Source organism: Ruegeria sp. BG9, from assembly GCF_056538305.1.
Genome location: NZ_JBQFSY010000003.1, coordinates 1 through 56766, shown reverse-complemented (window position 1 = coordinate 56766; position 56766 = coordinate 1). Strand labels below are relative to the sequence as shown.

Here is a 56766-nt window from a genome sequence, read left to right as displayed (position 1 = left end):
GGACAAACTTCTGTCCGCCTATCAGGCCGGTTGCGACTATTTCCAGCCGCTGGACATCTCGTTGCCCGGCGATCGGATCATGGCGGACACACCATTCCATATTGGGCCCGCGGTGTTCGACTTGCTGACGGCCCGGCCCATGCTTGACATTGTCGAGCAGTTAATCGGGCCAGAGTTGGTGAGCAATCCGATCCAACACGTTCGGTTGAAGCCCCCTGCCCTCAAGCTGTCCAAGGACGAGGTGCGCGCACACATCACCGCAACGGACTGGCATCAGGACCGGGCGGTTGCGTTGGAGGATGCGGACCAGACCGACATGGTCACGGTTTGGATTGCCGTCAACGATGCAACGGTCGAAAATGGCTGCCTGCAAGTGCTGCCAAAGGCACAGGACCAATCCATCCTGCCGCATTGCGCGCGAACGCAGACAGGGATTGCCGACGGGTTCATAGACGAAGGCCGAGCTGTGCCCCTTCCTGTCAAGGCGGGCGGGATCATCCTGTTTCACCCTCTGACGCCACACGCTTCGCTGATCAATGAAACGGACCGGTTCCGCTGGTCGTTCGACATCCGCTTCAGTGCGGCGGGCCAACCCACCGGTCGAGACCATTTCCCCAGCTTCATCGCAAGGTCCAGATCGCGCCCAGAAACCGAGCTGCGAGATTGGCGCGTCTGCAAGTCCAATTGGGAAGCGGCGCGAGCAAGGCTGTCTGGACAACCGCATATAGATATTCACCGGTGGACATCGGACTCGCCGTTCTGCGCCTAGCTGCCGCCAGGAAAGTTAATTATGACTTTTGTACGTTTAGATCGAACGGATAGCGTGGTGGTTGCAACTCGGCCCCTGGACGTCGGCAGTATGGTCGAGGATGTCATGACTAATACGCGCATCCCCTCGGGACACAAGGTGGCCACGCGGAATCTTGCACCCGGCGATCCTGTCAGAAAGTACTCGCAGGTCATCGGTTACGCCACCCAACCGATCGAACCCGGCGACCATGTGCACACCCACAATATCGAGTTCCGCAACACCAGCGTGGACTACGAGTTTGCGACGGATCACAGGCCTACGAAACCCGCCACTTCGGTCGATACTTTCATGGGCTACCACCGGGACAGCGGTCGGGTCGGTACGCGCAATTACATCGCGGTTCTAACCACCGTGAATTGTTCCGCGACTGCGGCCCGCATGATCGCCAATCACTTCACGCCGGACAAGCTGGCCGAGTTTCCGAACGTCGACGGCGTGGTGGCCTTTGTCCACGGAACGGGCTGCGGAATGGCGGATTCCGGCGACGGTTTCGAAGCTCTTCAACGGGTCATGTGGGGGTTTGCGAAACATCCCAACCACGCTGCTGTTCTGATGGTCGGTCTGGGCTGCGAGATGAACCAGATCGACTGGCTGTTGGACGCGTATGGGCTGAAGCAGAGCCCCACCTTCCAGACGATGAACATCCAGAACGTCGCCGGATTGCGCCGGACCGTGGAAATGGGCATCGGCAAGATCAACCAGATGCTACCCATTGCCAATGAGGCGCGGCGCAGCGAAGCCCCTGCGTCCGAACTGATGGTTGCGCTGCAATGCGGTGGATCGGACGCTTGGTCCGGTGTGACCGCGAACCCTGCACTCGGATATGCCTGCGACCTGTTGGTCGCCCAAGGTGGCACAGGCGTTCTTGCGGAAACGCCCGAAATCTACGGTGCCGAACACCTTTTGACCCGCCGCGCCCTTGGTCGCGCAACTGGGGAAAAACTGATCGGACTGATCGATTGGTGGCAGGACTATACCGCCCGCAATCACGGTTCGATGGACAACAACCCAAGCCCCGGCAACAAGCAAGGCGGTCTGACGACCATCCTTGAGAAGTCGCTGGGGGCAACGGCGAAGGGCGGAACCACCCCTTTGACCGGTGTATTCAAATACGCCGAACCAATCACCGCCAAAGGTTTCACCTTCATGGACAGCCCCGGATATGACCCGGCCTCGGTGACCGGGCAGATCGCGGCCGGGTGCAACCTTGTGTGCTTCACCACGGGGCGCGGTTCTGCCTTTGGGTCGAAACCGGCGCCTACGCTGAAAATCGCCACCAACTCTGAATTGGCGGCGCGCATGCCCGAAGACATGGACGTGGATGCGGGGGACATTCTGACCAAAGGTGCCAGCGTCGAAGAAAAAGGACAGGAAATATACCGACGGCTTCTGAAAGTCGCCTCGGGCGCGCGAACCAAGTCCGAGGCGCAGGGCCTGGGTGACTACGAATTCGTCCCCTGGCAAATCGGAGCGGTGATGTGAAACGGATTCTTGTAGCCGGCGGCGGATTGATCGGTATCCGTCACGTCCGCGCCGTGATCGAGCATCCCGGTTGCATATTGGTCGGGTTGGCCGATCCAGATGGCTCGATCCAGATCGACGCGCCGCGTTTTTCCAGTATGGACGAGGTGAAGGGCCCGGTGGATGGCGTCATCATCGCGACGCCGACCCGCCTGCATGCCGAACATGGCATTCTGGCTGCATCCCGCGGTTGGCATATGCTGATCGAAAAGCCGGTTGCCGCATCGGTCGACGATGCCCAGCGCTTGAGGGCGGCCGTTCGCAAGGCCGATGTCCGCAGCCTTGTAGGCCATCATCGGCGGTATCACACAACCTTGCAGCACCTGAAAGAGGTGATCGCGCAAGGTACGATCGGAAAAGTCATCAACGTCTCGTTGCTGTGGGCCATGCGTAAACCCCAGAGCTATTTTGAACAGAACTGGCGGACATCTGATGGCAGTCCAGTCATGATCAATCTGGTGCATGATATCGATGTCTTGCGCTTTGTGATCGGAGAAATCTCGGATGTCGTCGCCCTGCCCGGAGCATCAATCCGCGGATCGGATAGGATAGAAAGCGGGGCTGTTGCGATCGCGTTCGAAAACGGCGCGACGGGGACTATCAGCTTTGCCGACACCGCACCCAGCCCTTGGGGGTTTGAGGCCGGAACCGGCGAAAACCCGAATATCGGCACGACCCACCAGGACATGATGTGGATCACGGGAACCAGCGGCGCTGTCAGTTTTCCCTCCATGACCCTGTGGCGTGGAAAGGATTGGGGCACTGCGGCCCAAAAAAACCAACTTACACGACCAGAACAACAACGCGCACCACTTGAGGCGCAACTGGATCACTTCCTTGACGTGATCGAAGGCGCCCCTCCACTGATCGATGTCGAGGATGCAGCCCGGACGCTTGAGATCACATCATGGATCGAACAGGGGCTAAAGGCGCGAACAGCTCGAGCGCGAGCGCCGGCCTGAAGGAAATGCGGTCCGGTAAAACACCAGATCACTAAAAAACCAATGATTATCTGCAGGGCAAATTGAGCCTTCAAACTGGAAAGCCGCCCGCACCAGACACAAAAATGAAAACCAGACACATTCACGGAAAGGGAAACCAATGAGCAAACCATCAATCGGGTTTATCGGCTTGGGACTAATGGGCGGAGCCATGGTGAGCCGACTGTTGGAACAGGGATACTCGGTCGCTGTACTGGGAAACCGCGACCGCACATACCTGGACGCCGCGATTGACCGGGGCGCCCGCGAGGCGCAAAACGCCCAAGAGCTGGCTCAGGCTAGCGACATCGTGATGCTGTGCATGGGCACCTCCGAACAGGTCGAGAGCCGTATGCGCGGTGCTGATGGAGTGATCGCGGGACTGAAGCCCGAGGCAATCGTCATCGACTTTGGCACCTCGCTTCCAGGCAGCACACGCGCCTTGGCCGAGGAGGTCGCCGCGGCTGGCGGAAACTATCTGGATGCGCCGCTTGGCCGGACGCCGGCGCACGCGCTAGAAGGCAAGCTCAACATCATGACGTCCGGCAACAAGGCTGCCTTTGACAAGGCCGAGCCGACACTGAAGGATTTGGGCGAAAACGTCTTTTACCTTGGCCCCGTTGGGTCCGGACACACGATCAAGCTGATCAACAACTTCTTCGGAATGACCGTCGCAAACGCGATGGCCGAAGCCTTCGCCATGGCAGATATCACCGGAGTTGACCGCAAGCAGGTGTATGACGTTATGGCCGCTGGGCCGCTGCATTCCGGAATGATGGATTTCGTCAAAGCCTACGGCGTCGAGAATGACCCAAACCAGCTGGCCTTTGCCATCAAGAACGCGGCAAAAGACCTCGGGTATTATGACCGTATGGCACGCGATGCAGGCGTCACCAGCGTGATGTCGCAGTGCGCGCTTTCGGCGCTGAATGACGCGCGCGACCACGGTCAGGCGGATGACATGGTCAGCCAGATGGTTGACTATTACGTCAAGCGTTTCAACACCTGATCGATGGCCGTCACCGCCAACCCCAATGCGGACCTGCCGCGCCTTGGCATCGTGCTGATGCTGACGGCGTGGCTGTTCTTTTCGCTGGTTGACCTTGGGGCCAAATGGTTGGCGTTGGCCGGCGTGCCGGCATTTCAGTTGGCGTTCATGCGCTATGCGGGGCACTTCGTGATCTCAGTGGGGGTGATCGCCAAGGGCGGGATTGAGGCCAACCGGTTCAAGACCGACCATCCATGGCAGGTCATTAGCCGGGCCTTGCTGCTGATCTCGGCGACCGTTTTCAATTTTTATGCCCTGCGGTTTTTGCCTCTGACCGTTGTGTCAGCAATCATGTTCTCAAGCCCGGTCATCGTGTGCTTCTTATCCGTTTTCGTGTTGAAGGAGAGAGTGGGCCCATGGCGTTGGGCGGCTATCATACTGGGCTTTCTGGGGGTGTTGGTTGTCGTGCGGCCGTTTGGTTCGGCCTTTCATCCGACCATGCTTCTGATCGTTTACAACGCAACCGCGCTGGCCTTGTATTCAATCATGACGCGCAGGCTATCCGGGGTTGTTGCGGTGGACACCATGCAATTCTACCTCGGGCTTACCGGGACGGTGGTCCTGCTGCCCTTCGCCATCTGGTTTTGGATCCAGCCGGAAAACACGTGGAGCCTGATAGTCCTGATCAGCCTTGGCGTCTTTGGCTGGTGCGGGCATCAACTGCTGACGAACGCGCATCGGTTCGGAACTGCGAACCAGTTGATGCCATTCACCTATTCATTCCTGATCTACGTAGCGATCTGGGGCTATCTGTTCTTTGACACGGTACCGGACGCATTCACGTTGGCAGGGGCTGCGCTGATCATGGCCGCCGGGCTCATCATCTGGAAAAGAGAAAAGAAATGACGCGAATTGCCTGCATCGGTGAAGCAATGATCGAGTTGTCCATGCTAGAGACCGGCGCAAAGGTGGGCGTCGCGGGCGACACGCTGAACACGGCCATCTACATGCACCGCACCGCTCCGGATCTGCACGTGGAGTATGTGACATGTTTGGGCGACGATCCATTCTCGGAGCGCATCGCCGGCTTTATCGCCAGTCATGGCATCGGGACATCTGGCATCCGCATCATTCCGAACGCTTCTCCAGGACTATACGCGATCACGACATCTGCGGACGGTGAACGAAGCTTTACCTATTGGCGCAGCGAGGCGGCCGCCCGCCAGCTTTTTGCTGATCACGACTTCAGCCTTCTGAACGGTTTCGACGTGTTGTACTTGTCAGGAATTTCCGTGGCAATTCTTCCGCATTCGGTAAGGCTTGCGCTTCTGGACTGGCTCGAAGGCTCTTCAGTCCAGTTGGTCTATGACAGCAACTTTCGTCCGCGTCTTTGGGACAGCGTTGAACACGCCCAGCAGATCAACCAACGGCTTTGGCAGCGTGCAGATATTGCCCTACCATCCATCGACGACGAGATGGCACTGTTCGGGGAAAGCGCGGATCAAGTGGCAGCGCGCTTTGCCGATCATCACGGTGTCGGTGCCTTGAAACGCGGAGAGAATGGCCCTCTGTCCATAGGCCAGATCATTGACCAAAACTATGAACCTGCCAAACACGTGCTGGATACGACAGCGGCGGGCGACAGTTTCAACGGTGGGTACCTCGCGGCCTTGCTGACAGGAAAATCGCAGGCCGAGGCCCTGATGGCCGGACACAATCTGGCGTCCACCGTTGTCCAGTTCCGCGGCGCGATCATTCCCGGATAAGTGGCGCGAGATCTTCGGCACCGACAAGACGCAACAGCGGCGCTACCGGATCTGGCAGCTTGACAGCCGAGGCGATTTCCAACGCGCAAGGATCGCTCAGCGCCCTGCCCTTGGCGGTCTCAGACATGCAATAGGAGATCCAGGCCCGCATCCCCGCAATCAGCGCCTGAGAGCCGGTCTCACGGAGTGTGGGAACAAACCGATACGGCAGCTTCTGGCTGCCATCCATCGCGATTTGGTCCAGACGGTGCGCCAGCTCGGGATTTTCAAAGCGGTGCAACAGAGCCTCGGCATAATCCGGAACTTGTGCTTGCAGTTCTGCCGGCAGCGTTGCGCCCGCATCCCTCATCAACTGGGAAACCAACGGGCGCAAAACCGGGGCTCGAACCGCTTCGTGGACGTAGCTCAGGCCTCGCTCCAACCCGGCATAGGCCAACAGGGAATGGGCACCGTTCAGCATGCGCAGCTTTCGCATCTCGTGCGGGGCTACGTCATCGACCAATTGCACGCCCGGCCAATCCGGGTGAGGACCGGCGAAATTGTCTTCGATAACCCACTCCGAGAACGCCTCGGTCGGAACAGCCATAGGATCGCCGCTGATTGCGCGAACGGCGTCCGTGGTGGCCGGGGTGATCCGGTCGACCATCGCGTTGGGGAAGCGAACGGCGCCCCAATCTACGTCCAGACCAGCTGCTTCCGCAAAATCGGCAACTGCCGTTTCGAGCGTTTTGCCGTTTTCCATGCGATTGTCACAGCTTAGCACCGTTAGTGGCTTGCGCCGTTCCGCAAGGCCGAAAGCTAGAAATCCGATCAGCGTCGAAGGCCCCTGCCCCGCCAGATCGGCGGCAATCGCCGGGTCCTGAAGGTTCAGATTGCCCGCGGCGTCCAAATGGTAGCCTTTCTCGGTGACGGTCGCCGAAATGATCTCGGCATTCGCCATCACATCGAAAAGCGCTGCGCGATCCTTGGGCGCGACCAGAACGTCCCGCAGAGCTTTGATGCGCCGGACGCCCTGCCCCTGCACGCACAAATCGTACTCGAAACCTTGTCGCGCCAATCCATCCCGAACCGAGGATGAACGCAGGCTGACGCCGACAACGTCCCATCCGCCCGCTTGATCGGTGTAGTCCAGCAAATGCGCCCGGGCGAAGTTTCCAAGGCCAAAGTGAAGAATTGTACCCATCTAGATATGCAATCCGTAAACCTGTTTCGCCAGATCGACCGCAAGCAACCGTGCAAGATGCTCGGCACTATCCCGACCGAAGTAACCACGCCCAACCTGCTCGGCCAAATGAATCGCAACACCTCGTCGCCACAGATCGTGCCGCGCAGGAACGGACAGAAAAGCCCGCGTGTCGTCATTGAACCCGGCCAGATTGTAGTATCCGGCCGTTTCAACTACCTGGTCGAAATACCTCGCAATCCCGGCTGGGCTGTCGTGGAACCACCAAGGCGGCCCGATCCGAAGGCACGGCCAATGTCCTGCCATAGGGGCCAGTTCACGGGCGTAGGTGCCTTCGTCCAATGTAAAGAGTATGATGCGCAGTTCGGGCGAGTTTCCGACCCGGTTCAGCAGCGCCTCAAGGCCCGTGACCCAATCCATCGCGATTGGAATGTCGGCCCCCTTGTCCCGCCCGAAGTCCCGCATTACCTCGTCGTTCGTGTTGCGCTTGCTGCCAGCATGTATCTGCATGGTCAGGCCATCATCGACAGACATCTGCGCCATTTCGATCAGCATATGACCGTAGAACCGGCGAGCATCCTGTTCAGTCCCGTCCTGCCGTCTCAGCCGTTGGTACAGCGCATCCGGGTCGTCCAGCCACTCAGTCTGCACGCGTTCGATACCGTGGTCGGTGGCCGTACATCCTAGTTGGACGAAATAAGCCCGCCGCATCCGCAGCGCATTGAGGTAGCCATCATAGCTGCCCAGATCGCAGCCTGTCAGCTCGGCCAACTTGTTCAGGTTTTGCACGAACTCCGGGTCCGCCCCATCCAAAACCCCGTCTGGGCGGAACGTCGGAATAACTCGCCCGCCCCAACCGCTTGCACGGATATCCCGATGCTCCGCGAGGCCGTCGAGAGCGGAATCCGTGGTGGCCAGAACCTCGATCCCAAACCTGTCGAACAAAGCCCTCGGACGAAATTCGGGTCGCGCCAGCTTTTCTGAGATCTTATCGTAAATCAGGTCTGCCGTGCGCGGAGACAACTCCTCAGACACGCCCAGCGTTTGATGCAGCACGTAGTTCATCCAGATCCGGGAAGGCGTTCCCAGAAACAGATGCCAGTGCTCGGCAAAGATGCGGAAAACGGCGCGAGGATCCTTCTTTCGCCCCTCTTCCCCAACGCCGAGTTCCGACAAGGGAACGCCCTGCGAATAGAGCATACGGAACACGTAATGGTCGGGAACCACAAGCAGCTCTGCCGGGTTGGGAAACGGCGCATCGGTTGCGAACCACCCCGGATCGCAGTGACCATGCGGAGACACGATTGGCAGGTCTTTGATGCCCAAGTACAGGTCTTCTGCCATCCCATTCAAATTACCAGTCAATTCTGCCTCCGATACTTCTGCCCGCAATTGTTAGCACAGTTTTTAATGGTTGCATCTTTCCCGTTCGAACCCGCAGACTGACCGGGTGATCCGGGGGAATGAATGAATATTGCGCTGATTGGTTTGGGAATGGTTTCGGGCACGCATTTTGCTGCCATTCAGGCATCGGAGCAAGGCCTCAATCTTGCCGGCGTCCTCGGGCGCAATCCTGAAAAAGCAGCTGAGTTCGCGCAGCGAAACGACACCCGCGCGTACAGCTCGGTCGAGGAAATCGCCAACGACCCAAACGTCGACTTTGCGATCATCGCAACCCCGCCCGATCAGCGCACAGAATTGGTTCGGGTTCTTTCGACCGCTTCGAAACCGATCCTGATGGAAAAGCCTATCGAAAGAACGCTGGACGCCGCGACAGCCATTGTCGAGCAGTGCGAGGTGTCTGGTGTGCCGCTGGGCATCGTTTTTCAGCACCGCGCCCGCGCCGCCTCGCAGGCGCTGAAATCAGCCATTGAACAGGGGGAACTGGGCGCGATCGCCACAGTGGAGATCCGCGTCCCCTGGTGGCGTGATCAGAGCTACTATGACGAGCCAGGTCGCGGCACTTATGCGCGCGACGGAGGCGGTGTCATGATCTCGCAGGCAATCCACACGCTTGACCTCACGATGTGGCTGCTGGGGCCGATCTCGGACATTCAGGCTGTAATGAGAAAAACTCCACTACACGATCTCGAGGCCGAGGATTGGGCAGGTGCAGTCTTTGAAATGGATAGCGGCGCGGTGGGAACTTTGATGGCGACTACTGCCGAATATCCTGGGGCCGCTGAGTCCATAACCATTCATGGAACGCGCGCCAAAGCGCATCTGGAGTCAGGTGTCCTGACCTTGACCACTTTCGATGGTCAGATATCCACGGTTGGCGAAATGTCCGCCACAGGCGGAGGGTCCGATCCCATGGCGTTCACCCATGATTGGCATCAGGCGGTTATCGAGGATTTCGCTGAGGCCGTTGCCGGTGGAACGCGGCCCATGGCCACCGGACGCAGTGCCCTTTTGACCCACGCCGTCATCGACGCGATGCAGATCGCCAATCGAACCGGCCAGAAAACACGAGTCGCCTCATGAATCTGACCTGCGTCGCCCTTGGCCTGGACCACCGCCATATCTATGGCATGACGGAAAACATGCGTAAAATCGGCGTGGATTGCGTTGGCTACTGGACACAAGGCGATCCGGAAACGCTTCCGGGCTACGTCAAAAGGTTTCCCGATATACCGCGGCTGGCCCGACTGGAAGACGCCCTAACCTGCGGGGCGGATCTAGCGCTGATTTCGGCAGTACCTGCAGATAGGGCCGCGTTGACGATCCGCGCCATGCAAAACGGCATGGATGTCATGACCGACAAGCCAGGCTGCACGACGTTCGAACAACTCGACCAGATCAAGCGAACAGTCACGGACACCGGCCGCATCTGGTCGGTGAATTTTTCCGAACGGTTTGAAACGCCCGTCAGCACCCGAGCGGCCGAGTTGGTCGAGGCCGGTGCCATCGGGCGCGTGATCCAGACGGTCGGACTTGGCCCCCACCGATTGAACCGGGCAACCCGGCCCGAATGGTTTTTTCAGCGTGAACGCTATGGCGGCATTCTGACCGACATCGCCTCGCATCAGATCGATCAGTTCTTGCACTACACAGGTTCGGAATCCGCAGAAATCACAAACGCTTATGTGGCAAACTACGCAAACTCCAACGATCCCGGATTGCAGGATTTTGGCGAGGTCAATCTACGAAGCGAGAATGGCACCGGGTACATCCGGGTTGACTGGTATACACCGGATGCATTGCCAAACTGGGGGGATGGTCGTCTGACGATCCTTGGCACCGAAGGCTATATCGAATTGCGGAAATACGTTGATGTGGGTGGGGCATCAGGGACGGACCATCTGATCCTCGTCAATGGTGAGACCTGCGAAAAGATCGACGCAACCGACGCCGGCCTTCCTTACTTTTCGCGCCTCGCCGATGACATCCGCAACCGGACCGAAACCGCGATGACGCAGACCCACTGCTTTACGGTCATGGAATTGGCACTGCACGCGCAGGAAATGGCGGAACGCGGATGATCAACGTTGCGATCCTTGGCGCAGGTATCGGTGCGCAACATCTGAGCGCACTGGAACGGCTTGACCGCACTTTCCGCGTAACCGCCGTGGTCGACCAGAATACGGACCGGATCGAACAGATTCGACAGAACGCGAATTTTCGAGCACTTACCAACATTCAGGACACTCTGGATGATCCGGCGATTGATGTCATCGACATCTGCCTGCCGCCCCATCTGCATGTACCGACCACCCTTGCCGCGCTGGCCGCAGGAAAACACGTTGTCTGCGAAAAGCCTCTTGCGACCTCGATGCAGGATGTGGATCGGATCACGGCAGCCGCAAGCAGCGCGGGCAAGCATGTGTTTCCAGTTTTTCAATACCGGTGGGGGCCGTCTCTGGCCCAATTGCGCCACCTGCAACGCGCCGGCCTGACCGGAGCGGTTCAAACTGGCGCGCTTGAAACCCATTGGTCCCGAGGGGCAGACTATTACGCAGTTCCGTGGCGGGGAACATGGGCCGGTGAACGCGGCGGCGCAGTGCTTGGCCATGCCATCCACAACCATGATCTGCTGACTCATATTGCGGGTGATATCGCTTGGGTGTCCGCAATGGCTACAACGCGGGTCAACCCGATCGAGACCGAAGATTGCGCAGCGATCTGCTTTGGCATGACTTCCGGAGCATTGTGCACAAGCAATATCACACTAGGCGCCGCCACGGACGAAACCCGCCTGCGGTTCGTCTTTGAAAAGGTGACCGCCACCTCAGGCACGGAACCCTATGCCCCAGGTCAATCGCCCTGGACATTCGTCGCGCGGGACCCGGTGGATCAAGCCGCTATCGACGAGGTTCTTGCGGCCGCCGCCGCCGAGCCAATTGGTTTCGAAGGCTTCTTTGCCGAAGTCGGCAAGGCACTGCGGTCCGAGGCAAATTCGGCCGTTACGCTGCAGGACGGCGCTGCCTCCATCGGCCTTGTGACGGCGATCTATCACGCGGCGCGTACCGGGCAGCGAGTTGCCCTTCCCATCAAGCCCGATCACCCTCTGTATGAAGGATGGCTGCCATGAAACAATGCTGGCGTTGGTTCGGACCCGATGATCCGATCGCCCTAGCCGATCTCCATCAGGTCGGCGTTCAGGGCATCGTTACTGCGTTGCATCACATCCCACCGGGACAGCCCTGGGACGAACCGAGCATCGCCGATCGGCAGGCCGTTCTGGCTGCTGCCGGGTACATTTGGGACGTCGTCGAAAGCCTGCCCGTCTCCGAGGCGATCAAGACGCAGTCCGCAGACATGGCCGAGCATCTTCAGGCTTACAAGTCCAGCCTCAGGGCCCTGTCCGACCGTGGCGTCAAAGTCGTTTGCTACAACTTCATGCCGATCCTGGATTGGACGCGCACCGCCCTTCGCGCCCCGCAGCCGCATGGTGGAACGGCCATGCTGTTCGACCTGACCGATTTTGCCGCTTTCGACATTCATATTCTTGAACGTCCGGGCGCGTCCGAAGACTATTCCAGCGACGTTCAGCAAACGGCCAAGGATCGCTTCTTGCGCATGTCGAATGAATCCAAGGCCCAGTTGCAACACAATGTCACTGCGGGGCTGCCCGGCGCCAACGATCAGTGGAGCGTTCAGGACGTGCGCGCTTTGTTGCAAACATATGCGCATATAGACCGTGACCGGCTTCGCGCAAACCTGATTGACTTCCTGTCTGAGGTCGCCCCAGTCGCCCAAGAACTGGATTTGCGCTTGTGCTGTCATCCGGATGATCCGCCGTTCTCGTTGCTCGGTCTGCCGCGGATCATGTCCAGCACCGATGACTACGGCGCCGTTCTGGACGCGGTTAATTTGCAGGCGAACGGCGCAACGCTGTGTACCGGTTCGCTTGGAGTGTCCCCTGAATTTGATGGGCCGAACTTCGTGCGCAGGCATGGCGACCGGATTCACTTTGTCCATCTGCGGAATACCCAACGCATCGCCGGATCAGACAGTCAGAAGCCGGACTTTTTTGAGGCTCCGCATCTGGAGGGCGACACCGACATGGTCGGCACCATTCGCGAGTTGATGAACGAACAGCGCCGCCGCAAATCCCAAGGGCGGGACGATTGGCAAATTCCGATGCGGCCCGACCACGGACAAGAACTGCTGAGCGATCTGGGCGGACACAGCACACCCGGCTATCCGTTGATCGGGCGTATGCGCGGGCTTGCGGAACTGCGCGGCATCATGGCGGCGTTCTCGTAACGCGTCGGATCAGGCGGTTTCTCGTCACCCGCAACACTTCTTTGCTTGCCTGAGCGCCGCATTCTTCGTTTACTTACGGTACGTAAACGGGCAGCGGGGTGTCTTCCGGACTCGCCCGACGTCTGTTCAAGACGCGTGAAACTCCCGCGAAAACCGATGCGATTGGGCATCATTTTTCGAAACGTCTGCCATACGGAAATGGCGGAAAAACGGGAGGACTCCAAATGAAAACAGCAGGCATAATCGGTCTTGGCGACATGGGCAGCGGCCTTGCCAAAAACCTGATTAAGAATGGCTTTGAAACATCCGGTTTCGACTTGAGTGAGACGCGCATGACGGCATTTACCGACATGGGCGGCCTGGCCAAGGACAGCGTGGGACAGGTCGGCCGTCACGCAGCCGCTGTGTTTGTCATGGTGATGAACGGCGATCAGGCCCGCGATGTCATTTTGGGTGAAAACGGGCTGGTTGCGAACATGGCCAAAGACGGAACGGTCATCCTGTCGGCGACCATTACCCCGGCCGAAGCAAGCGCTATCGGGCAAGACATGGAAGGTTCGGGCATCCACCTGATCGACACCCCGGTTTCGGGTGGTTTTCCCGGCGCGCAGAACGGCACATTGACGATGATGGCTGCCGGAGCTTGGGATGTGCTGGACCGAAATGCCGAAGTTATGCAGGCAGTATCGGCAACCATTCACCGGGTAGGAGAAAACGCCGGCGACGGGCAAACCGTGAAAGCCTGCCTGCAATCCCTGATCGGATCAATCTTTTCCGCTACATTCGAGGCTGCGGCCCTGGCAGCCAAAGCCGGTGTCAGCGGTCAGGCATTACTTAATGTGTTCTCGTCCTCCAGCGCGGGGTGTGGCGTCGTGAATACCGCCCTTGAAAACATCATTGATCGCAAGTTCGAAGCCACCGGTAGCCATATCGCAACCATGCATAAGGACCTGACGATCTCGCTGGCACTGGCCGGTGCGTTGGGCGTTCCCATGCACACAGCGTCATCCGCAATGCAGATCTTTCATGCGGGAAAAACCAAATACCCGAATGGCGACAACTGGGTATGTACCCGCGTCATCGAAGAAATCGTTGGCGCAGAATTGCATCGCTGAGGGGGCCGGACATGAAATTAGGAGTGATTTGCGACGGCATTTCCCGCGATCTGCGGCATGCGGTGGACGTTATGGACGAATTCGGTCTGGACTATGCAGAGCTTCAGTTCGTTGGCGATACGGAGGTCGGGGACCATTCCCCACAGGAAATTGCCGAGATCGACGCGCTCTTGCGCGACCGGGGCAAGCCTGTGTCGTGTCTGTCGCGCCATATCTTTGCAGGGATGACAGCTGCCAACAGACCCGGCGACGACCTGCACACTCGGCATATGGACGCTTTGAAACGCGTGATCGACATGGCACATGTTGTTGGGTCTCCGCTCGTCCGGATCATGACCCAAAGAAAAGAGCAGATACTCTGGGGAAAAAACGGCGCCGAAAAGTGGAACGTAGCGCATGGGGTATGGGACACGATGCCGCCTCTGATCGCGCCGGCGGTTGAACTGGCAAGAGCTGAGGGCGTGACTTTCGTCGTGGAAACCGGAAACGGCACGCTGGTCAATTCCAACTACACAGCCCGCAAACTGATCGACGAGTTGGACGCAAAAGACAGTTTGAAAGTGCTGTGGGACCCCGGAAACAACTGTTGGTGCCATGAACTGGCATACCCAGACGGTTATGAAGAACTGCGCGGCGGCTACTTGGGTCACATTCACATCAAGGACGTAAAGGTCGACACACCGCGGGCAACGCTGGAAGTGCGTCGAATGGGGGAAGGTCAGCTTGCGCCTCTGTTCCAACCCATCGCGGACGCGCTCAGATCCGACGGCTATGATGGCGTCATTTCCTTCGAGAGTGTTTATCACCCCGGTAACGGAAACTTCGAAGATGGATTTCGTCTGTGTGTGGACAAGTTCAAAAGTCTGTTTTCATAAGGGTACAGTCAATATACTTTCAAAATCAAACACTTGAACCCCGCTACTGAACGCCAAGCGGAGTGTAGAAAGCTGGGCACGTTCGCGTGAAATCAAGGAAAGGGCCAGCTGGATGAAGCAAGAGTTTTTTGACCTGTCAATTGAAACGCCCGGCAAATCCCTCACTGACATCAGTCGGAAGGTTCAGTGTGCGGTGTCCGAACATAGATGTGTCTCGGGCCTGCTGACCCTTTGGTGCGTCCACACGGGTGCTGCGCTGCTAGTGCAGGCCAATGCCGATCCCGAAGTGCTCAGGGATATCGAAACGTTCTTCGAGAAACTCGTACCCAAGTCACCAGGGAAGTATCACCACCGTCCGACCGAGGACGACAACGCTCCATCACATCTGCGGGCGCTGTTGACGCAAACTCAGGTATCGATCCCGGTCGAACAGGGTCAGCTTCCGCTGGGCCGCGTACAAAGCCTATACCTGTTCGAACATCGAGAGGCGCCAAAAACCCGCCGATTGAAGGCGCACTACATCGGGACTTGAGGTTTCTGGTCACATGGAGCGTTGACGGTGCTACCGCCCCATCCAGCCCCCGTCGACGACAAGGATTTCACCGTTGACGAAGTCCGACGCGGCAGAGGCCAGAAAGACCACCGGTCCGGCAAAGTCACCAGGCGTACCCCAACGGCCCTGAGGTGTTCGCTCTAGGATCGACTTCGATCGGACCGGATCATCCCGCAGGGCTTGGGTGTTGTCGGTCGCGATGTAGCCAGGCGCGATCGCATTCACATTCACGCCCTGCCCGGCCCATTCGTTGGCCAAAGCCTTGGTCAGCTGTCCAATCCCACCTTTCGAAGCCGCATATCCCGGCACGGTAATACCGCCTTGAAATGTTAGCAGCGAAGCTGTGAAAATGATCTTACCCGATCCGCGCGCCAGCATGTCCTTGCCGATCTCGCGAGACAGAACGAACTGCGAGGACAGGTTCACCTCAATCACTTCGTCCCACCAGTCGTCCGGGTGTTCGGCAGCGGGTTTGCGTTTGATCGTGCCCGCATTGTTGACAAGGATATCAGGGGTTTGTCCGTCGACCCTCAACTGATCAACGAACCCATGCAGCGCGGCGCGATCCGAGAAGTCGCATTGGTAAGCCCGGAACTTGCGCCCGATCGCAGTCACGGCTTTTTCGACATCCGACCCGGACAGCTCGAGCGAGGCGGACACTCCGATGATATCGGCTCCGGCCGATGCCAATGCCTCGGCCATGCCGCGCCCAATACCGCGTTTGCACCCAGTCACAAGAGCCGTCTTTCCCGCCAGGTCGAAACTTTGCAAAACACTCATGAACACGGTCCTACTTCGATCAGGCTTTTCATTGCGGTTGGACTGCTATCCAGCGCTTCAAACGCGGCCTGAATGTCTGTCAGAGGGCTGACGTCAGTAATCACGACATCCGCGTCCACTCCGCCCGAGGCGACAACTGCAATGGCTTTCTCGTAATCCTCTGGCTCGTAGACCCGCGCACCGATCAGTTGCAGCTCTCGCCAGAAGAACTGGAACAGGTCGATCTGGGGCTTTTGAGCATGGATCGCGACCATCACGATCCGAGCCCGCGTCGCGGCAACGGCGGTCATCGCATCAACACCGGGCTGCGTTCCCGACACCTCGAAAACCACATCTGCCCCTTTGTCGCCCGTGCGTGCGTTGATTGTGGACACCAGATCGGATTCGGTTGGGTTGATCGTGTCAAAGCCAAGTTTTTCAGCAATCGCAAGACGGTTCGGGTTCACTTCGGAAATCACGACATTTCCACCCGCATCCCGGGCAACCATGGCAACCAGAATGCCGATCGGGCCGCCGCCAATGACGACAACGTCCTCTCCAGGTTGCAGGCCAGACAGCCGCACATCGTGGCAGGCAACAGCGACCGGCTCGATCAGCGCCGCGTGATCCATGCGCAAGTCATCCGGTAGAACGTGCAACGTGTGGGCCGGAACGGTCCAGATCTCTTGCATGGCACCATCGGTATCGAGGCCCAGGAACTTGAGGTTCTGGCAGACATGCTGATGCCCCCGTTTACAGGCCGGGCATTCTCCGCAGTGATCCAGCGGTCGGACCACGACCTTCTGGCCGGGTTTTACCGTATCGACGCCCTCGCCCACCGCTTCGACGACACCGGACATCTCGTGCCCGATTACCCGGTTCAGACCGACACGGGCATCCATGTTGCCGTGGTAGACATGCATATCCGTCCCGCAAATCCCGCAATACGCAACGCGAATGGCGGCCTCGCCGGGGCTCGGAGCCGTCGCCTGGGCCTGTTCCACGGCAAAGCTCTTGTTGCCCCGGTAGTACGCCGCAGAGATCGTCTGGGTCGTCATGTATGCATCTCCCTGTGTTCCGCATTCAGTTTGTCCCAGTCGAATTCCACTCCGGTCCCCGACGTATCCGGGGCCACGGCCAGGCAGTCTTCCACGACAAGCGGACGGGTCGTGTACTGGTCTATCGGGAATGAGTGTACTTCCAGCCAACCCGCATTGGGTTGCGCAGAAACAAGGCTGACGTGCAGCTCCTGCATCCCGTGACTGCAAACCGGAATGCCGTGTTGTGCGCTTAGCGCGGCCACACGAAGCCAGCCGGTGATTCCACCGCAGTTTGAGGCATCGGGCTGGATGAAACTCAGCTTCGCGTCATCAAAGGCGTATTCGAATTCGTGTATGGTGTGCAGGTTTTCACCCATGGCGAGGGGAACGCCCGTCGCTTCGACAATTCGGCCATAACCCTTGTAGTCGTCTGGAATAGTCGGTTCCTCGAACCACAGAATATCACATTCGGCAAACCCTTTGGCGGCCACGATGGCCTGCTCGACGCTCATGGAGTAATTCGCATCGACCATGAAGAACCGGTCCGGCCCAAGCATCTCGCGCACCGCCCGGGCACGTGCAAGATCGTCGGCCAAATCTGGTTGACCGACCTTGATCTTGACTGCGTTGAACCCTCGCGCAAGGTAACCCTCGGTCTGGCGCAGCAGTTTCTCTAACGAGAAATTCAGGTCGATCCCGCCGGCGTAGGCCTTGCACCGTTTGGACGCTCCGCCAGCCATCTGCCACAATGGCGCATTCTGTGTTCTGCCCCGAATGTCCCATAGGGCAATATCCACGGCCGAGATAGCAAACGAGGCGATCCCGCCCCGCGCGACGTAGTGCACATGCCACTGCATGGCGTCGTACAGGCTTTCGATCTGTTCAGCGTCTTGTCCTACAAGGAACGGTGCCAGATCATACTGGATCATCGCAAGGATGGCCTGCCCTCCCTTGCCCCCCGTATAAGAATATCCGACCCCCTCGACCCCATCCGAGGTTTGAATAGTAACTGTGATCAGTTGAAAAAACGTGTGATCCCCATGTTTGGCATCGACCAGGACCTCTTCGAGCGGAACGTTGAACAGCCGCGCTGAAACACTTTCTATGCGATTCATGAACCTAAGACCTTCTGCTGCCTGGCAATAACCCGAGACTGTAAAGGGATGATCACAAATAGAAAGCCTCCAGGTATGGTCATCTGCCAATAGGCACTGAAACTGATGGTGCCCTGATCGTTTTCAATGTTCAGAACGTTGAAGACCAGCCCCAGCAAAAGCGCACCGGCCTCCGTCGCAGGGATCAAACCCATCCCGCCCGTCAACAAAGTGCCGCCCACCACGACAGACGCGATGGCCGAAAATTCCCATCCAATGCTTTCAAGGGGTTGCCCAGATCCAAAACCCGAGGCCCAAAAGGCTCACGCCAGCCCCCGGCAACGCAACCTGAATTCCGCTTGGGCTGAAATAGGCCGCTACAGATCCGACCCACAAATCACTCTCGCAAGTCATGACACGCGCCCAGCGCGATCGCAATGAACATCGCATTGTAATTCAGGAAAGACGAGAAATTGTAGGCGCTGCAAAAGTTTACATCGCGCATCAGCCCAAACAAGATCAAAGCCATCAGTGCGATCCAAACCATCACCGAGGACGAATTGCGACGAAGGTACTTTCGGGTGCAGTTTGAGTGCCATCGCCCTCACTCCCAAAGTGCCTACCTGATATCGAAACACCGCAGCTTTGTACGGTGAATTTGCCGACAGCGGGATTTCACAATGGTAGAAGCAAGTGTCGGCAACGAGCCGGAAGGTCCATTCACAAAAAGCTATTACCCATAGGCATAACTATTCAAATTCCCTGTGCTTCTTCAATGGTTTTGTGATCTGGCATTTCTGATGCATAATTAGTCAATTGCGTATCCGATCAATACTGTCGGGAGCGATTGCATGACTGCCGAAACTTCAGATTTCGTGAAAGCCGCAGATAACGCAAATGCAACCTCTACCAATTCGCACAGCGGGTTTCACATAAAGATTAGAACCAAGTTGCTGGTCGCGCTACTTGGAATTGTTGGGCTAATGCTAATACTGGCGTTCACCGGGCTATCCGAGTTGCGCAAAGCGAACCTTCGAACTGCTGAGTTGCTTCAAGATCAGGTACGGCTATCAAATCTAAAGGTGTTTGAAAGCAGTCTGCAAGAAATCTGGTTGAATGGAACAGCAATTTTTGCAGAAACTGGAGGCAACACCATGCTTGGCGACAGTGCAGGGTTCTTTGAAGCTAAGCTGCATGTTATTCAGTCGCTTGGTCATCTCATTGAGACAAGAGATCAACCGGATCTTAGCCTTTTTTCCAACGATGAAATCGCGGATGTGTCGCGAAAGACTCGAGAAATAAAACGAATAGGACTTGATATCGTTGAGCGATATGAAGCTGGGCAGATTGTAGTTGCCAAATCAATATTCGAGTTGCAGCTGGTCCCAATAATTAAGTCTTTGGACAATCTGATTGAGAAACGATACCTGCTTTTGCGCGATGGTATGCGCTCGAAAGCTTTGATTAACCAAAACGCGTTTGATCAATCGTGGCGAATGGTGCTTGCTTCAGCTGGGATTGCAGTCGTTATTGCGATTTTGCTTGGCTTCCTGCTCAGCAAATCTTTGATCCGCACGATTGAGCAAATCCGGGTCACGCTAAGAAAAGTTGCTCAAGGCGACTTTACCGCCCGAGCTAATATCAAGAGCACCGACGAGCTTGGAGATCTCGCCCGCAGCGCCAATCGTATGACAGAGCGTTTGGGTACGTTGTACGATGAGCTTGAGACTGCAAACCTACACAAGTCGCAATTTCTTGCCAATATGAGCCATGAATTGCGAACTCCGATGAATTCGATCCTCGGATACACCGAAATGATCCGGGATGGAATTTATGGTCCGGTGCCCAAAAAAATCGACGATCCGCTGCATCGGGTTCAAGTGAACGGCAAAATGCTACTGTCATTGATCAACGATGTTTTGGATATTTCGAAGATTGAAGCCGGAGCACTCGAACTGACACTGGACACATATTCGATGTCTGAGATCCTCAACGACGTTGTTTCCACGGTTGAGCCTATAGCAGCGAGCAAGGGACTGGAAATCCGCACCAAAGTAGAAGGCGGACTCCCCACTGGGCGTGGCGACGCGGGTCGTATTAGACAGGTCTTACTTAACATCGTCGGAAATGCGGTAAAGTTCACTGACAAGGGTTACGTCGAAATAAACTTGGCGCGTCGTGATCAACGGTTTGTAGTAACCGTAACTGATACGGGAGTTGGAATTTCCTCAGAGCAAATTGACGAGGTTTTCCTGGAATTCAAACAGGCTGACGCCTCGTCTACGCGTGCCGCCGGGGGTACTGGTCTCGGTCTATCTATCTCTCAAAAGATCGCAGAAATGCACGGTGGGCGAATTGAAGTCGCCAGCAGCCTTGGCAACGGTTCGACATTCACTGTTGTACTCCCCGTTCAGGCTATGAGGAGCTGAGCATGTCGAAAAGAATACTTGTCATAGAAGACCAGGCTGACAACAGACGCATACTCCGAGACCTTCTAGGCAGTCACGGCTTCGAAGTGCTGGAGGCCGAAAACGGAGCGCAAGGCGTAGATCGAGCGATTGCTGAAAAGCCCGATCTAATCTTGATGGATATCCAGATGCCAGAATTAGACGGTTACGATGCTACCCGCCAGATAAAACAGCACCCAAAGGGCGCGAACATTCCAATCATCGCGGTAACATCCTTTGCTTTGTCTGGCGACGAAACAAAAGCACGAGAAGCCGGATGCGATGATTACGTTACCAAGCCCTACAGTCCGCGTGCTCTGTTGGCCAAAGTCATTACCTTTGTTGGACAGGTCTGAATGAAAAAATGAAAGACCCACCACTCATTTTGATTGTCGATGACCAGCAGGACAATCGCAACCTGCTGACCATGCGACTTAGCGCGCATGGTTATAGTACTGCCGAGGCCATAGATGGCGAAGACGCTATAGAAAAAGCTACTGATTTGTCGCCCGACTTGATCTTGCTAGACGTAATGATGCCTAAACTGGACGGTTTCGAAGTCTGTCGAAGATTGAGAATGGATCCAATACTCCCCTTTATTCCGGTGGTTCTGATAACAGCTCGTTCGAACACTGAAGATATGGTGCAAGGGCTTGAGGCTGGTGCAAATGACTATCTCACCAAACCAGTTGACACAATTGCGCTCATTGCTCGTGTACGTTCCATGCTCCGAACAAAAGCTTTGCATGACGAAGTGCAGAGCTGGAACAAGGAACTCGAAAAACGAGTAAATCAACAGATTGGTCAGATTGAGCGGTTCAATCGTTTGCGCCGTTTTTTACCTAGGCAAGTGGCAGAAGAAATTATTTCGGTTGGTGATGACAGCGCTATTCTTAAGAACCGAAGAGCGGACATCGTCGTTTTGTTTGCAGATCTGAGGGGTTTCTCGGCATTTACGGAAGCCTCTGATCCTCAGGTAGTATTGGAAGCCCTCAACGTATTTCACAATTGCGCTGGACCACTGATTGAACGACACCAAGGCACACTTGAACATTTCTTGGGCGACGGCATCGTTGTTCTGTTCAATGCCCCGCTGCGGGCACGCGATCCTACAGGCCAGGCTGTCACCTTTGCGAGCGAGCTGCATGATGCGGTCGCAAACGCGCTTGGACCCTTTCAAAAGGAGGGATCGAGCTTGGGTCTCGGGATCGGTATCGCCAAGGGTGAAACCACTATTGGCTGTATCGGATTTGAAGGCCGGATTGACTATGCGGCCATTGGAGAAGTGCCAAATCTTGCAGCTCGCCTATGTGAACACGCGCGAGCTGCCGAAACACTAGTCGATGCGTCGGTTGTCGAAGCGTTAGGAACATCCAAGAAAACACGATTTTTACGGGATCAAGAATTTAAAGGACTGACCGGAAAGGTTCCTGTGTTTCAGCTTCTGAGTTAAGGTGCTGTCGATCAATTCGAACCAGTCTTAGCGAGGCTGGCAATGCTGCCCTCTATTCCAAACGTCGAGAAACACCCGACGGTGCTTGAGGACAGCTATTCTGTGTCCAAGTGGAGAATTGGGCTACGGCAAAAAGTTTCCAACGAAGAAGCGGGTTCGACATCCGTGGCTTGCGGATCAACAACGAGATTGAGCCGCATGAACGCTAACTGAACTTGCCAGCCTTTATACATGATGCCTCTCTACGCCGCAGGATTATTTTTGCATGTATTGACGCGCGCTATCTTGGCCAAATGGTTGACAGCTGCCAGACGGTCGATGGGTTGGGTTATCAGGTTTTCAACGTATCAAACGACAACCACTCTGTGAGTTTAACAACATCAGAGTTGGTCGCGCAGATTTATTAAATAATTGAATTTAATAAGAAAATTAAGCTGGATCAAACCTTCCATTCAAAACGCCAAGGCAAAGAAACTTCTCGGTTTTAATCCTCAGCATGATTGCGGGGACTACCTGAAATCCAAGTTCCTGCATCTTAAAGATTTCACTCTTAATTGCGCGTACAACGCGACCAGAATTACGCCTTGGATACGCCGTTTCTCGCAGCTACGAAATCGACAAGGTGAGGAACATAGTCGTTCGGCCCATCACCTCCAGCGGCGAGCGCCATAGCAAAACTGTTCTTTGCGGCGTTTCCGATTGGATTGGACAGCCCCACTTCATCTGCCATGGCTTCGAGGTAACGCAAATCTTTTAGAGCATTGGACAGAGTGAATTTGTGGGACTCTCGATTGCCTTCAACCGCGTAGCCCATAAAGGTTTGATAAAACCCGCAATCCATCCTGCTGCCACGAATGACCGAGTCGAATTCCTTGGTGGAAATTCCGACTTTTTCGGACAATGCCAACGCTTCTGAATAGAGCGCCGCGTATCCCAGTGAAAGAAAGTTATTCAGAAGCTTCATTTTGTGCCCTGCAGCACATGGGCCTATGTGAACGATGGTCTTTGCCCAAGCTGCAATAACAGGCTCCAACCGCTCAAAAACAACTGGGTCAGCGCCGACCATGGTCGCCAGCTCTCCGTTCTGTGCCTGCACAGGTGTCCCGCCCAACGGCGCGTCCGCCATATGGTGACCGGCCTGCGCTAACTTATTTGCGAGTGCCGTAGTGGAATTCGGGTCTGACGTGGAACAATCCACAATGACGCTACCGGCCTGCATGGTTGGCATCATGGCCGCGACAATTGCCTCGACCTGAGGTGAACCGGGTGCACAAATATGGATAACTGAGGAAACTGCCGCAAGCTCCGCGAGGCTTTCCGCCTCCGTCGCACCCTGAGCGACCAAGTCATCGACAGGGCCACGATTTCGATGAGCAACCACACTAACTGTGAAGCCTGCTTTTAGCAGATTTGCGGCCATACCCTGACCCATCAAGCCAACACCAACAAATCCTATCGTTTCTTCGCTCATCGAGGCCTCCATTCAACTCTTACTGAGCATCACTTTGGACCAGTACGGAATGCAAACGCAATGACGGCTTCTTTGACGTTGTCGAAGTGACATTGTCTCGCATAGCTTCTTTAGTAGCTACAGGATCAAGACGGGAAAACTCGCACTTTTGCGATTGGGGAAGCATCCCGGCAAGGCGGTGTCGACTTTGAAACGATCCACTACAATGAACGCGAAGGGATCGTGCTCAAACCAGAACGGGCACCGAATATTCGGCGAATTTATTGCCCATACGATGTTGGAAGGCTTCGCTTTCTCAAGAATTGCCGCAATTTGGGCTTTCCACAAGCCGAAGCAAAAAACGCTTCTTAAACTTTCCGAAGGCGACGGCGAGAATTACCGATCCGTCGAAGAGCTGGCTGAACTCCATGTCCTTAGTGTGTGCTCTAGAATAGGCAAACTTGGGCGCTTGGAAGCTGCATTTGTCGAGCTTTCAGCCAACTACGGCACCAGGATTGTTTCTTGCCCAATGCTTTCTAAATTGCGCACTAGAAAACGGAACTTTGGGCTAGATGGGTCGTTCGTTACCGGAAACAGATGTCCACCGTGCCGACTTTGCGACCTTCCCACTTTGTGCTTTAACGACCGATTTCGAGTTTCTAGACCAACTATTCCTGTCGGCCGTGCCAAATAAATGGAGGCCTGACCCGAGCTCTGAAAGCTTGTTATCTTCATTCGTTAGCGGGCATTCAGCAACGCCGAGACATCCGCTTTCGATGTAACCAATGCTTCCCGAGATCGCACGATCTTTCAGGAGAGCGTCAAACACGCTCGTAGTTTATGCCAGCGATAGCCCTGCCCTTTGTGCGATCCGAATGACCGTGACGCGGCGGATGATAATGCTCGGGTAGCTGATTTCCTGAGTCGGCTAGAAAAGAATATATTTTGTCTGATTTGACCAAATCTTTGACCGTAGCCGCGAGTAGAAATCAGTTAGCTAGCATTTCCGAAAGCTCGCCTGCTCCTTTTTGCAGGATGTTCAGAAAGGACAGCAGGCTGTTGACGTCGTGGCGTTGGGTTGGGGCATGTACCGAAAGTGTGCCTACTAATCTGCCTTGACCATCACGAATAGGCACAGCGATGGCCGTCATTCCAGCCATGAATTCCTCATCATCTGTCGAGTAACCGTTCTCAGCGATTCCGCGGATTTCTTCGCGTAGTGCTTTGGGGTTCGTTAGGGATTGTTCGGTCCGCGGTTGTAAATTGCCTGCAGAGAGAAACCCATCCAACGTCTTCTGACGCAGGGTAGACAGGTACATTTTGCCGCTAGCAGTGCAATGGAAGGGCACCTGAGTACCGATTGGCAATTGAATGCGTAGCGGCCATTTCGTTTCAACCCGGTCGAGGTAGATCATCCCTTCCCGGTCTGGGATGGCTATGTTACAAGTCTCACCCACGTTTTCGGCGACGCTGCGCAAGATTGCCAAACGCGCCGTGCGCAGGTGTTCGGAAGACATTGTATTGACCGAAAGCGACCTCAGCCGGTGCCCAGGACCAAATGAGCGGCCATCCAGATCTCGTTGTAGGAAACCTTCGGCCTCAGCGGTTTGCAGCAGACGGTGGATTGTGGGCTTGGCCAGTCCCAATGTCTCGATTAGGTCCGATGGTTTGACGGCGACCCCGCGCCGCGCCACCTCCTCAAGGATGAGAAGAAGGCGCAGGTTGGTCGGGATCTGAGTTTCTTTGTCTTGTGTTTCCGTCTCGGCCATCCCGCAACATTCTAGTTATTTGGCAGCAGGATCAAGGCCAGATCGGGCACAAGCGACACCAATATCCATACGGACAGCAAAGCCACCAGATAAGGCACCGTGTATCGCAAGAGACGGAAGTAGGGTACACCCGTCACGCCTGATGCCACATAGAGGTTCAAACCGTAGGGCGGAGTGATAAAGCCGATAGACGCGCCCACCAGGAAGATCACCGAGAAATGGATCGGATCTATCCCAACCGAGGCCGCGATCGGCGCGAGGATTGGCGCAAGGATGATCGTCACCGGCAAGCTTTCCAGCACCATACCGGAAAAGAAGACGATCACCATCGAGGTAAATAGAACCGCGTGGTAGCCGCCCATTGAGGTTACAAAGTTCCCAATGGTTTCTTGCGCCCCCAGCAGCGACAGGATTTGCTGCATCACCACTGAAATTGCGATAAGCGGGGCAAGGATACCTGTGATCTGGGCTGACCGGATCACAATTGAGGGGATCTCGGGGATCGTAAAGCCTTCGACCACGAACATCTCGGCGTAGCTTTTTTCGGTCGGCGGAATATCGTTCCGTGCGCCCATGATCCGGTTGATCGGATAGCTGACCAACCCGGCGATCACACAGAAACCAACGGTCACACCCGCCGCTTCGGTGGGTGAGAACTTACCTGTGTAGATGCCCCACAGAACCAGCCCGATGGCGAAGAAACCCAGCCATGCGCCGAACGCGGTTTTCAGCACCCGGTTCAGTTGCAGCGGGATCAAGTGGCCCCAGCCGTTCATTCGGCAGATGATCCAGCAGGCAAACTGCATACCAAAGACCATCAACGCACCGGGCAGGATGCCCGCGACGAACAGCTCCGAGATCGGCAGGTTCATCAGGAACCCATAGACGATGAAAATAATCGACGGCGGAATGATGATCCCCACCGTGCCCCCCGCCGCCGCAGTGGCTGCGCTGAACCGCTCATCATAGCCGCCCTTGACCATCTCTGGGTGCAACATGGACCCGATGGTGGCGGTCGTGGCCGAGTTCGAGCCCGAGATCGCGGCGAACAACCCGCATGCCCCCAGAGAGGCCATCGCCAGCCCGCCGCGTATCCAACCCAGACAGGCATAGGCGAAATCGCTGAGCCGCCGCGCGATGCCGGATTTGTTGATCAAGTCTCCTGTCAGAATGAACAGCGGCATCGCCAGCAAGGCGAAACCTTTGTTGAAGACGTTCAGCAACTCGGCGCCCATATTGTCGAGCGTCAAGCCAAGGACAAACGAACAACCAATAACCCAGTAGCCGATGACCAGCAGAACCGGTACGCCCAGCATGAATAGAAAAGTGACCCCAAGCGAGATCAGTGTGACCATGGTTCCATCTGTCATTAGTCTGCTCCGATCACGGCCTGCTTGATTAGCGGCTCGCCTGTTTTCCAATTGTGCAGATCGTCCGCAAGGTTTTGAAACACGCGCCCGACCATCAAGAAGAAAGACAGAGGAGCAGCCAGAAGGAACCACCACTGCATGACGTTATCGGTCCCCAATACGATCTGAAAATTTGACGCAGACAGAGCGACCAGTCGGGTTGTGGTGACAATGACAATCACCGCAAAGATAAACCACAGAACCGCATCAAGGATCAGGCAAGTAAGTTGCCCTGCCCTCGGCATCGCGGTGCGGAATTCACTGAAACTCAGATGCGTGCGAAGGCGTACGTTGTAAGACGCCCCGAACCACGCCATAACCATAAAAAGCAGGGGTGGAATGGTCGTTGACCAAGGCTCTTGATCGTTAAAAACGAAGCGGTCGATCACGCCCCAGAAGATGATCAGTGCAATGGCAAGATAGGAATAAACCATCACCGATCGTTCAAGATGGCGTTCTATAAAGGGCACCTTTCGATAGATTAGCATGACCAGAAATCCGCCAAGTGCGGAGGCAACTGCACCCAGAACCCAAGCAGCGTCAGATTCCAGAGCGGATTGAATCTCGAACGAATCCTGGCTGAGAAAGGCGCTGAAGATCGCGCCTATGTCTGCCCATAACGACATTTACCCCGTCCTCCCAGTCGGTGTGTTTTTTGGAACCGGCCCGTTTTGGGGCCGGTTCACATCAGCTTATCAGGCTTGGCCCATCCACCAACGGCGCGGCTCGACGTTTTCCGGCAGGGTATCGGCCGGAATTTCACGCGCGATGTCGTAGATTTCCTGATACGTATCGATGCCGCCAGCCCATTTATTCAGGCGTTCACGCCACTGCGCCCAAGGCTCAGGGTTATAGTTCGGAGCGCACATCTCTTCGGCCAGTTTGATCTGATCGTCCGGCAGGAAGGCCGGGCGGACACCGTTTTCGGCAAAGATCGTGTTGGGAAGCTGCGGCTCCGAGAAGCCAACAGTGTTCAACAATGCAGCCTCATTCGCACCTTGGATCAACGCCTGAGTGAAGTAGGAAGATTCCATCACTGCGTCCTGCAGCTCGCCGCCGAGGCTGTCGAAGACCTTGGCCGACATCGAGGTGTGCTCGGTGCCGCAGAAGAACTTCAGGTTTACCGACTGCGAAACCACCGGCGCCATATTTGCGTAAGCCACGGCGGAGGCCCAAGTTTCAGCCCCGTCAATCAGACCTGTTTTCAGAGCGTCCAGTGTCTCTTCCCAGGCCACCGGAACCGGGTTCAGGTTCAACAACTGCATTGCAATGCGGCCCAACTGCGTGCCGGTCACGCGGTTCTTGGTGCCGAACAGCTCTTCCAGTTTGGTTACTGTGGGCTTGTCCGCAAAGGTCGAGCCCATTTGCAGGCCGCGCAGTTCGCAATGGGTAAACAGGAACTTCAGCCCATGCCGTTTCTCCAGGGGGTCGCGGAGAATGCGCTGGCTCGCGGGGCTGTAGAAGAAATGGTACTGCGCCGCACGGCTTGGGAACATATAGGCGTAGTCCAGCACGTTCAGATAAGGCGCGCCACCAGCCGAGTTCTGGGTTGAAGCAGCGTAGATATCGACGATTCCCTGCTGCGTTTTTTCAACACAGCTAAGTTGTCCGCAGATCTGATTGTCGCCGATGAACTCGATCCGAATCTCACCATCTGTGCGTTCTTCCAGATCACGCGCGAACTCGATAGCCCCGGCGCGTTCGATCAGAAGGTTGCGAGTGTTGAAGCCTGAAGCGCCAAACTTCAGCGTGTGCTTGGGCTCTTTTGAGAACCGCTTTTCATACGTGGATTCAGCCGCTTGCGCCAGGTTGGCCAAGCTCATCGCTCCACCAAACCCGCCGGCTGCCAGCAGAGTCGAACTCATACCGTAACGGCCAGCCACACGGAAGAAATCCCGCCGCGAAATACCACTTAGTTTCTTACCGATCTCCATTGCTTACCTCCCTGATCGCAATTATTGAGACGTTTTGTATCAAAAAAGGCTAGTATATTTCTTACATCTTGCATAGAGTTTTTTCGACGGCGTGAGGAGGAGGCAGTCATGGAAGTGGATTATGCGGTTGTGGGCGCCGGGTCTTCGGGCTGCGTCATTGCCAACCGGCTGAGCGCTAATCCTAACACGACCGTTGCGCTACTTGAGGCAGGTGGCCGCGATACAAACCCATGGATTCACATCCCCGTTGGCTACTTCAAAACCATGCACAACCCATCGGTCGATTGGTGTTATCGCACCGAACCTGATCCTGGTCTGAATGGTCGATCCATCGACTGGCCACGCGGCAAGGTACTGGGCGGGTCATCCTCATTGAACGGTTTGCTCTACGTGCGTGGGCAGAAAGAGGACTATGATCGCTGGCGGCAAATGGGCAATGAGGGCTGGGGCTGGGACGATGTCCTACCCCTTTTCAAGCGCTGCGAAGACCAGGAGCGAGGTGAAGACGAGTTCCATGGCGTTGGTGGGCCCTTGTCCGTATCCAACATGCGTATTCAACGCCCGATCTGTGACGCGTGGGTGGCCGCAGCGCAGGCGGCGGGCTATCCGTTCAACCCCGATTACAACGGCGCGGAACAAGAGGGGGTGGGGTATTTCCAACTAACCACCCGCAATGGCCGCCGGTGCAGCGCTGCCGTTGCCTACCTGAAACCCATCCGGGATCGACAAAACCTAAACATCATTACAAATGCACTCGTTACGCGCGTGGTTCTGGAGGGAAAAAAAGCAACCGGACTGGTGTACCGGGATCGCTCTGGCGCAGAAAAATCCCTGACCGTCCGGCGTGAAATCATTCTGTCCGGCGGAGCGATAAACTCGCCGCAGATCCTGATGCTTTCAGGGGTCGGAGACCCAGACCACCTTAAGGAAAACGGTATCGAACCCCTGCACGCCCTGCCCGGTGTTGGCAAAGGATTGCAGGACCACTTGCAGGCCCGGCTCGTGTTCAAATGCAATGAGCCGACACTGAATGATGAAGTCAGGAGCTTGTTCAATCAGGCGCGCATCGCCCTGAAATACGCACTATTTCGTGCAGGCCCTATGACAATGGCCGCCAGCCTTGCCACCGGGTTCATGAAAACCCGCGAGGATGTAGAAACCCCCGATATCCAGTTTCACGTTCAGCCCTGGTCCGCCGACAGCCCTGGCGAGGGTGTTCATCCGTTCTCAGCCTTTACCATGTCGGTCTGCCAACTGCGCCCTGAAAGCCGGGGCGAGCTACGCTTGAACGGCCCGGATCCATCTAAATATGTCAAAATAATACCGAACTATCTGTCCACCGAAACGGATTGTCGAACCATTGTTGACGGAGTGAACATCGCGCGCAGTATAGCCAAGCATAATCCTTTGGCCTCAAAGATTTCAGAGGAATTTCGGCCAACGGCTCAGCTGAGTTGCGACGACTACGAAGGCACGTTGGACTGGGTAAGATCAAACACCGCATCCATTTATCATCCAACCGGAACTTGCGCGATGGGAAGCACAGAAGCATCGGTCGTAGATGCAAAACTAAAAGTGCACGGTATAGCCGACCTGCGTGTGGCCGACTGCTCGATCATGCCGGAAATCGTCAGTGGCAACACCAATGCGCCAGCCATCATGATCGGAGAAAAGGCTAGTGACTTGATACAGGCGGATGAGTGAACCAAAAATGGAGGGAAAGGTGTTTGATCCCTGGGTTTGGCTGTTTGCTCTTGTCTCTGAAAAATAGAAAACCGACGTTGGGTCTCCAGTCAATTACCCTTGCCGCATAGGCTTTTAGTGGGATTGAACTGGTCAACATGATCCAAAAAGGTAAGTTCACGCCCGAAGACTTGCTGTTTCAACAGTTTGCCAATTTGGCTGGATAGTTAATCCACTCGGCAACTTCGTTCGGTGGCACGAACCTGCCCTGCGCCGGGCTTGTATTGAAAATCAATAGCGCGGACGAAGCTGCCATTTTCAGGCCGTTCAGTTGTGTAGATACGGTCGACGCTATTGACGATGGTTCTGCCCAACTGAAGCTTAGACGAGTAAATTCTCGCTACCCATTGAGCTTGCTTCGCTACGCTTGTGGTTTCTTACCAGACTCTTCTTCTTTGGACATGAAGCTTACGGTAAGAATTGAATCCTCGACCCACAACTTGCAGAGGTAACTTGTGTGATCAAGGGCATTTCGAAGCGGACCATCATCGCCGGCTTGCTAGGTGTGACGGTGGCAATCAGCGCCGGAGTTGTTTGGTTCACTATGTATGGACCGGGGTCGTGGACTGACAACATATCCAATCGCGACCTCATTGATACGACGCCAGATGCTGGCCTGCCTAGAGAAGCGAACGGACAATCCGCCAAACTCCTCTCGGCCTTCCACGGGCTTGACGCACTTCCACGCGTCTCAAATGTGATTTGCAGGGGGTCTGAGGGCAACACCGGAATGCCAGTGATCTTTTCTACTGAGATAGACATCGCGACTATGCAGGCCGGGGATTTTAAAGTCACAACTCGGTCAGGCGCGTCAGGGAAGATGCACTGCGCGTCCGTTCTCCCAGCTACAGACCCAGGTGAGTTGCGCACGGTTCTTTTGATAGGGCAATTGGGACCCGCCGAAAGCGACCCACCGGTTAGGGTTGACGTTGTCGGGCATTTGCAGTCGATCGACGGCACGCTTGATTTTCAGGGAGTGAGTGCGTCGGTGATAACACTAGAAGATGGACCATCGATTGTTTTGGCCGAAGTTGTTGAGGACTGGACACTTGTCGGCACTTTGGGCCCGCGTCGCGTAAGGGGTAGCCTCTGCCCGACGGAAGGCGTCGTTCAGGCGATCCGTGTAACGTGGGAAGGGGGTGTGACGCTGAAGGATGGCAGCGAACCAGGTGAGGCAGAACGCGATCTTTATACTATCACCGTCGAGGCACCCGATGGGACCCGTCGTGAAGTGAAGCCGCTCGCGCTCGCCAACCTAGGTGACGGGGACAACAATCATATGCTTTGCATGGACACGACAGATAGGCCTATCTCAGTGTCCTTTCCAGAAGGCGTCTTGACGGACCCGAACGATGATTTGAACCCAGCGACAAAGATTGACGTAACTCCGTATCGGTAAGCATCCTGGCATGACCACTCCGCAGTCTTAGGGTATATGGATACATCGTCTCGCGCTGGTGCGTTATAAGGTACAACAGGTTTGATCGTTGGAAGCGGAATAGAAGTTCAGCTTTGGCTCAAAGTGGACCTTCGCTGTATCTGCGATGAATGTCTGCTTTGCGGATTCAGCTACCATCCATCAAATGCCTTACCTAAAGCGTCAAGACGGCCCAAGCAGCGACAATTGGCTTTCCCAAACTTAAGTATTTTTCACGCACATACGAAGGTGAACATCGAGACAGGCTATTGTGATAGTCTGACAACACCACCGGGTAAACTTAGGAGGAGAAAATGTCGGATGTTGAAAGTGTAAAGGCGCTCGACGCTTCCATCTTTGAAGGAATAAATGCTAAAGACGCGGGTATGGCGACAGCGGCTTACGCCGAGGATGGAGCCCTAATGCCACCTGGTGCTCCCACAATGTCTGGCCATGCTGCCATTCGAGAGTATTGGCAGGCGGCAATTGACGGGGGCTTGGAGAACGTTTTGGCCAATCCGACAGCAGCTCATGTCAGTGGCGATTTTGCAGTTACGATGGGGACGCTCACAGGTTCAATGGGCGGGCAAGAACTTGCTGGGAAGTACGTTCTTTACTTTCGAAAAGGCAACGACGGCTGGAAGGTTCAGCGCGACATCTGGAACTTCGACGCATGACGCTCAGAGATTGCAGTTTGCCCCGTCTCTGACTGACAACGCAATCGCCAACTCGCTGGAATCGAATCACAATTCCAGACCAGTGAAGACAACTGATGTGAAGCGGGCGTGAGTGGCGATGCTGTTAGACAAATTCGAACCAATCTCAGCCAGGCCGGAAGAACTGCCCTCTTTGCAGCGCCAATTTCGCGCCTCTCTGCGACAGCGGCGGTACGCGTCAGCCTGAAGGTATCTCTGCTGGCGGGCGATCTTTCCCGGCTGAAGTGGTTGTAAACGGAGGAGTGAATGGAGGCGAATTTCTGCGGACTTCACACGCGCCTGATACGCTGAATGGCGCGTTCGCGCTGGCGAAACCGCAGGTGCAAATTCTCAACGCGGTTATTAAACCACCTACCCGTCTGCTGTTTTTCTGAAGCACCAAGATCTAGGAGAGCGGCACGGTACGATGCGAAGCGATCCGTGACAACGTTTTCCGCTTTTTCGTGTGGCTTTATCAATTTCTTGAGGAATTTCAGTGCTGCAGCTTTGTTCCGGCGTTTGGTGACAACGGCTTCCAGCACTTCACCTTCGTGATCGACGGCACGCCAGAGATAGAGGCGTTTGCAATTCACCTTCACGAAAACCTCGTCCACGTGCCACCTCCATTTTGAAAAAGCTCGGAGTTGCTGAACCCGTTTTCTTCGGATCTCTCACGCAAACATCGGACCGAACCTGTTCCGCCTTTCTCGGACAGTTTAGTGGCTCACATCAATGCCTCGCTCATGAAGTAGATCTTCGACATTGCGAAGCGAGAGTGGAAACCTGATGTACAGCATCACCGCCAAGCGGATGATCTCGGGGCTGGTTTAGAAGTACTTGAAGGAGGCAGGTTTAGTCATTCCTAAATGCTATGCAACCGCCCTGCTCCGCTCAAGCAAAGTTCTTGTGACAAGACCTTCTGGTTTACCGAAACCTATAGGGAGCCAATGTAAGTCAGGGGCTTGCGCCCCTCGTCGTGCAACAGCCAACACTTCGATCCTTCGAAAACCGCAACCGTCAGAGGTTTGCCATATCCCGCCCCGGTATCGATGTTCACACGGTTTCCATGGTGTTCAGGGTTGGCGACGTGGGTGTGGCCGTGAACAACCAGCCACGGGTGAGGGTCCGGACAGTCCAGAAACTCGTCTCGGATCCAGATCAGGTCGTCGGGGTCCTGACGATGCAAGGGGATGCCGGGCTGTATGCCTGCATGGACGAACAGCACGTTGTTGCGCAGGTAGTAGGGCAACAGACCTGCCAGAAAATCGATATGGGCCTGCGGCACGGCGGCTTTGGCCTGAGCATGGACCTGATATATTCGATCCCCTTCGCTGACCTTAACGCCATAGGAGTTTAGCGTCTCAACGCCGCCTATCCGAGGATGCAGCCAATGATACCCGACCAGTAGACGCGCGTCGTTTCGCGGGTAGTCCTCAAGGAACATTGCGCACATCTGATCGTGGTTGCCGCGCAGGAATGTCCAGTTTCTGCCTTCGGACTGTCCTTTCACCAAAAGGTCCAGAACCTCCCGGCTGTGGGCGCCGCGATCCGTATAGTCACCGATAAAGACGACTTGCGCATCATGCCCGCCGTCCTTTTCGATGCGGGCCAGCGCGTCTTCTAGCATGTGCAACTGACCGTGGATGTCACCAATGGCATAGATAGGTTCTGGCATTTTTTTGGCGCTCTTACTCAGACCATTGGATACGGAGCTCTTCCCGAAAGGCAAAACGCACCAGGTGGGCTTCGATCACGCCTTTCCACTGCTCCAAGTCCCCGCGCGGCCCGGTCGCAGCGTTAATCGTCAGCCTGTCGTCATTCGCTTCAAGGGTCACGCTGTCGCCATCCGCAAAGGCCACGCTTCCCTTCTTTTCGTCAAAAAACACCTCGGCCTTGTGCGACCAGTGTTTACACAGTTGCTGCAGATATTTGCTGGCCGCAGCGGTTTCCGCAACGCCTGAGGCGGTCTGATCCGGCAGCAGGCCCAGCCCGATTTCGGCGGCGTTACGCATTGCAGTTGCAAATAGAGTCACGTCAATATTGGTGGCCATGAATGTGGCCCCTAGATCCAGGCATTTGCGTTGCATTGCCGGATCAAGGGTCAGGATACCCGCCGCCTTACCCGCCGCCACGATGCGGGCCAGCGCGTCCAAAACGGCCGCAACCACATCGGGGTGACCGGCATTTCCGATATGCCCCATATCGGCGGCCAGATCGGATGGGCCGATGAACACCCCATCCACATCGGTTGTCAGAATATCGTCCAGCGCCACCAGACCCTTTTTGTTTTCCACCTGCACCAGCAGGCAAATCTGTTCGTCCGCCGTTTTCAGGTAGTCCGGGATGGCTGAAAACCGCGAGGCCCGCGCCAGTGCCGATCCCACGCCCCGCACGCCATACGGTGGGTATTGCACTGCCCGAACCAGCTCACGCGCGTGATCCCCGCTTTCGACCATCGGCACCAGAAGGTTCTGCACGCCTGCGTCCAGATACTGCTTGATCATCCAGGTTTCGCCTATCGGCAGGCGCGCGACCGGAGTGCTACCTGATCCTTCGATCACCTGCACCTGTTCGAGGATCGAGCGCAGATCATTCGGCGCGTGTTCACTGTCAACCAGCAGCCAGTCGAATTGCGCGGTCGCCGCGATCTCGGCCGTGTAGGCGTTGGCCATCCCGATCCAGCAGCCGATCTGCGGCTGCCCCGCCTTGAGAGCGGCTTTGAACGTATTCTTTGGCGCAGGCATATGCGGCTTTCCTTTCAGGCGAAATTGATATCGACCGAGCCAAATGGCCCGAAATCGGCATGGATTTCAGTCCCAGTCGGGCACTCGACCGGGCGGATAAAGCTGCCGGACAGGATGATTTGACCGGGTTCGATGTATTGTCCGTATTGCGCCATGCGGCGGGCCAGCCAGACAACGCTTTCGACCGGATCGTTCAGAACGCCCGCGCCTAGGCCGGTTTCTTCGATTTCACCATTGCGGAAGGTCAGCGCACCGACCCAGCGGAGATCAAAAGCATCCACGGCGTGCCGTTCCGCGCCCAGCACGATACCTGCATTGGCGGCATTGTCGCTGATCGTGTCGAATACTGTGCGAGCTTTGCCGGACTCGGGATCCACGCGTTGAATACGCGTGTCGAGAATTTCAATGGAAGGCGCTACATAATCCGTGGCAGCGATGATGTCCTCGCGGGTGACGTTCTCGCCTCCAACGGCAGACTTCATCACAAAGGCGATCTCGGCTTCGATGCGCGGCTGGATGAAACGACCCTCCTGAACCGTTCCACCGTGTTCAAAGGCCATGTCGTCAAACAGGATGCCACTGTCAGGGATGTCGATGTTCAGCGCATATTGCATCGCCTTCGAGGTCAAACCGATCTTCCAGCCAATCACCTTGCGCCCCTCGGCCAGTTTCTGGCGATAGATGGCGTTCTGCACCTCATAGGCGTCGTCCATGCCCATCTCGGGGTGGCGCAGGGTTAGCAGGCCAATCTGCTCTCCAGTCCGTTCAGCCCTCAGCAGATCAGCAGCTGCGTGGGCATGATCTTCGGGCGTCATTGCTGTTCGTCCTCAACTGTGTTGCGCAGCATGCCGATGCCCTCGACAGACACCTCAACAACATCACCCGGAGCCAGGTATTTCGGAGGATCAAACCGCGCCCCTGCACCGGTTGGCGTGCCGGTGACGATGATGTCGCCCGGCTGCAGGGTCATGAAGGTCGAGATGTATTCGATCTCGCGCCGGATCGGGAACATCATGCGGTTCAGGGTATCATCTTGGCGCAGCTCGCCGTTCACATGGGTCTGAATACGGGCATCATCCAGTTGCGCGGCGTTGGTGAACGGCACCAGCCACGGGCCGATGGCACCCGTGTTATCCCAGTTCTTGCCTTGAGTGACATTGAACTTGGCGTGGCGCACCCAATCGCGGATCGTACCTTCGTTGCACAGCGTCAGGGCTGCGATGTGGTCGTAGGCGTCCTCCTGCGAAATCCGACGCCCAGTCTTGCCGATGATAATCGCCACTTCGCCTTCGTAGTCCAGCGTGTGGTTTTCCGGCGGACGGATCAGAGGGCGGTTGTGGCCGGTGAAGCCGCTTGCGAAACGTGGGAACAGCGACATGTATTTTGGCTGTGCGCTGCCGTCTTTGTATTCGGCGTTGCGGTCCGGGAAGTTAACGCCGACGCACAGGATGCGGCGGACATCGGGCATCACCATCTCGTAGGTGAAATCCGTGTGGGTCACGTCCCTACTATTGGCGGCTGCTGCCAGTTGATCAAACGCTCCAGCAGCGATTACCTCATAAAGGCTCGCATGATCTGGGAAAGCATCATTCAACGCAATTGCGCCGACATCCGCGATCGCACCAAAGTAAGTCTGCCCATCGGCAGAGAAGGTTGCGAATTTCATTTAAGTGTCTCCCAAACCTCACGAATAACGTCTGCTGCCATCAGTACATCGTCGCGTGTTGTATCGAATTGTCCGACCTGAAAACGAATGATCTTGCGACCATCAAACATGCCTTGGGTCAGATAAATTCGGCCGTCATCATTCAGCGCATCAACCAGACGCTGCTGCATCGCATCGTCACCCGGGCAGCGGAAGGAAAACAGGCTGAGTATCGGCCCGGTCGTGATCTCGAACCCCTCCATCGCGCCAATCTTCTCGGCCACTTGATTGGCCCAAACCACGTGATTTCGGATTCGTGTACGCAGACCGTCCAACCCGTAAGAGCGCAACAAGAACCAAATCTTCAGCGCACGGAACCGACGTCCCAACGGGATAGTCCATTCCGAATAATTCGTCACCTCTGCACCGGTTGTCTTGAGGTATTCGGGTTCGATCTTAAGCGTGTTGAGCTGCGGTGTGGCGTCACGCAGAAACTGGATGGCGCAATCGAACTGAGCGCCCAGCCATTTATGTGGGTTGAAAACAATGCTGTCATAGCGATCAGCCCCGTCCCAAAGGGCCTCGCGGAACTCCGGGCAAATCATGGCCGATCCGGCCCAAGCCGCGTCGAGATGGGTATAAAGGTCGTATTTCTGCCCGATGTCAGCCACAACTTCCAGATCATCACAGGCCCCAACGCCCGTGCCGCCGGTGATCGCAATGATCCCGGCTGGCACATAACCGGCTTCGATGTCATCGCGGATAGCGGCCTCAAGCGCGACGGCGTCAATCGCGTAGGTCGGTCCCTGTGTCGGCAGCTTGACCAAGTTATCCTGGCCGATTCCAGCAACCCAACAAGCACGGTCAATCGAGGAATGCACCTGGTCTGAGCAGTAGATCCGCAGCGCCCCTTTGGTGTTCAGCCCCTGGCGATTGCCTGTGTACCCAGTGGCGCGTTCGCGCATCGTCAGAACCGCAGACAAAGTCGCCGAAGACGCGCTGTCCTGAATGACGCCGGTCATACCATCCGGCAGACCTAGCGCTTGTCGCAGCCAGTCCACCATAACGCCTTCGACCTCAGTCGCCGCGGGTGCGGTTTGCCATAGCATGCATTGCGCGGCGATGGTGGTCACCAGCATCTCCGCCAACATTGAAGGCGGGGCAGCATTCGCCGGGAAATACGCAAAGAACCGAGGGTGCTGCCAATGGGTGATCCCGGGCATCACGATACGTTCGAAATCGGCCATGATGGCCTCCATCGGCTCACCAGATTCCGGAGGTGAGACCTCAAGCTGTGCGGCAATTTCCCCCGACGCGGTCTGCGCCCGAACAGGCCGGTCCGCCAACGTCTTGTGGTAGTCAGAAGCCCAATTGGAGATCTGCTGCCCCCAATGAGAAAATTCGTCCCAATTCATACATTAAGCCTCCTCAGAAGGGGAAATTCCGCCCATGCAGATGTACTTCAACTCCATGAAATCATCGAGGCCATATCGAGATCCCTCGCGTCCAAGACCCGACATTTTGACGCCGCCGAACGGAGCTTCTGCCGTTGAGATCAGACCGGTGTTCACACCGACCATCCCGTATTCCAACGCCTCGGATACGCGCCAGACACGCGCCATGTCACGGGAATAGAAATATGAAGCCAAGCCGAATTCGGTATCATTGGAAGCGGCGACAACCTCGCTTTCGGTTTCGAATTTGAACAAGGGAGCGACAGGGCCAAAGGTTTCTTCGGTCGCCACCGCCATATCCGAGGTCACATCGGTCAGGATGGTGGGTTCAAAGAAGGTGCCACCGAGTGTGTGGGGTTTACCCCCTAGAGCGATCTTAGCCCCCTTCGAAGTCGCGTCACCGATATGTTCGACGACCTTGTCCACGGCAGCCTGATCGATCAGCGGGCCAAAGATGATACCTTCATCAAAGCCATTGCCGGTTGGCAGGGTCGCTAATTTTTCAGCTAGCATTTCAGCAAAGTCGTCGTAGACCCTGGCTTGCACATAGATGCGGTTTGCACATACGCAGGTCTGTCCATTGTTGCGGAATTTCGCGATCACAGCGCCTTCGACGGCGGCATCCAGATCGGCATCGTCGAACACAATGAACGGCGCATTGCCACCCAACTCCAACCCTAGCTTCTTGATCGTTGGCGCGCATTGCGCATAAAGCATCGCTCCGATCTCAGTCGAACCGGTGAAGGTCAGCTTTTGCACGATCGGGCTTGAGGTCATCTCGCCACCTATCTCCCGCGCCGAACCGGTAATGACCGAGAACAAACCAGCGGGCAGTCCCGCTCGTTCGGCGAGAACGGCAAGTGCGATGGCCGAGAACGGCGTCTGGCTAGCAGGTTTCAACACCATCGAACAACCCGCCGCAAAGGCCGGTCCAGCCTTCCGGGTGATCATGGCGTTGGGAAAGTTCCACGGCGTTATCGCGGCCACAACGCCGATGGGTTGCTTGACAGTAATGATCCGCTTGTCCGGCGCATGGCCGGGTGTGACATCGCCGTAGGCCCGGCGGGCCTCTTCCGCGAACCACTCGATGAAGCTGGCGCCATAGGCGATCTCGCCCTTGGCCTCGGCCAAAGGCTTACCCTGTTCAGCGGTCAGAATGGCACCCAGATCATCCTGGTTTTCCATCATCAGATCATACCAGCGACGTAAGATTTGGCTGCGCTCTTTCGCGGTACGTTTGGCCCAGTCTTTCTGCGCGCGCTGCGCATCGGCAATCGCCTCGACCGTCTCGGCAGCACCCAGATTGGGCACACGCCCGATCACCTCACCCGTCGCCGGATTTATCACGTCAATCGCGCGCTCACCGTCTGAAGCATCAACCCATCTGGACCCCACCCGCGCCCTTTCGGCAAGCAGGCTTGGATCGTTAAGACGCAGTTCAGTCATTCGAATTTCCCTGTGTTTCCGGTTTTAGACCGAGAAGCTGACATTTGCCTGCCCGGTCCCGGAGCTACCGAAATACGGGGTGTAGATGTCGATCTTGCCCTTGTAGCTGCCCCAACCGAGGGCGCCGAACAGCAAGGCGGTATCGTTCATGGCGCACTCGCCCGCGCATTTCTTCGCGTAGTCGGGCAGAAGTTCGAGGAACTCTTCGAAGCGGCCTTGTTCCCAAAGATCCAGCACGCGCATATCCATCTGGCGATTGAATTCGCCGTTTACCGAATTCAGTCCATCGACCGATCGTTCATTGGGGGTGAAATCGTGGCTCAACGACCCAGAAGCCAGGATCGAGACGTTCCGGTCCGAGCGTCGGATGCCTTCGGCGATGGCTTCACCCCAGACCCGATTTTCAGCGATGGACGAGAATTGGTTGACTGCCACGGGCAAAACCCGCGCATTCACGCCTTCGTTGATGAAGTGCATCGGAAGCAGGGTGCCGTACTCCATACCCATATCGGGGTGCGAATGCCCAAGGGCCCGTTCGCCACGTTCGCGCAGAACATCAAGGATGGTTTCCCCAAGCTCGTGATCGCCGCGATAGTCGAACTCCATATCCGCCAGCATGTGCGGCAGTTCATGACTAATGAACCGGCCCTTGTGGTGCTCTTTCGTGTTCAGGTGGAACCCCTGATTGGTGATCCAGTGGGTGTCAAAAATGACAAACGTATCGACCTTGCGGTCGATCGCATCCTGACGAAGGCGCGCATAGCCATCGATGGCAGGTTGGCGGATGCCTTTGTATTTCGGCATCGTGTGGGACATCCAGATGCTTGGCACATGCGTTATCTTCGCGGCCTGTACAATCTTTCCCATGGCAGTTCCTCCTCGCATTTGTAATGCCTGGCAACCAAAGTTGAAGCTACCTGACATCCTTCGGTCCTGCAGTATGCGTAAAGTGCCGGACCAGTTTGTGCGCGTTTACTTCTATCCTAGCTTTGTCCCCGCCCAATGGGGACAGTGCCGCTAATTTACTTCCCCAATTGCATGATCTTGTGTTGACCGGTTGCAAAGCCAATGTGCTTTTGCTCCATATAAAACTCGAACGACCAGTCGCCACCGTCGCGCCCGATACCGGACGCTTTGACGCCACCAAAGGGCGTCGGCAGGTGGCGCACATTTTCCGAGTTCACCCAGATCATTCCAGCCTCAAGCTTGTCGGTAAAGCGCAGCGCCCGCGTCAGGTCGTTGGTCCAGACATACCCGGTCAGACCATAAGGCGTGTCATTGGCCATCTGCAGCGCTTCTTCCTCAGTTGAGAACGTGATTGAGGTCAGGACAGGGCCAAAAATTTCTTCACGCGCAATGCGCATCTGGTTGGTGGCATTAGTGAATAGGGTCGGACGAATGAAGTACCCCTCGTCACCCAGCTTCACACCTCCGGCTGCGACGGTCGCGCCGTCCTCTTTGGCGATGTCGAAATAACTGGTCACCTTGTTGTAGTGCTCTTCCGTCACCAGCGGACCGATTTCGGTTGCCGGATCCAGAGGGTGGCCAACCTTGATGTTGTTCACACGTTCGATCAGCTTGGCCTCGAACTCTTCCTTGATGCTGTCCTGCACCAGCAAGCGCGAGGACGAGGTACAGCGCTCGCCGTTGATTGAATAGATCATGAAGATCACGGCATCCAAAGCGCGGTCCAGATCGGCATCGTCGAACACGATGACCGGGTTCTTGCCGCCGAGCTCCAGATGCATCCGCTTCAGCGTGTCCGCGCCCTGTTTGGTGATGATGCTACCTGTGCGGCTTTCGCCAACAAAGGCGATGGCCTTGATCATAGGGTGCTCGGTCAACGCCTTACCCGCATCGGGGCCAAAGCCGTTCACAGTGTTCAGTACACCTTTGGGCAATCCGGCCTCTTCGGCGATTTCGACTAGCAAGCGGGCTGACAGGGGCGAATCCTCGGCGGGTTTGTGAACCACGGTACAGCCTGCAGCCAGAGCGGGCGCGATCTTCCAGGTCGACAGCATGAACGGCGTGTTCCACGGGGTGATCACGCCAACCGGACCAATCGGCACGCGGGTGGTGACATTCATCAGGGTCGGCGATTTCAGATGCTGACCGTCGCGCGCCTGCACAACCTGATCTGCAAAATAGCGAAAATTCTCGGCTCCGCGCAGAGCCGCCTTGGACATAAAACGCAGGGTCTGACCCGTGTCCCAGCATTCGCACAGCGCGATTTCCTCGGCACGTGTTTCGATGGCATCCGCCACGTTCAGCAGAATACGGCGGCGTTCGCTGGCAGGCATGTCGCGCCACTCTGCAAAGGCGGCATGGGCTGCTTTGGCCGCGGCGTCGATGTCATCTGCTGTACCGTGTGCTACATCGCAGATCACAGACTTGTCGACTGGCGAGGTAGACTGAAATACGCCAGCGGAACCAGCAACATCCTCGCCCGCGATACGGTTCTTGATGCCTGCCTCTTTGAACCGCGCCAGAAATCCCGCCAGTTTTTCGATGTTGGTGTCCAGTGCGCTCATGGGTCAGGTCTCCTGCGTAGTGGCGCCAAGGTGATCGCGGATCGTACCAGTCTTGGGCGAAAGCTTCGGGTCGATGTCGCGCATCTCAAGCGAGAGCGCGATCGAATGATGTTTGAAGGCTGGTGCCAAATACGCTTTGACCGCCTCAAAAATACGCTGCGTGGCATCCTGCTTTACGTCATCGGACCGACCGGCGCGCAGGCGGATCGAGATATCGATAAAGCCATGCGCCGGATCACCGTCTGCAATTGCAAAGTGATTGACCCGCACAGCGCGGACACGAATTCCCGACATCGGAAAGGTGTCAATCTCAGCAGCCGTTGCTCGGATGCACTCACACAAGCCATCCATGTCGACCTTGTCCTCTAGGTTCCCGGAATACTCGACGTGAAAATGTGGCATGTGCCCTCCCCTATTGGTTAACATGTTTACTTTTTTGCAATCTCGCTGTCAAGAACTTGCCTTGTTAATCTTTGCAATTTCGAAATTGGCGATTTAGAAGGCCGCATGACCACACAAAGCCATACAAAAAGCACCGCCCGATCCCTTCCGATTGCGCTGTTGCGCGCACGGGAAACCGTCATGGCACCGATCCGGGATATGCTTCATGACATTCAGCTCACCGAACAGAAGTGGCGCATCCTGAGGGTTTTGGACGAGCTGGGCGAGGTTGAGCAAAGCGCAATTGCCCACGAGGCCTGCCTGCTGCTGCCCAGCCTCACCCGCATTCTGCGCACAATGGAGACCGATGGCCAGATCACCCGTCGCCAAGACAAACAAGACAAGCGCCGCACCATGGTTCGGATCACCGATGCCGGCCGCGCGGTATTGGAAGACAACCTTGCCACATCGCTGGCGATCTCAAACAATATCGAAGCGCAGATGGGCCGCGAGAAGCTGAACCAACTGCTGGACCTGCTTGAAGAGTTGCAGGCGGTTAAAGTCTGACCCCGCCCGGGACGGGCGAGGTCAGGTGAGCGGTGATTAAAGAGTCGCCAGACCGGTATCCAGCGCCGATAGGATCTTGGCCACGTCCTCTGATGTTATGATCAGCGGCGGAGACAGGATGATATTGTTGCCGGACACACGCACCATCACACCGTCTTCATAGGCCGCTTTCTGAACCTGCAGCGGCAGGTGTTTCGCGATGGGTGCCTTGGTCGAGCGATCCGAGACCAGTTCCAGCGCACACATCAGCCCCTCGCCGCCGCGCACATCTCCGATCACGTCGTATTTCTCGGCCAGTTTTTGCAAACCGGCAAACAGCTCATCCCCGCGCGCGGCAGCGTTTTCCCAGACGCGCAAGCGCTTGATCTCGGACAGCGCGGCGAGCGCTGCTGCTGCCCCAACCGGGTGACCGGAATAGGTATAGCCCTGATCCACCGACGCCTTGCCGGTCGTGTCACCTTCAAAAACCTCGGCAACAGCACCCGAAATCATCGCCGCCCCGAACGGGAAGTAACCATTGGTAATGGCTTTGGCCGTCGTCATGATGTCGGGCTGCACCCCCCAGTGCCGTGCGCCGCTTTCGCTGCCGGTACGCCCAAAAGCGGTGATGATCTCGTCCGAGATCAGCAGAATATCGTGTTTTGAGCAAACCTCACGCACCATCGGCATGAAACTCTTATGCGGCGGGATTACGCCCCCTGCCCCAAGGACCGGTTCCATGATGAAAGCCGCAACCGTGTTCGCGCCCTGGAATGCAATCTCGGCCTCAAGCGCTTTGACGCAAAGCTGCGCCAAACGCTCAGGGTCGGTCTCGTCGAACGGGTTGCGATAGGTCCATGGCGCGGGCACATGGAAACAGCCCGGCATCATCGGCTCATAAGCCGCGCGGAACTTCTGATTGCCATTGACCGAAGCGGCGGCGAAATGGGTGCCGTGATAGCCCTGTTTCAAGCTGATGAATTTTGTGCGCCCGGCTTCGCCTCGCACCTTGTGGTACTGCCGCGCCATTTTCAGCGCGATCTCAACCGAATCTGAGCCGCCCGAGGTAAAGAAAGCGCGGGTCAGGCCGTCGGGTTCAAAAAACTGCGCCAATTCATAAGACAGCTCGATTGCCTTGTCGTTGCTTGTGCCACGGAAGGTCGAATAGTAGGGCAGCGCATTCAGCTGATCGGCGATGGCCTGCTTTACCGGCTCGCAGGAATAGCCCAGATTGACGTTCCAAAGCCCGCCGACAGCATCGAGCGCCTTGTGACCATCGACATCGACAATACTGACGCCCTCACCACCGTTCAGAATCGTGGGCGGATTCTTCTGACTATCGGCGGGATGCGCCATCGGGTGCCAGAAGTAACGCGCGTTGTTTTCTTTGAGAAAGTTCGAGTCTTTCATTTCTCAGGTCTCCGGGTTTTGCGTCCACCCGCTTACGGATGGAATTCGGTTGGAAAAGTGTCGGGAAGCTGACCGCCGAAACTTGCGGTCAGGTCAGTTGAGAGGGCGTGCAGGGCGGTCAGGATTTCCGGCAGCCGGTCGTCTCCGGCGCGGCCTTCGGGAACGGCAATCGCAATGGTTCCCAGCGCCACTTGATCAATGCCGAAGATGGGCGCCGCATAGCCATAGACGCCATCTTCATAGCTTCCACTGCTATTCGCCCAACCGGCCTGGCTGATTGCCGCGACCCGTTCTTTGATCTTGGCCGGGTCGGTCAGCGTGGCGACCGTGTATCGTACTTGTTCTTTCTGACCGATACGGTCCAGCAAGAAGGATGGCCCAAAGCTGAGCATACAAAGACCGGATGCTGTCGCATTGATCGGAAGAATCTCGCTGGGGTCGAGGCTGACGCGCACGCTGTGACGGTTCGTTTCGACCACCAGCGCTGTTTGAAGCCACTCTTTTTCAAGCAGCGAAAGATGCAGGCTTTCACCAACGTCCTGCATCGCGATGTGCATTCTCTGACGGGCACTCTCGATGCCGGGACGGGCGATCTGGCGCAACGCGGCCAGGCGCAAAGCAGCAGGTCCGACCGCATAGGATTTGGTCATGGGGTTCTGCTCGATCAACCCGTATTCCTCAAGCGCCCGCAGGTGGCGCAGCGCCGTAGCTTTGTTCAATCCAGACAGGCGCGCAAACTGACTCAACCCAATTTCTGGCCGAGCGTTTGAAAAGTAGTTGAGCATTTTCAGGGCGTTCAGGGCAGTACCCATGCGATTCACATCCTCCTGTTAAGGTAATACTTGACAGAACAAGCTTAACAAAGCAACATTATTATTGTTAACGCGGATCAAATAATGAACCACTGACGGGAGGTGTCAATGAAGAAAGTTCTAACAGCCGCCGCTTTTGTAGCTTCTGCGACGGCCGCACTAGCCGAGTATCCAGAGAAACCGGTTTCCTTTGTCGTTCCGTGGCCTCCGGGTGACTTGGAAGACGTTCTCACACGGATGATCGCCGACGAGTTTCAGGCCATGTATGGTGTTCCTGCCGCTGTCGTGAACAAGCCCGGTGGTGGCGGTGGTCCGTTCCCCGGAGCGGTGGAAGTTGCGACCGCTCCGGCAGATGGCTACACCATTGGCTCGTTCGTCATAGGCGTGCCGGTCATTGGCCCGGACATTGGCATTCCCGAGCTCAACCCCAACCCGTTCGAACCGATTGGCATTTTTCTGACCTATCCCTTCGTCATTGCCTCCAGCAAGGATGCCCCCTTCTCGACATGGGAAGAACTGGTGGAACATGGCAAAGAAAACGATGTCGCGCTCGGTCACTTCGGCTCGGTTCTGCCGCCCACACAAGTCACCTTCGCCGCCGCAGTCAGCAGTGGCTTTGACTTCGCCAGTGAAGCCGCCTTCGACGCGCTGGACTGCAACACACTGGCTTCGGGCGACGTAGACGTTATCAACACGACGCTTCAACTTGTTCTTCCCTGTCTGGACCAAGTGAATGTTCTGGCCAGCATCGGTGGCGAACGGATCTCATTGGTCCCGGAAACGCCCACGGTTACCGAGTTGCACCCAGAACTGCCATTGGCGCTGTGGAATGGTCTGTTCGTCCACAAGGACACTCCGGCTGAAGCACGCGAAAAGATCACTGCGGCTGCACAGAAAGCGCTGGAATCTGACAAGGCCAAGCAACTTGCCGAAGAAACCGGAGCCCTGATCTACTGGCAGGATCCGGATGCCTCGAATGCACAGATCGAACAGGACAAAGCCTCGTTCTCTAAAATCGAAGAGATTCTAGGCGAATAACGCGAAACTGGCCCGGCGTATTGCAATACTGTCGGGCCTTTTTCTATCCAGCAGGAGGCCATAATGATCGCAAAGACATTGCAAGACATGTTCAAACGATACCGCCGACCCGGCGATGTTGTTTTTGCTTTGGCCTTCCTGGTGTTTTCGGTTTTTCTGCTGAGCCAACTGGGCACGCAGACCGAGGTTGTCAAACGCACCAAGTGGTTTGCGCAACCGAGCTTCTGGCCAATGGTCTCGCTCTGGGCAATGGCCGCCTTTGCTTTTCTGCACTGGCTTAGCTCCGCGATGTCAGACCGCATTCCGGGTCGCTGGCCCGAAGTCGCGTTCTGGCTGCGGTCCCTTGAATACGTCGCCTATTTTCTGATCTATGTCGCCGTTGTCCCGCTTCTTGGATACCTGCCTTCGACCGTTCTGTTCGCGGTATTCCTTGCAGTCCGAACCGGGTTCCGAAGCGCTGGGGCAATTGGCCTTGCGGCGGCTTTCGGTGTGGCGGTTACCATTATTTTCCGAGCCTTCCTGCAAGTGAAAATCCCGGCCGGTGCCGCCTATGAATACCTGCCCGATTCCGTGCGCGCCTTTGCGCTGACTTATCTCTGAGGTTCGCAAATGGAAACGCTTCTGTCCGGTCTTTCGATCCTGACTCAATGGCAGGTGATCGTCGCCCTTCTGATTGGCTCGATCGGTGGGGTCATCATTGGCGCGCTGCCCGGTGTTGGCGCTGCGGTTGCCATCGCCATCCTTTTGCCTGCCACCTTCGCGTTTGAACCCATTGTCGGCCTGACGCTGTTATTGGGGATCTATGGCTCATCCATGTACGGAGGCGCCATCCCCGCCATTTTGATCAACACGCCTGGTACGGCGGTGAACGCGTTGACTACCTATGACGGCTATCCCATGACCAAACGCGGTCAGGGGCATCGTGCTCTGTCACTGGCCTATTCCGCATCGTTCTTCGGCGGTGTCTTTGCCATCATCTGCCTGATGATCCTGTCACCGGTTCTGGCGTTGATCGCACCGCATTTCGGCAGCCGAGAGATATTCCTGGCCGCTCTTCTGGGGATCATTCTGGTGATCCTCGCCCACCGCGGCCAGATTTTTGCCGCCGGTATGTTGGCCGCTTTCGGGATTTTCCTGAACACTGTCGGGCTTGAGCCCGTGAAATACACCCGCCGCTTTACCTTTGAACAAAGCTGGCTGGCTTCGGGAGTCGATCTGATTGTGGTCGTTCTGGGCCTGTTTGCCATCAGTCAGGCCCTGCTCTTGCTGCTTGAAAAGAACCACGCCCCGGGCGAAACGCATGTCAGTGGCAACATCTTCGCCGGCCTCAAGGAACTGCTGGGCATCAAGCGCGTCGCAACAGTGTCCTCTAGCATCGGCGTTTTAATGGGCATGGTGCCGGGCACGGGTGAGTTCACATCGCAATTCCTGTCTTACACATATGCGCAGAAAACATCGAAAGACCCCGACAAATTTGGCGATGGCTCGCCCGAGGGGCTAGTAGCGTCTGAGGCTGCCAACAATGCGGTGCCCGGCGCGGCCATGATCCCACTGCTGGCACTGGGTATTCCAGGCGAAGCGCTGACCGCGATGATGCTGTCAGTGTTCTATGTGCACAATGTCATCCCCGGCCCGCAGCTGTTTGAAAACCAGATGGACTTTGTGATGGCGCTGTATATGGCGCTGATCCTGCTGAACGTCATCGTTCTGATTTTCCTGCTCTTCTCGACCAACCTGCTGCTGAAGATCATCCAGATCCCAACCCGTTTTCTGGGCATTATGATTCTGATCCTAGCCTTCGTCGGCGTCTACAGTTTACGCAACTCGATCACCGACTGCGCCATTGCCGCCGGGTTTGGTGTGTTCGGCCTGATCCTCAAACGGCTGGACCTCCCGATTGTGCCGATCATTCTGGGCATGGTTCTGGGCGGGATCATGGAGGTCAAGCTGCGCAGTGCAATGGCGCGGGTCAAATCTCCGCTCGATTTCGTCGACCGCCCGATTGCGGCGATCCTTACGGCGCTGATCGTGCTGATCCTACTGCTTCATTTCCGCACGCTGTACTACGAGTTCCGCAACAAGCTTAAACCCGAGCCGACCGCGCAACCGGTCGACTCCGATCATCCCAATCAGCAAGGGTAACTCTGCCATGAACCAGTCTGACATTGACGCCCTTCGCTCTCAGACTCTTTCCCCCCGATCTCACTTCATCGGCGGGCGTTGGGTCGCCGCTTCGGAAGGTGGACATCGGGAGGTGCTATCGCCTGTCGATGGCGCGGTGCTGACCCAGATTGCCGAAGGTACCCCGGCAGATATGGAGGCCGCGATTAGCGTTGCGCGGGCTGCGTTCGAGGATGGCCGCTGGTCGCGCCGCTCCCCTGCCGAGCGCAAGAAGGTCCTGCTGAAGCTGGCCGACCTGATCGAAAAACACGCGCTTGAACTGGCGGTTCTGGGTGTGCGCGACAACGGCACCGAGATCACAATGGCCATGAAGGCCGAGCCTATGTCAGCAGCCGGTACATTCCGCTATTACGCCGAGGCGATTGACAAGGTCTACGGTCAGATCGCCCCCACGGCAGAAAACACCCTGGGCTTGATCCATCACGCCCCGGTTGGCGTCGTCGGAGCGATTGTGCCCTGGAACATGCCGCTGATGATCGGCAGCTGGAAACTGGCCCCTGCGCTGGCCACCGGCAACTCGGTCGTGTTGAAACCCGCTGAAAGCGCTTCCTTGTCGCTGCTGAAACTGGCCGAACTGGCAGCCGAGGCCGGAATACCCGACGGCGTGCTGAACGTCGTCACCGGGTCAGGCCGGGTCGTGGGCGAAACGCTGGCGCTGTCGATGGATGTGGACATCATGGTGTTCACAGGCTCTGGGGCCACAGGCCGACGACTGTTGGAGTATTCGGCGCGTTCGAACATGAAACGCTGCTATCTGGAACTGGGCGGCAAATCCCCCAACATTGTCTTCAACGACGCCCCGGACCTGAGCGAGGCCGCCAAAGTGTCCGCAGGTGGTATCTTCCGCAACGCTGGCCAGATCTGCATCGCCGGATCGCGCTTGTTGGTACAAGAGGACATCCACGACGACTTTGTTGCTGAACTCGTCAAACATGCCGAAGCGATGCGGGTCGGCAATCCGCTTGATCTGGGCACACAAATCGGCGCAATTCATTCACTGCCAGAGCTGGAATCCAATCTGGACTTTGTCACCAAGGCCGAGACCGAAGGCGCCGAGCGTCGCACTGGTGGCGGGCGCATCCTTGAGGAAACCGGTGGTTACTATATGGCCCCGACTGTAATGACCGGGGTCAAATCCACTGACAATCTGTTCCAGAACGAGGTGTTCGGTCCGGTCCTGGCGGTCACATCCTTCAAGGACGAGGACGAAGCGATCAGGCTGGCCAATGACTCGGTCTATGGTCTCTCCTCGGGTGTGTGGACATCGAACCTGAGCCGCGCGCACCGCATGATCGCTGGCATCCGTGCTGGCGTCGTGCATGTGAACACCTATGGCGGCTCTGACCTGACCGTGCCACTGGGTGGTGTGCGCCAGTCGGGCAACGGGCACGACAAATCCCTGCATGCGTTCGAGAAATATCTCGACTTGAAAACCGCCTGGATAAAACTCTGACCAAAGGTCTGCTGAATGACACTTCCCGCGAAATCCGCCGAGCTTGTAGAACGCCGGACCAAGCTGCTGGGCCCGAATGTCTCGACCTTTTATGACGAGCCGCTTCACATCGTGAAGGGCGAAGGGGTCTGGCTTTGGGATGCGGATGGGCGCAAATACCTGGATTGCTATAACAACGTCCCCCATGTCGGCCATTGCAACCCCCGCGTGGTCGAGGCGATCTGCCGTCAGGCGTCAACGCTCAATACCCATACTCGTTATTTGCACGACGGCATTCTCGACTATGTCGAGAAGCTGACGGGCACGATGGATGCCTCGCTGGACACCGCCATTCTGACCTGCACCGGGTCCGAGGCCAATGACATCGCCCTTCGAATGGCCGAAGGCATGACCGGCAAACGCGGTATCATTGCTACGGATGCAACCTATCACGGCAACACGTCTCTGGTCAGTCAGTTGAGCAAATCGAACGTGCCGACCGTTGGCTTTGGTCTGGATCAGTATTTCCGGTTTGTGGAAGCACCCGACAGCTATCGAAACCCAGACCCAGACGGCAGCAAGTTTGCCGATGCTGTGGCCCAACAGATTGCTGAGCATGAAAAGACCGGCATCGGCTTTAGCGCTTTGGTCCTCTGCCCCTATTTCCTGAATGAAGGCTTCCCCGACCATCCCGACGGCTGGCTGAAACCCGTGGCCGAAGTGGTGCGCAAGGCTGGTGCCCTACTGATCTGCGACGAGGTGCAATCGGGTTTTGGCCGAACCGGCACCCATATGTGGGCGCATCAAAAGATGGGCTTGGTACCGGATATCATGACCATGGGCAAACCAATGGCCAACGGTCATCCGGTGGGCGGCGTCGTAACGCGCAACGAAATCCTTGCCACATTCCGCAAGGGCTATCGGTACTTCAACACGTTCGGTGGCAACCCGGTGTCCTGCGCCGCGGCCATGGCGGTATTGGAAGAGATTGAGGACAAAAACCTTGTCACCAACGCCAAATCCGTGGGCGATCACGCCCGCGTGCGCATGACATCTTTGCAGCAGAAATACGAGTGCATCGGCGATGTGCGCGGCTCGGGCCTGATTTTCGGGGCCGAGATGGTGCTGGATCGTCAAACCAAGGAACCGGCCAGCGAATTCACCGATCGGGTCATCAACGCGATGCGACACCGGGGGATAATCCATTCAAAACTCGGCCGCCATAAAAACACGCTCAAGATCCGTCCACCGATGCCGTTCTCGAAAGAGAATGCAGATCTGCTGTTTGACACATTGGACGAGGTTTTGGCCGAAACCCCGCTGACTCTATGACCCCGATTGTCGAGCAAGCCCTGACCCTTTGGGGCATGGACAGTGCTGAATGGTCGCTGGTCGCGGCGCGCGAAAATCATGTTTACCGGCTTCAGATCGGCGCGAAAAGCTATGCCCTGCGCCTGCACCGCAAAGGCTTGCATTCGGATACCGCCTTGAGGTCCGAGCTGCAGTGGATCGCCGAGCTAGGCGCAAAGAGCGTCGGTGTACCCACACCGGTACCGGCCACGGATGGCCGCTACCTACAACTGCTGGACGGGATCCAGGTCGATATGCTTGACTGGTTGCCCGGTCGCCCGCTGGGATCGACCGAAACCGGGATCGACCATAGTGATCGTACCGGGCTGTTTCGGGCCCTCGGGCATGAGATGGCGAAGCTGCACGAAGTCAGCGATGCCTGGACGCGTCCCGATGACTTTGAGCGCTGGTCCTGGGATCGTGCTGGACTGCTGGGCAATGCCCCATTGTGGGATCGGTTTTGGGAAAACCCCACGCTTTCTGGCGAGGATCGTGCCCTGTTCACTGCGTTCCGCGAGAAAGCTAACAATCACTTAATGCAGATCGAAAACCAACTGGACTACGGCCTGATCCACGCCGATCTGGTACGTGAAAACGTGATGGTTCGAGGCGACAAGCTCTGGCTGATTGATTTCGACGATGCCGGGTTCGGGTTCCGTCTGTTCGATATCGCCACGACACTGCTGAAAAACCTATGCGAGCCGGATTACGACGCCCTGCAAGCGGCCCTGCTAGAGGGATACTGGTCGGAACGTGCGCTAGACACCGAGCATCTCGATCTGTTCATGGCCCTGCGCGCGGTAACTTATGTCGGCTGGATTTCGTCCCGCATGGGCGAAGATGGATCAGAGGCACGAAACATGCGGTTCAAAGATACCGCCCGAGAGTTGCTGACGCACTACCTCGGATAAACCGCACGCACGGGAGGAAACCATGACCAATAAAACGATCCTGCTGATCGGGACATACGACACTAAAGCCCCCGAGATGCGGTTCATCGAAGACGCCGTAAAGGCGCAGGGAGCAGATGTGCTGACAATGGACGTCTCCGTTCTTGGCGACCCTGAAACACCGACCGACATCTCAAAACATGACGTCGCAGCTGCCGAAGGCAGAACCATCGAAGAAGTGATTGCGCTGGGGGATGAAAACAAGGCCTTCCGCGTCATGTCCGCCGGGGCTGCCAAGGTAGTGGCAAGAGCCTATGCCGAAGGCCGGTTTGACGGGATGCTGGCCACTGGTGGAACCATGGGTACCGACCTTGCGCTGGATTGTGCACAGGCCCTGCCCATGGGGGTCCCGAAATACATCGTTTCAACCGTCAGTTTCTCACCGCTAATCCCCCCACATCGGTTGGCCCCGGACATACAGATGATCCTGTGGGCCGGTGGGTTGTACGGTATGAATTCGATCTGCAGGTCTTCTCTGGCACAGGCTGCGGGGGCCGTGGTCGGCGCAACCAAAGCCGCCATCGCGCCGGATCGTAGCAAACCCCTGATTGGCATGACCAGCCTTGGATCGTCCTGCCTGCGTTACATGAAAACCCTTAAACCAGCGCTGGAAGAGCGCGGCTTTGAGGTTGCGGTATTCCACTCGACAGGCATGGGTGGCATGGCCTTTGAAAAACTGGCCGCCGAAAACGCCTTTGTCTGCGTGATGGATTTCTGCATGCAGGAGTTTGGCAATCTGCTGGCCGGTTCCGTTGTTTCAAGCGGAGAGGATCGCGTTACCAATGCCGGACGCGTTGGCACGCCGCAGATGGTTGCACCGGGCGCTCTGGACCTGCTGGATTTCGCGGGCTGGCAAGAGATCCCGGATCAATATGCAGATCGCCCGTTTCACGAACATAACCGCCTGATCAAAAGCTCGGTCTTCAATGGCGAGGAACGCCGCGCCTGGATCAGGGAACTTGCAAACCGGCTGGAAGCAGCAACCGGGCCGGTTCATTTCTTCCTGCCGTTGCAAGGCGTTGAAGCATGGGACAAGGAAGGCGAAGAGGCACATGACCCCGCAGCCCTTGCTGACATGGTCGATGAGGCCCGCAAGGTCATGCCGGACCAGGTGCCGATGACTGAGCTGGACGCCCATATCAACGACGCCGCATTTTGCAATGCCGTTCTGGCCAAATTTGACGAATGGGTCGAAAACAGTGTTGTCACTCTTGGTTAGCTGGCATCCTATTGCGCGCCAGAGTGTTCAAGAAGTTAATCGCACATGTCTTCGAGGGTAAACAAGTTGCACCACAAGGGAGTTTCCACCGCCCCTTAAACCACTCTTTTTCGCAGAAGGCGGCTAAGATATCACGCCCGGACAAGCGGGCGTAGCAGACAGCCCGAGAACCGACTGAAACCGTGTTGTTGTCGTCCAGCACAACAACTTTGATCCTTTGCGCGGCAAGATCCAACGCGGCGGTCTATCCAACCGGCTCGCCCCCGACGATCACGATGGGATCGCGAACCGTCTGGCCGGATTTCTGTTCCTCTGACTGCACATAAGGAAATTCGGGAAAATCGTAGGTGTTCAACATCACTTTTTCCCCAACTCTTTGGCATGAAGCCAATCCGCATGCTGAGGTGCCTTCTTGGTACGCGACCACTCTTCGAGCATGCCCCACTTCACCGCATCCAGCCGTTTGATCATTTCCGCTTCCTCTGGGTCAGGACAGGCCAATTCCACGCGATGGCCATTGGGATCAAAGAAATAGATCGAATGGAAAATCGAGTGATCGGTGACGCCAAGCACGTCGATACCGTTGGCTTCAAGGTGGTCCTTAAATCCGATCAGCGTATTACGGTCTTTAACCTTAAACGCGATGTGTTGGACCCATTTCGGGGTATTCGGGTCACGTCCCATTTCAGAATTGGTCGGCAGTTCAAAGAACGCCAGCACGTTTCCGTTTCCCGCATTCAGAAACAAGTGCATATAGGGATCAGGTTCGTGCGTCGAAGGAACATGATCTTCGGCGATAGCTAGAACAAAATCCATATTCAGCATCTTGGTGTAGAACTCGACGGTTTCCTTCGCGTCTTTGCAGCGATATGCGACGTGATGAATTTGGTCGAGCTTGAGATTCTGAGCGTTCATTGAAACCTCCTCCGTATTCATTGCATTTGCAATGATTATCCGAGCCCACCTTGTAGTAATTTGATCTAAATCAAATCGTTGCACTTGCAACGATTTATATTGTTGGCAGAAGAGGCGATCCTATGAACCTTGAGACTTATTTCCCTTATCAGCTTGCATCGACCGCCGAGGCGTTTTCTCACCAGCTTGTTCAGGTCTATGGTCGAACCTACGGCCTCTCGCGAGAGGAATGGCGTCTGCTGTTTCTATTGGCCAGCGCGGGTCAGTCGAACTCGCTCCAACTGGCGCAGCGCACCACGTTGGACAAAGTTCAGGTAAGCCGTGCTGCGACCAGGTTAGAGAACAAGGGCCTGATTGGCCGCGCCGTCGCGGACAGTGACCGGCGGCTGCGCCAATACACCTGCACCGAGGCAGGCAAGTCCCTATTCAACGCAGTTTTTCCAGCCGTGCAGAACTGTGCTGACTCGATTTTGGAACGCATGAGCGATGAAGACATAGCCAAGCTTAAGGATGGACTTCGCGCTCTTGAAAAGGCTGTGGCTGACTACGGGCAGAGTCAGGTGAACGAAAACAGTTAATGCGGGCTGTTGTCCGGATGGGCGTTCTGAAAGGCCGGGATCTGATCCAAGCTGTCCTTGATCCGAGAAATCTTGGGCAGGTGTACCAATTCAACACCCCATCTTTGCGCATTGTATAGCTGAGGCATCAGGCAAACATCGGCAAGCGTTAGACGGTCACCGTAGGAAAACGGACCGCCCTGCAACATGTCTTCGTAAGCCGCCAGACCTTCGCCGATAAAATGCTGCATCCAGCCTTCGTTCGAAATCTGGTTCCCTGAGTGTTCTACGGCCCATTTTACCACTCGAAGGTTGCAAACCGGATGGATATCCATTGCCACAGCATAAGACAACGCACGCACTTCGGCGCGGCCCACGGGGTCCGAGGGCAAAAGGCCAAGGCCTCTTGTTTCGTCAATATACTCGATCTGCGCTAGCGACTGGGTGAACCTATTCCCGTCTATCTCCAACACCGGCACCAGACCCTGAGGGTTTCTCATCAGATGCGCGTCGGACTGCTGCTCAGCTTCCAGCAGGTTCACGATGACGGTTTCCCAGCTTTCCCCAGCAAGGCCCAGAGCGATCCTCACACGATAGCTGGCTGAAGAGCGCCAATAGTCATAAAGCTTAATCATTCATTCTTCCGACAGGAGATCGAGGGCGGCATTCAGCGCTTCCTCAGACTCACCAAGTTTGGTTTCCAGGCTGGATTGAAACGACAGTGCAATAGGAACCAATTGGCTGAGAAGATCCGCGCCTTTTTCCGTAAGGTCGAGTTTGACAAGTCGTCTGTCGGCAGGATCCTCAACCTTAGTGATCAGTCCGCGGGATTCGAGCCGTGCGGCCGCCCGACTGACCTTTGACTTCTCTAGACTGACCCGCTTTTCGATGTCCCGAACTGACGGGTTTTCGGCGTATCCAACGTTCACAAGGACGCGCCATTCCGGGTTCGAAACGCCAAACTCATGTTTATACTGCTGCGCCATTTCTGCGCTCAGTCTCGCGGCCAGCACCGTAAGCCGGTATGGCAAGAACCCTTCCAAATCGAACTCGGGCAAGTTTTTGGTGCTCATACAGCGATTTCCTTTCGGCGTTATTGAATTCAGATTTTCATTGCATCTGCAACAAAAATATTGACAACGTTGCAAATGCAACAAATATTTACTGCGAACCCAAAGTCTTGCCGAATCGAGTGAGCAGGAGATCCAGATGAATGTGCTCGTTGAACATAGCGGATTGACCGTTGCTGAAGATGGGAACACCATTTCAAAGGGTTACATGCCTGGCTTCGGCAATGACTTTGAGACCGAAGCCCTGCCTGGCGCGTTGCCGCAGGGCATGAACAGCCCGCAACGCTGCAACTATGGCCTCTATGGCGAACAGCTCAGCGGCACAGCATTCACCGCCAACCCGCCCGAGCGGACGTGGTGCTATCGCATTCGCC

Annotated in this window: 56 protein-coding genes and 1 pseudogene (1 of these 57 only partly in view); 30 read left to right on the top strand and 27 right to left on the bottom strand. The window is 56.3% G+C overall.

Annotation, left to right across the window (positions count from 1 at the left end; all coding sequences use genetic code 11):
* The 6 genes from ACR0I8_RS06120 to ACR0I8_RS06095 form a co-directional block, all read left to right on the top strand.
* Positions 1–769: the 3' portion of a phytanoyl-CoA dioxygenase family protein gene (locus tag ACR0I8_RS06120; protein WP_170689738.1), read on the top strand. Its footprint begins 182 nt before the window's first position; only the last 769 of its 951 coding nucleotides appear in the window; its start codon lies off the left edge, out of view; its stop codon occupies positions 767–769.
* Positions 770–790: 21 nt separating this feature from the next.
* On the top strand, positions 791–2293 hold the full coding sequence (locus ACR0I8_RS06115) for an altronate dehydratase family protein (RefSeq protein WP_170689736.1): 1503 nt from the start codon (positions 791–793) through the stop codon (positions 2291–2293).
* Positions 2290–3294, top strand: a complete 1005-nt coding sequence (locus tag ACR0I8_RS06110) for a Gfo/Idh/MocA family protein (RefSeq protein WP_170689735.1) — start codon at positions 2290–2292, stop codon at positions 3292–3294. Before ACR0I8_RS06115 ends, ACR0I8_RS06110 begins: the two co-directional genes overlap by 4 nt.
* Positions 3295–3355: 61 nt before the next feature.
* Positions 3356–4321 (top strand): NAD(P)-dependent oxidoreductase, encoded by a 966-nt coding sequence (locus ACR0I8_RS06105; RefSeq protein ID WP_480702982.1) that lies wholly within the window; start codon positions 3356–3358, stop codon positions 4319–4321.
* A 3-nt stretch (positions 4322–4324) separates the two neighbouring features.
* Entirely contained in the window at positions 4325–5206 is an 882-nt protein-coding gene (locus tag ACR0I8_RS06100; RefSeq protein ID WP_170689731.1) for a DMT family transporter, read from the top strand.
* Positions 5203–6066 carry a sugar kinase gene (locus ACR0I8_RS06095; RefSeq protein WP_170689730.1) on the top strand — a complete coding sequence of 288 codons (864 nt, stop codon included), beginning with the start codon at positions 5203–5205 and terminating at the stop codon, positions 6064–6066. The genes ACR0I8_RS06100 and ACR0I8_RS06095 overlap by 4 nt, the downstream gene beginning before the upstream one ends.
* On the opposite strand, the gene ACR0I8_RS06090 is transcribed toward ACR0I8_RS06095, so the two are convergent.
* Complete coding sequence (locus ACR0I8_RS06090) at positions 6053–7249, bottom strand: mannitol dehydrogenase family protein (protein WP_170689728.1); 1197 nt, start codon at positions 7247–7249, stop codon at positions 6053–6055. The genes ACR0I8_RS06095 and ACR0I8_RS06090 overlap by 14 nt on opposite strands.
* The gene (gene uxaC / locus ACR0I8_RS06085; protein ID WP_170690114.1) at positions 7250–8593 is read right to left on the bottom strand and encodes a glucuronate isomerase; all 1344 of its coding nucleotides are present in this window, start codon (positions 8591–8593) and stop codon (positions 7250–7252) included.
* A gap of 123 nt (positions 8594–8716) precedes the next feature.
* On the opposite strand from uxaC, the gene ACR0I8_RS06080 reads away from it, so the two are divergent.
* The 7 genes from ACR0I8_RS06080 to ACR0I8_RS06050 all read left to right on the top strand — a co-directional run bounded on the left by ACR0I8_RS06080 (position 8717) and on the right by ACR0I8_RS06050 (position 15480).
* On the top strand, positions 8717–9733 hold the full coding sequence (locus ACR0I8_RS06080; protein WP_170689726.1) for a Gfo/Idh/MocA family protein: 1017 nt from the start codon (positions 8717–8719) through the stop codon (positions 9731–9733).
* Positions 9730–10731, top strand: a complete 1002-nt coding sequence (locus ACR0I8_RS06075) for a Gfo/Idh/MocA family protein (RefSeq protein ID WP_170689724.1) — start codon at positions 9730–9732, stop codon at positions 10729–10731. Before ACR0I8_RS06080 ends, ACR0I8_RS06075 begins: the two co-directional genes overlap by 4 nt.
* The gene (locus tag ACR0I8_RS06070; RefSeq protein ID WP_170689723.1) at positions 10728–11780 is read left to right on the top strand and encodes a Gfo/Idh/MocA family protein; all 1053 of its coding nucleotides are present in this window, start codon (positions 10728–10730) and stop codon (positions 11778–11780) included. The genes ACR0I8_RS06075 and ACR0I8_RS06070 overlap by 4 nt, the downstream gene beginning before the upstream one ends.
* The gene (gene uxuA, locus ACR0I8_RS06065; protein ID WP_170689721.1) at positions 11777–12958 is read left to right on the top strand and encodes a mannonate dehydratase; all 1182 of its coding nucleotides are present in this window, start codon (positions 11777–11779) and stop codon (positions 12956–12958) included. The genes ACR0I8_RS06070 and uxuA overlap by 4 nt, the downstream gene beginning before the upstream one ends.
* A gap of 224 nt (positions 12959–13182) precedes the next feature.
* Positions 13183–14073 carry an NAD(P)-dependent oxidoreductase gene (locus ACR0I8_RS06060; protein ID WP_170551882.1) on the top strand — a complete coding sequence of 297 codons (891 nt, stop codon included), beginning with the start codon at positions 13183–13185 and terminating at the stop codon, positions 14071–14073.
* Positions 14074–14084: 11 nt separating this feature from the next.
* On the top strand, positions 14085–14948 hold the full coding sequence (locus tag ACR0I8_RS06055; protein WP_170689718.1) for a sugar phosphate isomerase/epimerase family protein: 864 nt from the start codon (positions 14085–14087) through the stop codon (positions 14946–14948).
* Between the two features lie 112 nt (positions 14949–15060).
* Positions 15061–15480, top strand: coding sequence for a secondary thiamine-phosphate synthase enzyme YjbQ (locus tag ACR0I8_RS06050; RefSeq protein WP_170689717.1), 420 nt, complete (start codon positions 15061–15063; stop codon positions 15478–15480).
* Between the two features lie 30 nt (positions 15481–15510).
* Here the strand turns inward: ACR0I8_RS06050 and ACR0I8_RS06045 are convergent, their stop codons facing one another.
* The 5 genes from ACR0I8_RS06045 to ACR0I8_RS06025 form a co-directional block, all read right to left on the bottom strand.
* A complete protein-coding gene (locus ACR0I8_RS06045; protein WP_170663405.1) occupies positions 15511–16281 on the bottom strand; it encodes an SDR family oxidoreductase in 771 nt (256 codons plus the stop codon).
* Positions 16278–17318, bottom strand: coding sequence for an alcohol dehydrogenase catalytic domain-containing protein (locus ACR0I8_RS06040; RefSeq protein ID WP_170689715.1), 1041 nt, complete (start codon positions 17316–17318; stop codon positions 16278–16280). The genes ACR0I8_RS06045 and ACR0I8_RS06040 overlap by 4 nt, the downstream gene beginning before the upstream one ends.
* On the bottom strand, positions 17315–18415 hold the full coding sequence (locus ACR0I8_RS06035) for a mandelate racemase/muconate lactonizing enzyme family protein (RefSeq protein WP_170689714.1): 1101 nt from the start codon (positions 18413–18415) through the stop codon (positions 17315–17317). Before ACR0I8_RS06035 ends, ACR0I8_RS06040 begins: the two co-directional genes overlap by 4 nt.
* Complete coding sequence (locus ACR0I8_RS06030) at positions 18412–18609, bottom strand: hypothetical protein (protein WP_480702881.1); 198 nt, start codon at positions 18607–18609, stop codon at positions 18412–18414. Before ACR0I8_RS06030 ends, ACR0I8_RS06035 begins: the two co-directional genes overlap by 4 nt.
* A 182-nt stretch (positions 18610–18791) precedes the next feature.
* Positions 18792–18923: a hypothetical protein gene (locus ACR0I8_RS06025; RefSeq protein ID WP_480554630.1), complete on the bottom strand. Its 132-nt coding sequence runs from the start codon at positions 18921–18923 to the stop codon at positions 18792–18794.
* 322 nt (positions 18924–19245) lie between these two features.
* Here ACR0I8_RS06025 and ACR0I8_RS06020 point away from each other — a divergent pair, with 322 nt between their 5' ends.
* From ACR0I8_RS06020 to ACR0I8_RS06010, 3 genes are read left to right on the top strand one after another with little or no spacing between them, the layout of a single operon-like run.
* On the top strand, positions 19246–20823 hold the full coding sequence (locus tag ACR0I8_RS06020) for a sensor histidine kinase (protein ID WP_170689712.1): 1578 nt from the start codon (positions 19246–19248) through the stop codon (positions 20821–20823).
* A gap of 2 nt (positions 20824–20825) precedes the next feature.
* Positions 20826–21197 carry a response regulator gene (locus ACR0I8_RS06015; RefSeq protein ID WP_170689710.1) on the top strand — a complete coding sequence of 124 codons (372 nt, stop codon included), beginning with the start codon at positions 20826–20828 and terminating at the stop codon, positions 21195–21197.
* Positions 21198–21205: 8 nt separating this feature from the next.
* Entirely contained in the window at positions 21206–22294 is a 1089-nt protein-coding gene (locus ACR0I8_RS06010) for an adenylate/guanylate cyclase domain-containing protein (protein ID WP_480702879.1), read from the top strand.
* Positions 22295–22871: 577 nt separating this feature from the next.
* Here ACR0I8_RS06010 and ACR0I8_RS06005 read toward each other — a convergent pair.
* Positions 22872–23765: an NAD(P)-dependent oxidoreductase gene (locus ACR0I8_RS06005; protein WP_480527998.1), complete on the bottom strand. Its 894-nt coding sequence runs from the start codon at positions 23763–23765 to the stop codon at positions 22872–22874.
* Positions 23766–23918: 153 nt separating this feature from the next.
* Here ACR0I8_RS06005 and ACR0I8_RS06000 point away from each other — a divergent pair, with 153 nt between their 5' ends.
* Complete coding sequence (locus ACR0I8_RS06000) at positions 23919–24116, top strand: MerR family transcriptional regulator (RefSeq protein WP_480702980.1); 198 nt, start codon at positions 23919–23921, stop codon at positions 24114–24116.
* A 617-nt stretch (positions 24117–24733) separates the two neighbouring features.
* On the opposite strand, the gene ACR0I8_RS05995 is transcribed toward ACR0I8_RS06000, so the two are convergent.
* The 4 genes from ACR0I8_RS05995 to ACR0I8_RS05980 all read right to left on the bottom strand — a co-directional run bounded on the left by ACR0I8_RS05995 (position 24734) and on the right by ACR0I8_RS05980 (position 28856).
* Entirely contained in the window at positions 24734–25513 is a 780-nt protein-coding gene (locus tag ACR0I8_RS05995) for an IclR family transcriptional regulator (protein WP_170380870.1), read from the bottom strand.
* An 11-nt stretch (positions 25514–25524) separates the two neighbouring features.
* A complete protein-coding gene (locus tag ACR0I8_RS05990) occupies positions 25525–26883 on the bottom strand; it encodes a TRAP transporter large permease (RefSeq protein ID WP_170380872.1) in 1359 nt (452 codons plus the stop codon).
* Positions 26883–27548 carry a TRAP transporter small permease subunit gene (locus tag ACR0I8_RS05985; RefSeq protein WP_170689707.1) on the bottom strand — a complete coding sequence of 222 codons (666 nt, stop codon included), beginning with the start codon at positions 27546–27548 and terminating at the stop codon, positions 26883–26885. Before ACR0I8_RS05985 ends, ACR0I8_RS05990 begins: the two co-directional genes overlap by 1 nt.
* A 69-nt stretch (positions 27549–27617) precedes the next feature.
* Positions 27618–28856, bottom strand: a complete 1239-nt coding sequence (locus ACR0I8_RS05980) for a TRAP transporter substrate-binding protein (RefSeq protein ID WP_170380876.1) — start codon at positions 28854–28856, stop codon at positions 27618–27620.
* A gap of 108 nt (positions 28857–28964) precedes the next feature.
* Here ACR0I8_RS05980 and ACR0I8_RS05975 point away from each other — a divergent pair, with 108 nt between their 5' ends.
* The 3 genes from ACR0I8_RS05975 to ACR0I8_RS05965 all read left to right on the top strand — a co-directional run bounded on the left by ACR0I8_RS05975 (position 28965) and on the right by ACR0I8_RS05965 (position 32693).
* Positions 28965–30560 (top strand): GMC family oxidoreductase N-terminal domain-containing protein, encoded by a 1596-nt coding sequence (locus ACR0I8_RS05975; protein ID WP_170689705.1) that lies wholly within the window; start codon positions 28965–28967, stop codon positions 30558–30560.
* A gap of 496 nt (positions 30561–31056) precedes the next feature.
* A complete protein-coding gene (locus ACR0I8_RS05970) occupies positions 31057–31998 on the top strand; it encodes a hypothetical protein (protein WP_170689704.1) in 942 nt (313 codons plus the stop codon).
* A gap of 332 nt (positions 31999–32330) precedes the next feature.
* A complete protein-coding gene (locus tag ACR0I8_RS05965) occupies positions 32331–32693 on the top strand; it encodes a nuclear transport factor 2 family protein (RefSeq protein WP_170689702.1) in 363 nt (120 codons plus the stop codon).
* Between the two features lie 176 nt (positions 32694–32869).
* On the opposite strand, the pseudogene ACR0I8_RS05960 reads toward ACR0I8_RS05965, so the two are convergent.
* The 10 genes and pseudogenes from ACR0I8_RS05960 to ACR0I8_RS05915 form a co-directional block, all read right to left on the bottom strand.
* A pseudogene (locus ACR0I8_RS05960) lies at positions 32870–33526 on the bottom strand (IS6 family transposase); the annotation flags it as partial.
* A 119-nt stretch (positions 33527–33645) separates the two neighbouring features.
* Positions 33646–34386: a metallophosphoesterase family protein gene (locus tag ACR0I8_RS05955; RefSeq protein WP_170380886.1), complete on the bottom strand. Its 741-nt coding sequence runs from the start codon at positions 34384–34386 to the stop codon at positions 33646–33648.
* Positions 34387–34399: 13 nt separating this feature from the next.
* On the bottom strand, positions 34400–35455 hold the full coding sequence (locus ACR0I8_RS05950) for an aldolase/citrate lyase family protein (RefSeq protein WP_170689701.1): 1056 nt from the start codon (positions 35453–35455) through the stop codon (positions 34400–34402).
* Positions 35456–35469: 14 nt separating this feature from the next.
* Positions 35470–36270 carry a 2-oxo-hept-4-ene-1,7-dioate hydratase gene (gene hpaH / locus ACR0I8_RS05945; protein WP_170689699.1) on the bottom strand — a complete coding sequence of 267 codons (801 nt, stop codon included), beginning with the start codon at positions 36268–36270 and terminating at the stop codon, positions 35470–35472.
* Positions 36267–37121: a fumarylacetoacetate hydrolase family protein gene (locus tag ACR0I8_RS05940; RefSeq protein WP_170689697.1), complete on the bottom strand. Its 855-nt coding sequence runs from the start codon at positions 37119–37121 to the stop codon at positions 36267–36269. The genes hpaH and ACR0I8_RS05940 overlap by 4 nt, the downstream gene beginning before the upstream one ends.
* Positions 37118–38515, bottom strand: coding sequence for a pyridoxal-dependent decarboxylase (locus ACR0I8_RS05935; RefSeq protein ID WP_170689695.1), 1398 nt, complete (start codon positions 38513–38515; stop codon positions 37118–37120). The genes ACR0I8_RS05940 and ACR0I8_RS05935 overlap by 4 nt, the downstream gene beginning before the upstream one ends.
* A gap of 3 nt (positions 38516–38518) precedes the next feature.
* On the bottom strand, positions 38519–40000 hold the full coding sequence (locus tag ACR0I8_RS05930; RefSeq protein ID WP_480702876.1) for an NAD-dependent succinate-semialdehyde dehydrogenase: 1482 nt from the start codon (positions 39998–40000) through the stop codon (positions 38519–38521).
* Between the two features lie 24 nt (positions 40001–40024).
* A complete protein-coding gene (gene hpaD, locus ACR0I8_RS05925; protein ID WP_170380896.1) occupies positions 40025–40867 on the bottom strand; it encodes a 3,4-dihydroxyphenylacetate 2,3-dioxygenase in 843 nt (280 codons plus the stop codon).
* A gap of 155 nt (positions 40868–41022) precedes the next feature.
* Positions 41023–42531 carry a 5-carboxymethyl-2-hydroxymuconate semialdehyde dehydrogenase gene (hpaE, locus tag ACR0I8_RS05920; protein WP_170689693.1) on the bottom strand — a complete coding sequence of 503 codons (1509 nt, stop codon included), beginning with the start codon at positions 42529–42531 and terminating at the stop codon, positions 41023–41025.
* Positions 42532–42534: 3 nt separating this feature from the next.
* A complete protein-coding gene (locus tag ACR0I8_RS05915; protein ID WP_170689692.1) occupies positions 42535–42933 on the bottom strand; it encodes a 5-carboxymethyl-2-hydroxymuconate Delta-isomerase in 399 nt (132 codons plus the stop codon).
* A gap of 105 nt (positions 42934–43038) precedes the next feature.
* Between ACR0I8_RS05915 and hpaR the strand changes: the two genes are divergently transcribed.
* Positions 43039–43479: a homoprotocatechuate degradation operon regulator HpaR gene (hpaR, locus tag ACR0I8_RS05910; protein ID WP_170689690.1), complete on the top strand. Its 441-nt coding sequence runs from the start codon at positions 43039–43041 to the stop codon at positions 43477–43479.
* A gap of 36 nt (positions 43480–43515) precedes the next feature.
* Here the strand turns inward: hpaR and ACR0I8_RS05905 are convergent, their stop codons facing one another.
* The gene (locus ACR0I8_RS05905; protein WP_170689688.1) at positions 43516–44868 is read right to left on the bottom strand and encodes an aminotransferase class III-fold pyridoxal phosphate-dependent enzyme; all 1353 of its coding nucleotides are present in this window, start codon (positions 44866–44868) and stop codon (positions 43516–43518) included.
* 32 nt (positions 44869–44900) lie between these two features.
* Positions 44901–45680 (bottom strand): IclR family transcriptional regulator, encoded by a 780-nt coding sequence (locus ACR0I8_RS05900; protein WP_170639115.1) that lies wholly within the window; start codon positions 45678–45680, stop codon positions 44901–44903.
* Between the two features lie 108 nt (positions 45681–45788).
* Here ACR0I8_RS05900 and ACR0I8_RS05895 point away from each other — a divergent pair, with 108 nt between their 5' ends.
* The 7 genes from ACR0I8_RS05895 (at position 45789) to ACR0I8_RS05865 (ending at position 53850) form a co-directional block, all read left to right on the top strand.
* Positions 45789–46718, top strand: coding sequence for a tripartite tricarboxylate transporter substrate binding protein (locus tag ACR0I8_RS05895; RefSeq protein ID WP_170639116.1), 930 nt, complete (start codon positions 45789–45791; stop codon positions 46716–46718).
* Between the two features lie 63 nt (positions 46719–46781).
* Entirely contained in the window at positions 46782–47318 is a 537-nt protein-coding gene (locus ACR0I8_RS05890) for a tripartite tricarboxylate transporter TctB family protein (protein WP_170470521.1), read from the top strand.
* 9 nt (positions 47319–47327) lie between these two features.
* Positions 47328–48860, top strand: coding sequence for a tripartite tricarboxylate transporter permease (locus ACR0I8_RS05885; RefSeq protein ID WP_170689686.1), 1533 nt, complete (start codon positions 47328–47330; stop codon positions 48858–48860).
* Positions 48861–48867: 7 nt separating this feature from the next.
* Complete coding sequence (locus tag ACR0I8_RS05880; protein ID WP_170689685.1) at positions 48868–50352, top strand: aldehyde dehydrogenase; 1485 nt, start codon at positions 48868–48870, stop codon at positions 50350–50352.
* Positions 50353–50367: 15 nt separating this feature from the next.
* Positions 50368–51663: an aminotransferase class III-fold pyridoxal phosphate-dependent enzyme gene (locus tag ACR0I8_RS05875; RefSeq protein ID WP_170689683.1), complete on the top strand. Its 1296-nt coding sequence runs from the start codon at positions 50368–50370 to the stop codon at positions 51661–51663.
* Positions 51660–52592 (top strand): phosphotransferase, encoded by a 933-nt coding sequence (locus ACR0I8_RS05870; RefSeq protein ID WP_170689681.1) that lies wholly within the window; start codon positions 51660–51662, stop codon positions 52590–52592. The genes ACR0I8_RS05875 and ACR0I8_RS05870 overlap by 4 nt, the downstream gene beginning before the upstream one ends.
* 22 nt (positions 52593–52614) lie before the next feature.
* Positions 52615–53850, top strand: a complete 1236-nt coding sequence (locus tag ACR0I8_RS05865; protein ID WP_170689679.1) for a Tm-1-like ATP-binding domain-containing protein — start codon at positions 52615–52617, stop codon at positions 53848–53850.
* Positions 53851–54207: 357 nt separating this feature from the next.
* Here the strand turns inward: ACR0I8_RS05865 and ACR0I8_RS05860 are convergent, their stop codons facing one another.
* Positions 54208–54765: a VOC family protein gene (locus ACR0I8_RS05860; RefSeq protein ID WP_170689677.1), complete on the bottom strand. Its 558-nt coding sequence runs from the start codon at positions 54763–54765 to the stop codon at positions 54208–54210.
* A gap of 122 nt (positions 54766–54887) precedes the next feature.
* On the opposite strand from ACR0I8_RS05860, the gene ACR0I8_RS05855 reads away from it, so the two are divergent.
* A complete protein-coding gene (locus ACR0I8_RS05855) occupies positions 54888–55343 on the top strand; it encodes a MarR family transcriptional regulator (RefSeq protein WP_170689675.1) in 456 nt (151 codons plus the stop codon).
* On the opposite strand, the gene maiA is transcribed toward ACR0I8_RS05855, so the two are convergent.
* Both maiA and ACR0I8_RS05845 read right to left on the bottom strand, forming a co-directional pair.
* Positions 55340–55957: a maleylacetoacetate isomerase gene (gene maiA / locus ACR0I8_RS05850; protein ID WP_170689674.1), complete on the bottom strand. Its 618-nt coding sequence runs from the start codon at positions 55955–55957 to the stop codon at positions 55340–55342. The two genes, ACR0I8_RS05855 and maiA, sit on opposite strands and share 4 nt — an antisense overlap.
* Positions 55958–56395 carry a MarR family winged helix-turn-helix transcriptional regulator gene (locus ACR0I8_RS05845; protein WP_170380928.1) on the bottom strand — a complete coding sequence of 146 codons (438 nt, stop codon included), beginning with the start codon at positions 56393–56395 and terminating at the stop codon, positions 55958–55960.
* Between the two features lie 136 nt (positions 56396–56531).
* Here ACR0I8_RS05845 and ACR0I8_RS05840 point away from each other — a divergent pair.
* Positions 56532–56766 (top strand): homogentisate 1,2-dioxygenase (locus ACR0I8_RS05840; protein WP_480702873.1); only part of this gene is annotated, 235 nt, incomplete at its 3' end.

Excerpts from the sequence above, each read along its gene's own strand:
- ACR0I8_RS05980 (WP_170380876.1), bottom strand. The coding sequence starts at position 28,856 with ATGGAGATCGGTAAGAAACTAAGTGGTATTTCGCGGCGGGATTTCTTC.
- ACR0I8_RS06080 (WP_170689726.1), top strand. The coding sequence starts at position 8,717 with ATGAATATTGCGCTGATTGGTTTGGGAATGGTTTCGGGCACGCATTTT.
- ACR0I8_RS05990 (WP_170380872.1), bottom strand. The coding sequence starts at position 26,883 with ATGACAGATGGAACCATGGTCACACTGATCTCGCTTGGGGTCACTTTT.
- hpaE (WP_170689693.1), bottom strand. The coding sequence starts at position 42,531 with ATGAGCGCACTGGACACCAACATCGAAAAACTGGCGGGATTTCTGGCG.
- ACR0I8_RS06055 (WP_170689718.1), top strand. The coding sequence starts at position 14,085 with ATGAAATTAGGAGTGATTTGCGACGGCATTTCCCGCGATCTGCGGCAT.
- uxaC (WP_170690114.1), bottom strand. The coding sequence starts at position 8,593 with ATGGCAGAAGACCTGTACTTGGGCATCAAAGACCTGCCAATCGTGTCT.
- ACR0I8_RS05965 (WP_170689702.1), top strand. The coding sequence starts at position 32,331 with ATGTCGGATGTTGAAAGTGTAAAGGCGCTCGACGCTTCCATCTTTGAA.
- ACR0I8_RS05845 (WP_170380928.1), bottom strand. The coding sequence starts at position 56,395 with ATGAGCACCAAAAACTTGCCCGAGTTCGATTTGGAAGGGTTCTTGCCA.
- hpaH (WP_170689699.1), bottom strand. The coding sequence starts at position 36,270 with ATGACGCCCGAAGATCATGCCCACGCAGCTGCTGATCTGCTGAGGGCT.
- ACR0I8_RS06100 (WP_170689731.1), top strand. The coding sequence starts at position 4,325 with ATGGCCGTCACCGCCAACCCCAATGCGGACCTGCCGCGCCTTGGCATC.
- ACR0I8_RS05905 (WP_170689688.1), bottom strand. The coding sequence starts at position 44,868 with ATGAAAGACTCGAACTTTCTCAAAGAAAACAACGCGCGTTACTTCTGG.
- ACR0I8_RS06095 (WP_170689730.1), top strand. The coding sequence starts at position 5,203 with ATGACGCGAATTGCCTGCATCGGTGAAGCAATGATCGAGTTGTCCATG.
- ACR0I8_RS05900 (WP_170639115.1), bottom strand. The coding sequence starts at position 45,680 with ATGGGTACTGCCCTGAACGCCCTGAAAATGCTCAACTACTTTTCAAAC.
- ACR0I8_RS06050 (WP_170689717.1), top strand. The coding sequence starts at position 15,061 with ATGAAGCAAGAGTTTTTTGACCTGTCAATTGAAACGCCCGGCAAATCC.
- ACR0I8_RS06115 (WP_170689736.1), top strand. The coding sequence starts at position 791 with ATGACTTTTGTACGTTTAGATCGAACGGATAGCGTGGTGGTTGCAACT.
- ACR0I8_RS05915 (WP_170689692.1), bottom strand. The coding sequence starts at position 42,933 with ATGCCACATTTTCACGTCGAGTATTCCGGGAACCTAGAGGACAAGGTC.
- ACR0I8_RS05885 (WP_170689686.1), top strand. The coding sequence starts at position 47,328 with ATGGAAACGCTTCTGTCCGGTCTTTCGATCCTGACTCAATGGCAGGTG.
- ACR0I8_RS06035 (WP_170689714.1), bottom strand. The coding sequence starts at position 18,415 with ATGAATCGCATAGAAAGTGTTTCAGCGCGGCTGTTCAACGTTCCGCTC.
- ACR0I8_RS05935 (WP_170689695.1), bottom strand. The coding sequence starts at position 38,515 with ATGAATTGGGACGAATTTTCTCATTGGGGGCAGCAGATCTCCAATTGG.
- hpaD (WP_170380896.1), bottom strand. The coding sequence starts at position 40,867 with ATGGGAAAGATTGTACAGGCCGCGAAGATAACGCATGTGCCAAGCATC.
- ACR0I8_RS05955 (WP_170380886.1), bottom strand. The coding sequence starts at position 34,386 with ATGCCAGAACCTATCTATGCCATTGGTGACATCCACGGTCAGTTGCAC.
- ACR0I8_RS05865 (WP_170689679.1), top strand. The coding sequence starts at position 52,615 with ATGACCAATAAAACGATCCTGCTGATCGGGACATACGACACTAAAGCC.
- ACR0I8_RS06070 (WP_170689723.1), top strand. The coding sequence starts at position 10,728 with ATGATCAACGTTGCGATCCTTGGCGCAGGTATCGGTGCGCAACATCTG.
- uxuA (WP_170689721.1), top strand. The coding sequence starts at position 11,777 with ATGAAACAATGCTGGCGTTGGTTCGGACCCGATGATCCGATCGCCCTA.
- ACR0I8_RS05940 (WP_170689697.1), bottom strand. The coding sequence starts at position 37,121 with ATGAAATTCGCAACCTTCTCTGCCGATGGGCAGACTTACTTTGGTGCG.
- ACR0I8_RS05875 (WP_170689683.1), top strand. The coding sequence starts at position 50,368 with ATGACACTTCCCGCGAAATCCGCCGAGCTTGTAGAACGCCGGACCAAG.
- ACR0I8_RS06020 (WP_170689712.1), top strand. The coding sequence starts at position 19,246 with ATGACTGCCGAAACTTCAGATTTCGTGAAAGCCGCAGATAACGCAAAT.
- ACR0I8_RS05930 (WP_480702876.1), bottom strand. The coding sequence starts at position 40,000 with ATGACTGAACTGCGTCTTAACGATCCAAGCCTGCTTGCCGAAAGGGCG.
- ACR0I8_RS05975 (WP_170689705.1), top strand. The coding sequence starts at position 28,965 with ATGGAAGTGGATTATGCGGTTGTGGGCGCCGGGTCTTCGGGCTGCGTC.
- ACR0I8_RS05870 (WP_170689681.1), top strand. The coding sequence starts at position 51,660 with ATGACCCCGATTGTCGAGCAAGCCCTGACCCTTTGGGGCATGGACAGT.
- hpaR (WP_170689690.1), top strand. The coding sequence starts at position 43,039 with ATGACCACACAAAGCCATACAAAAAGCACCGCCCGATCCCTTCCGATT.
- ACR0I8_RS05890 (WP_170470521.1), top strand. The coding sequence starts at position 46,782 with ATGATCGCAAAGACATTGCAAGACATGTTCAAACGATACCGCCGACCC.
- ACR0I8_RS05895 (WP_170639116.1), top strand. The coding sequence starts at position 45,789 with ATGAAGAAAGTTCTAACAGCCGCCGCTTTTGTAGCTTCTGCGACGGCC.
- ACR0I8_RS05880 (WP_170689685.1), top strand. The coding sequence starts at position 48,868 with ATGAACCAGTCTGACATTGACGCCCTTCGCTCTCAGACTCTTTCCCCC.
- ACR0I8_RS06060 (WP_170551882.1), top strand. The coding sequence starts at position 13,183 with ATGAAAACAGCAGGCATAATCGGTCTTGGCGACATGGGCAGCGGCCTT.
- ACR0I8_RS06005 (WP_480527998.1), bottom strand. The coding sequence starts at position 23,765 with ATGAGCGAAGAAACGATAGGATTTGTTGGTGTTGGCTTGATGGGTCAG.
- maiA (WP_170689674.1), bottom strand. The coding sequence starts at position 55,957 with ATGATTAAGCTTTATGACTATTGGCGCTCTTCAGCCAGCTATCGTGTG.
- ACR0I8_RS06045 (WP_170663405.1), bottom strand. The coding sequence starts at position 16,281 with ATGAGTGTTTTGCAAAGTTTCGACCTGGCGGGAAAGACGGCTCTTGTG.
- ACR0I8_RS05855 (WP_170689675.1), top strand. The coding sequence starts at position 54,888 with ATGAACCTTGAGACTTATTTCCCTTATCAGCTTGCATCGACCGCCGAG.
- ACR0I8_RS06015 (WP_170689710.1), top strand. The coding sequence starts at position 20,826 with ATGTCGAAAAGAATACTTGTCATAGAAGACCAGGCTGACAACAGACGC.
- ACR0I8_RS06040 (WP_170689715.1), bottom strand. The coding sequence starts at position 17,318 with ATGACGACCCAGACGATCTCTGCGGCGTACTACCGGGGCAACAAGAGC.
- ACR0I8_RS06010 (WP_480702879.1), top strand. The coding sequence starts at position 21,206 with ATGAAAGACCCACCACTCATTTTGATTGTCGATGACCAGCAGGACAAT.
- ACR0I8_RS05985 (WP_170689707.1), bottom strand. The coding sequence starts at position 27,548 with ATGTCGTTATGGGCAGACATAGGCGCGATCTTCAGCGCCTTTCTCAGC.
- ACR0I8_RS06075 (WP_170689724.1), top strand. The coding sequence starts at position 9,730 with ATGAATCTGACCTGCGTCGCCCTTGGCCTGGACCACCGCCATATCTAT.
- ACR0I8_RS05950 (WP_170689701.1), bottom strand. The coding sequence starts at position 35,455 with ATGCCTGCGCCAAAGAATACGTTCAAAGCCGCTCTCAAGGCGGGGCAG.
- ACR0I8_RS05995 (WP_170380870.1), bottom strand. The coding sequence starts at position 25,513 with ATGGCCGAGACGGAAACACAAGACAAAGAAACTCAGATCCCGACCAAC.
- ACR0I8_RS06025 (WP_480554630.1), bottom strand. The coding sequence starts at position 18,923 with ATGGCTTTGATCTTGTTTGGGCTGATGCGCGATGTAAACTTTTGCAGC.
- ACR0I8_RS05860 (WP_170689677.1), bottom strand. The coding sequence starts at position 54,765 with ATGAACGCTCAGAATCTCAAGCTCGACCAAATTCATCACGTCGCATAT.
- ACR0I8_RS06090 (WP_170689728.1), bottom strand. The coding sequence starts at position 7,249 with ATGGGTACAATTCTTCACTTTGGCCTTGGAAACTTCGCCCGGGCGCAT.
- ACR0I8_RS06030 (WP_480702881.1), bottom strand. The coding sequence starts at position 18,609 with ATGGGTTTGATCCCTGCGACGGAGGCCGGTGCGCTTTTGCTGGGGCTG.